We start from the raw sequence: 57,671 nt of genomic DNA, 5'->3' as shown, positions 1-57,671 counted from the left end.
TGACGAACCGACGCTGACCGAGCAAGACATCAACGAGGATCGTCAGGCTACCCCAACACGGCCGAGAATGTCCTCGCCCAGCAGCCTCTCGAAAGCAGATATCGAAAGCAAATAGAGCCGTGATCAGCGTGGAGCCGTTGCAGACGCAACGCCTCGCGTTGCGATCGACCATGCAGCGGTCACCGCGCCAGCCTGCGGCGATAGGACGATCGTCCGCCTAGCGACTACACAATGTGCCATCCGTCGGGGATCGCTGCCTGACCAGCAATGATGTGAGCGGAAGCAATGTTGCCGCTATCCCAGATCGACGCCCGCCCATCATCGTTGTGCCAGGCGACGTCGAATTTACCATCTCCGTTGAAGTCGCCGGTCCCTGCGATGTGCCATCCGTCAGGCACAACGCCCGCGCTGGCAACGATATGCGCGCCGCTGATCTGGCCGTTGTTCCAGATCGAAACCGCATGGTTGTCGTTCTGCCAGACGATATCGCTGCTGCCGTTACCGTCGAAGTCGCCGGTGCCGGCGATGTGCCAGCTGCTCGGCACGACACCCGCACTTGCGACGATGTGCGCGCCGGCGATCTGGCCGTTATCCCAGATCGACACTGCACCATTGTCATTGTGCCACAGGATGTCGCTGTTGCCGTCGCCATTGAAGTCGCCGGTGCCGGCGATGTGCCAGCTGCCCGGCACGACACCCGCACTTGCGATGATATGCGCGCCGGCGATCTGGCCATTATCCCAGATCGAAACGCTGCCATTGTCGTTGTACCAGAGAATATCGCTCTTGAGGTCGCCGTCGAAATCGCCGGTACCGGCGATGTGCCAGCTGTTTGGAACGACGCCCGCGCCGGCCAGGTAGTGCGCCCCGCCGATCTGGCCGTTATCCCAGATCGAGACTCTACCGTCATCATTGTGCCAGAGCAGATCCGCGCGGCCATTGCCGTCGAAATCGCCCTTGCCGACGATATTCCATCCAGCCGGGACCACGCCAGACGACGCGATGATATGTGCGCCGCGGATCTCGCCGCTGTCCCAGAGCGAAGCCGCCCCGTTGTCGTTGTGCCAGACAAGATCGCTATGCAAATCGCCGTTGAAGTCGTTGAGCGCCGTCGGCGGGTTTGCAGGCGTGACACTGAAGCTGGCATGGCCGGTAGCGATCTTCGGATCGGCTGTACCGTCGGTGGTGCCGTTGTCGGATATCGTGTAGTCGAAGGATGCCGTGCCGTAGACGTTTGCCGTCGGCGTGAACTCGACATGCCCACCGGTGATTTGAACCGTGCCGCCGGTAGAGTGAGACACAGCTGTAATTGTCAGCGTCTGGCCGGCCTCGTCGGCCGCCGTTACCGGTCCTGCACTGTCGTTGCCGGTGAGAGAGGCAAAGGAGAACGACTGAACGCCCGCGTTCATAGCGATGGTCGGTAGGGTGTCGGGATTGGCGACCGGTGCGTCGTTGACCGCACCGACCGACAGGTTGACCGTGACGGTATTGCCGGCCGTCGTTCCATCGAAAGCGTGATAGCTGAAACTGTCGGCCCCGTTGAAGTCCGCGCTCGGAGTGTAATGGAACGAGCCGTCCGCATTCAATCCGAACGAACTGGCGTGCGACGGTCCGGCATCGAGGACGGCGGTGATGGGGCCGCCGTGGACGTCCGATTCATTGGACAGCACGCCCGCCGCAGCGGCGATCGTCAACGTATTGTCCTCCGCCGCACTGTAATTGTCCGCGGTCGTGACCGGCGCGACGTCGGTGACCCCGATCGTGAAGGTCTGGCTGTTGGCCGCACCGCCGGCGTCGGCCGCCTTGACGGTGATGGTGTGACTTGCACTTGTTTCGAAGTTCAGCAGCGCAGCGTCGGCGACATGGACGACGCCTGAACTGTCGATGTTGAACCGGCCGCCGGCATCGTTGGTCAGGCTCCAGGTGATCGCGCCGCCATTGGGGTCGGTTGCGACCGCGGTGATGCCGACGGCGTCACCATTGCCGGCCGCCTCCGACACGCTGCCGCCGGTCACGCCGTCGCTGTCGACCGGAACGGTCGGCGCGACGTCGGTGACGGCGATGGTGAAGTCCTTCGTGCTGGTGCCGCCCTGGGTATCGGCCGCCTGCACCGTGATGGTGTAGGCGCTCCCGCTGGCCTCGAAATCGATGCCGGTTGCGCCCGCGGCGCTGACCGAAACCACGCCCGAATTGGCATCGATCTGGAACAGGCCGCCGGCCGAATTGGTCAGCGACCAGGTGATGTTGCTGCCGTCCTCGGGATCGGTCGACGACGCGGTGATGCCGACGAGGCTGTTTTGCGGCGCGCCTTCGGCGATGCTGCCGCCGCTCGTGCCGTTGCTGTCGACCGGAACCGATGGCGGCTGATTCGCGGTAAGGACGAACGACCCCGTGGCACTATCGGTGCCGTCCGACACCGAGAAGCCGAACCCGTCGTCGCTGGTCGTGGCGTCGGTGTGCGTGTAGGTCACGCGCCCGCCATTGATGTCGGCCTGGGTGAACGTATCGTTCGCGCCGATGTCGGCCCCGTTCAGTTTCAACTGGCCGTGAACCGGCGCCGACGTGACCGTGTAGCTCAGTTGCGACGCCGAGTTGTCGACGTCGGTGACCTCGAGCCTGGCCTGCGTGATGGTGGCCAAGCCGCCGCCGAACCCGGCGCCGAGATTGTGCGTCACGGCCGGCGCGTCGTTGGTTCCGGTCACCGTGACCGACATTGTCGAGCTCGACTGCGCGTTGAACTCGTCCTTCATGGTGTAACTGAGCGTCACGATCTCGTTGGCGCCGGCGGCCAGATGATCGAAATCGGTACCCGGATTGAAGACGAGATGGTTGCCGACGATCGATACGCTGCCCTTGCCGGTAGGCGCCCCGACCGAGACGAGCGTGAAGCTGTGATTGTCGTCGACATCGGTGTCGTTGGCGAGGACGTCGATATCGAGCGTCTGGTTCTCGCCGCCTCCGGTAGTGTCGGCGACCGCCGTCGGCGTGTCGTTCTCGCCGGTGATCGTGACCGTCGCGGTCTGGGTCGAGGTCGCACCCGAGCCGTCGGTCACCGTGTAGTGGAAGACGTCGGTCGCGGTCGCTCCGGCCTTCAGATGCTCGAACTGTCCGTTCGGGTTGTAGCTGAAGGTGCCGTTGTTGTTGTTGACGACCGTGCCCAGCGTTCCCGTGCTGTCGACGCTGAAGGTGTGGGCGTCGCCGGTGTCGATGTCGGTCCAGGACGCCGTCAACGTCACCGGGTTGCCGGTGTTCTCGTTGGCCGAGCCGGCGATCGCCGCTGCGACCGGCGCGTCGTTCTGGCCGGTGATCGTCACAGTGCCCGTCTGGGTCGAGGTCGCCCCCGAGCCGTCGGTCACCGTGTAGTGGAAGACGTCGGTGGCGGTGGCGCCGGCCTTCAAGGTCTCGAACTTGCCGTTCGGGTCGTAGCTGAAGGTGCCGTCGCCGTTGTTGACGACGGTGCCGAGCGTGCCGGTGCTATCGACGCTGAAACTACGCGTATCGCCGGTGTCAACGTCGGTCCAGGACGCCGTCAGCGTCACCGGATTGCCGGTGTCCTCATTGGCCGAGCCGGTGATCGCCGCCGCGACCGGGGCGTCGTTCTGGCCGGTGATCGTCACGGTGGCGGTCTGGGTCGAGGTCGCGCCGGACCCGTCGGTCACGGCGTAGTGGAAGACGTCGGTCGCTGTGGCGCCGGCCTTCAGGCTCTCGAACTTGCCGTTCGGGTCGTAGCTGAAGGTGCCGTTGCCAAGGCTGATGACGGTGCCGAGCGTACCGGTGGTGTCGACGCCGAACGTATGGGTGTCGCCCGCGTCGATGTCGGTCCAGGACGCGGTCAGCGAGACCGGGTTGCCGGTGTCCTCGTTCGCGGCGCCGGTGATAGCGGCTGCGACCGGCGCATCGTTCTCGCCGTGAATGGTCACGGTCGCGGTTTGCGTCGAGGCGAGACCTCCGGCGTCGGTCACCGTGTAGTGGAAGGTGTCGGTCGCGGTGACGCCGGCCTTCAGGCTCTCGAACTTGCCGTTCGGGTCATAGCTGAAGGTGCCGTCATTGTTGTTGACGACGGTGCCGAGCGTGCCGGTGGTGTCGACGCTGAAGGTCTGGGTGTCGCCCGAGTCGACGTCGGTCCAGGATGCCGTCACGGTCGTCGGATTGCCGGTGTTCTCGTTCGTCGAGCCGGTGACGGCGGCGGCAACAGGGGCATCGTTGGCGCCCTGGATCGTGATCGTCAGCGTGGCCGTGCCGGTCGCGCCGTGATTGTCCATGACCGTGTAGTTGACGACGTCGGTGATGGTGTCCGCGCCGGTTCGCAGCGCCTGCACCGCGCTGTCGGTCTCATTGACCGCGTAGGTATAGGTGCCGTTGGCGCTCAGCGTGATGTTGCCATGCGCGGTCGCGGACGGCGTCCCGATCGTGATCGGATTTGCGCCCGACGTCGCCGCCGACACCGTCCTTGTATCGCCGCTATCGACATCGGTATCGTTGGCCAGCACGTTGCCGGTGGCCTGGCTGCCGCCGCTGGTATTGTTGACGCCGCCCTTCTCCAGCGCCGACCCGGTGTCATTCTGCCCAACCGGCGCATCGTTGACGCCGGTGATCACGACCGTATCGGTCTGATGCACCGTTGCGCCCTGCACGTCGGTGACGTCGTAGCTCACCACCACCGTCTCGGTGGCGTTCAGCGCCAGATGATCGAACACGGTGCTGGTCGGATCGACGTTCAGCGTGTGGCCGGACAGGCTGAAGCCGGTCGGCGCGGTAGCGGACGCACCGCCGCCGTCGACGGCGTACGTGACGTTGGCCACCGACAAGGTCGCGGTTTCGCCGGTATCGACATCGGAGGCAGTGCGCAGCAGGTCGAAGCCGGTCGCGGCGTCGTTCTCATGGGCGCCATCGGTCTGCGGCGCCGACACCACGGGCGTATCGTTCTGGCCGGTGATGTTGAAGGTCAGCGTGCTCGCGGTGGTCGCGCCGTTCGGGTCCGCGACCGTGTAGCTGAACGTATCGGTCGCCGGCGTGCCCAACGGCAGCGCTTCGGCCGCCGCCGTGTTCGGCGTGTAGCTGTAGGTGCCGTCCTTGTGGATGTTGAGCACACCGTAGGTGCCGGTCACCGCGAGCGCGGATCCGTTGGCCGGAACCGCCGCATCGGCGGCCGCACCGAAATGCGCCCCAGAGACCACCAGCGTCGCGGTCTCATGGTCGCCGGGCGCTGACAGCGTCAGCGAGAGGTTGTCGGCGTAGCCGTCATTGTAGGCCGGCGTGCTCTGCGTCGCCGTGAGCACCACCATGATCGCGCGCGTTCCGACCGGAACCGCGAAGCTGCCCGACGCCGACAGCAGTTCGGTGACGTTGCCCCGGGCGCCGGAGAGAACGTCTCCGATCGCCCCGCTCGTCCCGATGACGTTGTTGCCGGCGTCAAGGAACACCGCCTTCAGGTCGGTATGGTCGTCCTGGGTCTGAAAACCGCCGAACAATCCGCCGAGATTGGCCGACACGGTGCCGCCGTCGATTGCGGCGGCATAGCCGCTGACGTCGATGGTCTGCGACGCCGTCGAGAGCGCGTTGCCCGGACCGCCCGCGAAAAAATGCGAACCGCTGCCGGCCTGCGCCGTCAGCCCGCCGCTCAAGCCATAATCAACCGAGCTGAGATTGGATGTCGTGGTCCAGCCCTGCGGCGCGACCACGGTGTTGAAGTCGTGCGCCGAGGCGCCGGCCTCGGCATCGCCATTGACGATCAGATTCCCGGTGACGAACGCGCCGGTCGTGACGACGTCCACATCGCTGTCGTTGCCGAGCACACCGGCCGCGCGCGATGCCGCGGAGGCGGTGGCGTCCTCGTTGACGGCCTTGCTGTCCGCAACCGGAGCCGGCGCATCGTTGACCGAGGTCACCACCACGCTGGTCGTGGTGTTGGTGACGGCGCCGCCTGCGCCATCGTCGACCGACACGGTGAAGTACACGGTCTCGGTGCCGCCCACCGGCTTGCGGTTCTCGGTCGGCTGGAACGACAGCGCGTGGATCGCCGTCGTCGCGTCGACGGCGGTCCCGCTAAAGGTGTAGGTGCCCGCCACGCCGCCGGCAACGAAGCCGGTGCTGGTCAGCGAGGCGGCCGTGAACGCCCCCTTCCCGGCATCGTCGAGCGTGATCGTCACGGTCTGGGTCTGCGCCGGGGTGTCGGCGTCGGCGATCGTCACGCCGCTGAACGGCGCGATTGCGCTCTTGTCGCCGGTGGCCTGGCCTGCCGTCGCCCCGGTCAGGGTAGGCGCGACATTGGCGAGGAAGGTGAAATTCGAGGCATTCGAGCTGTTCGGCGTAGCGGTATCGGTGACACGGACCGTGTTGGTGCCATCGAACACATAGAGTTCGTTGCCGTTCGTGCCGTCATTGGCCATGAACGAGAAGTGGCCGTCGATGACGCCGTAGTTGAAGGTCAGATAGTTCGGCACCGGCGACGGCACATTGGTCAACGTGCCGGTGGTGCCGTCGAGGATGTAGAGCGTATCGCCGTTGGTCGAATCGTGGCTGCGGAACGCGAGATGATCGGCGTCGACCTGGAAGTAGGTCCCGGTGCTGCCGCCCAGCGTCGGCGTCGTGACCGCATGCGTTCCGGCGGTGGTGCCGTCGGTGGTCCAGAGCAGCGGGCCGTTGCCATCGTCGGCGCTGAAATAGAGGTGGCCGCCCACCACCATCAGATTGCTGATGCCGCCGTCCGCGCTGCCCGGATGGATGTCCTTCACCAGCTGCGTGCCGCCGGGCGTGCCGTCGGTGACATAGAGCTCGGTCCCGATCGTGCCGGTGCCGTCGTTGGCGGTGAAATAGGCTTTGCCGTTCCAGTAGGTCAGATTGGCGATGTTCGACGAATTCGGCGTGCCGACGTCGGTGACGCGAACGGTGTTGGTGCCGTCGAAGACGTAGAGCTCGTTGCCGTTGGTGCCGTCATTGGCCATGAACGAGAAGTGGCCGTTGATCACGCCGTAGTTGAACGTCAAATAGTTCGGCACCGGCGACGGCACATTGGTCAGCGTGCCGGTGGTGCCGTCGAGGATGTAGAGCGCATCGCCGTTGGTCGAATCGTGGCTGCGGAACGCCAGATGATCGGCGTCGACCTGGAAGTAGGTCCCGGTGCTGCCGCCCAGCGTCGGCGTCGTGACCGCATGCGTTCCGGCGGTGGTGCCGTCGGTGGTCCAGAGCAGCGGGCCGTTGCCGTCGTCGGCGCCGAAATAGAGATGGCCGCCGACCATCATCAGGCTGTTGATGCCGCCGTCGGCGCTGCCCGGATGGATGTCCTTCAGCAAATTGGTGCCGGCAGACGTGCCGTCGGAGACGTAAAGCTCGGTCCCGATCGTGCCGGTGCCGTCGTTGGCGGTGAAATAGGCCTTGCCGTTCCAGTAGGTCAGATTGGCGATGTTCGACGAATTCGGCGTGCCGACGTCGGTGACGCGAACGGTGTTGGTGCCGTCGAAGACATAGAGCTCGTTGCCGTTGGTGCCGTCACTGGCCATGAACGAGAAGTGCCCGTTGATGACGCCGTAGTTGAAGGTCAGATAGTTCGGCACCGGCGACGGTACGTTGGTCAGCGTCCCGGTACTGCCTTGGAGGATGTAGAGCGTATCGCCGTTGGTCGAATCGTGACTGCGGAACGCGAGGTGATCGTCATCGATCTGAAAGAAAGTGCCCGGGCTGCCGCCCAGCGTCGCGGTCGTGACCGGAACCGTGCCGCCGCTGGTCCCATCCGAGGTCCAGAGCTGATTGCCATGAACGCCGTCGTCACCCGTGAAATAGAACTTTCCGCCGAGCGAATAGAAGTTGGACGGATTGAAGCTGCCAGTGCCGGAAATGACGTCCTTGACCAGCGATGCCGTCCCGCCGGCCGAATCGTAAACCCACAATTCCTGGCCATGGCCGGTGCCGCTGCTCGACGAGAAATCGCTCGCCGAGAAGAACACCTTGCTGCCGACCGTGGTGAGATTCTGGATGTTGGCGTCGGTGCTGCCTTCGAAGATGTCGCTAACCGGCGTCGAGCTCGTTCCATTGCTGAAGAACAGCTCGCGCCCGTGCGTTCCGTCATTGGCGACGAACAGCACGCCGCCGTTGACCGCGAGCATGTTCGAGGGATCGGAGCCGTTATCGCCGGAGTTGAGATCGGAGATCTGATGCGCGCTGTTTGCCGTGCCGTCGGTGACGCCGAGCTCGTTGCCATGCGTCCCGTCGTTCATCACGAAGAAGAATTTTGAGCCCGATACCGTGCCGGAACCGACCCTGAAGTCGGCAATCTTGGTGAAGGTCGTGCCGTCGAAGCTGTAACTGGCGTTGTCGTTGTGGGAGCTGAAGATGATGCTTGAGCCAACCTGGTAGCTGTCAAAGCCAAAGGCATAGGGCGCATTCGGGCTGACATAGGTCAGGCCGCTCGGCGACGCCTGCCAGAGGCCGTAGCCGTGACCGACGCCACCCTGGTTGTCGCTTGCCCCGTAGTAGAGCATGCCGTTGAGAACGAATTTTTGATAGAACGAGAAGCCGGTCGAGATCCGCGTCTCGGTGTCCGTCGCGGGATCGACGACGTGCAGCTGCTGGCCAGTGCCGTCGCCGTCGTCGGCGAGGAAATACAGCTTGCCGCCGGCGGTGATCAGGCCAACCGGGTTCGAGCCGTTGGCGCCGACATTCTGGTCGGTGACCTGACGGGTGTTCTGGAGCGTGCCGTCGGTCTCCCACAGCTCGCGGCCGTGAACGCCGTCGGATGCGGAGAAGTAGGTCTTGCCGCCGACCGTGGCATGGTCCAGGCCACCAGCGGCATAGTCGAGCGACGCGCCGGGGTTTTGCGTCGCGTTGATGTTCTTGGCGAGGGTAACGGTCGAACCGTTCGAGAAATAGAGCTCGCGGTCTCCGTTGCCGCTGTCGGCGGTGAAGACGACGCCGCCCGCCACCGGCGTGATGCTCTGGGGATCGGAATTGTAGCCGCCGGGATTGAGGTCGCCGACCATATGCGCGCTGTTCAGCGTCGCATCGCCGACGCCGAGCTCGTTGCCATGCGTGCCGTCGTTGATGACGTAGAAGAACTGCGAGCCCGATACCGTGACGTCGCCGACCCGAAAATCCGCGACCTTGATGAAATTGGTGCCGTCGAAGCTCCAGGTCGTATTGTCGTTGTGGGAATTGAAGATCGCAGTCTGGCTGCCCGGCGATCCGATCAGGGCGGCGCTGTAGCCGAACGCATACGGCACCGTCGTGCCGACATAGGCGAGCCCGCTCGGCGACGCCTTCCAGAGGCTGTAGCCATGGCCGGCATTGTCGTCGGCGCCGTAGTACAGCGTGCCGTTGAGAACGAACTTCTGGTAGAAGCTGAAGTGCGCCGAAATCCGTGTCTCGGCATCGGTCGACGGATCGATGACGTGGAGTTGCGCCCCCGCCCCGTCACCTTCGTCGGTAAAGAAATACACATAGCCGCCGGCCGCAACGAAACCAGTGGGGTTCGAACCGGAGCCGCCGGTGACGAGGTCGTTGACCTCCCTGGTGCCGGCAAGGGTGCCGTCGGACTCCCAGACTTCACGGCCATGCACATTGTCCGACGCCGAGAAATAGGTCTTGCCGTTCGCGGTGGCGTGATCCGCTCCGCCGGCAGCATAGTCGAGCGACGCGCTCGGGTTCTGCGTGGCGTTGATGTTGGCTGCCGGCGTCGTCGTAGTGCCGTTCGAGAAATAGAGTTCGCGATCCCCATTATCGTTGGTGGCGAGGAACACCACCCCACCCGCAACCGCCGTGAGGCTGTCCGGGTTGGAGTCATAGACGCCCGGGTTGACGTCGGAGACGCGATGCGCGCTGTTCTGCGTGCCGTCGGTGACGCCGAGCTCGTTGCCATGCGTTCCGTCATTCATGACGAAGAAGAATTGCGACCCCGACACCGTGCCGTCTCCGACGCGGAAATCGGCGACCTTGACGAAACTGGTGCCGTCGAAGCTGTAGGTCGCGTTGTCGTTGTGGGAATTGAAGAGCGCGGTCTGACTGCCCGGCGAGCCGAGCAGATAAGTGTTGTAGCCGAAGGCATACGGCACGGTGGTGCCGACATAGCTGAGTCCGCTCGGCGACGCCTGCCAGAGGCTGTAGCCATGACCGGCATTGTCGTCGGCGCCGTAATACAGCGTGCCGTTGAGAACGAACTTCTGGTAGAAGCTGAAATGCGCCGAAATCCTGGTTTCGGCATCGGTCGACGGATCGATGACGTGGAGCTGCTGCCCTGCGCCGTCGCCCTCATCCGCGAAGAAATAGACGTAGCCGCCGACCGCAACGAAGCCATTCGGATTTGAACCGCTGGCACCGGCGATGAGGTCATTGACCTCATGCGTGCCGGCCGCGGTACCGTCGGATTCCCAGACTTCGCGGCCGTGCACGTTGTCGGATGCCGAGAAGTAGATCTTGCCGCCCGCGGTCGCGTGATCGCCGCCGCTTGCGGCGTAGTCGAGCGACGGGCTGAGATCTGCCGTCGGGTTGACGTTCTTGGCCGGCACGGCGCCCGTGCCGTCGGAGAAATACAGCTCCCGATCGCCATTGGCATCGACCGCGGTGAAGACCACGCCGCCGCCGACCGGCGAGATGTTCTGCGGACTGGAATCGTAGCTGCCCGGGTTGATGTCGGAGACGCGATGCGCGCTGTTCAGCGTGCCGTCGGTGACGCCGAGTTCGTTGCCATGCGTGCCGTCGTTGATGACGAAGAAGAACTGCGATCCGGACACGGCGCCGTCGCCGACGCGGAAATCGGCGATCTTGACGAAGCTGGTGCCGTCGAAGCTGTAGCTCGCGTTGTCGTTGTTGGAGCTGAAGATGACCTTCTGGCTTCCGGGCGCGCCGATCAGGTAGCTGTTGTAGGCGAACGCGTAAGGCGCGTTCGGGCTGACATAGGTGACCCCGCCGGGAGTGGCGGCATAGAGGCCGTAACCGTGCCCGACGCCGCTCTGGTTGTCGCTGCCGCCGAAATACAGCGTGCCGTTCAGGACGAATTGCTGGAAGACGGTGAAATTCGACGCATAGAGCGCGGTGCCCGCGGCCGTGCCGTCCGAGATCCAGTACTGGCGGCCGTGAATGCCGTCGTCGGCCTGGAAGATGACGCTCGATCCCAAAGCGAAGAACGAACTCGGGTTCGAGCCGTTGGCGCCCGAATTGATATCCTTGACTTGGACGGTTCCCGCAGCGGTGCCGTCGGACACCCAGAGCTCATTGCCCCCGCTCGGCGTGGTGGCGGAGAAATAGACCTTGTTGCCGGCAACAGTGAGATTGCCGATGCTGCTGTCGTTGCCGCCCGGATAGATGTCCTTGACGACGGCCGTACCGGCATCTGTGCCGTCGCTGCTCCACAGCTCCGAGCCGTTGGTGCCATCGCTGGCGACGAAGAACAGTTTGGATCCGACAGCCTTGAACTGCGAATAGCCGGAGATCGTCGATACGAACGCGATCGCGCCGGTCTCGCCGTTGATCGTGAAGAGGCCCGATCCGTGGACGGAGTCCGAGCCGGTGAAGAAGATGTTGCCGCCGACCGGTGTGAAATTTCCGCCGTTGCCGCCGTTAACCGAACTCGACAGCTTCATGGTTCCAGCAGCGGTTCCGTCGGTTCTCCAGATCAGGCTGCCGGAACCCAAGCCATCATCCGCGGTGAAGTAAACGTAGCTGCCCGAGTAGAACAGGTTGGAGATTCCCGAGCTGCCCGCGCCGGGCATGATGTCCTTCAGCAGAACCGTGGATGCAGCGGTGCCGTTGGTTACCCACAATTCGGTTCCGTTGGTGCCATCGTTCGCAACAAAGATCTCAACCGACATGAATCGCTCCCGGAAATATGCATTTCAAAAAACCTTTGGTTGAATGGCACTTCGTCGTTCGCGCGGTAAATTGCCTAAATAGGCACATGCATCGGCGCGCGTCCGGGAACTCGCGCGCGCCGATACCCGCCCCGCGGTGCGCACGCCGGGAACTCGACGATTGGAAGATTGGTCGTGCCACGATATAGCGCCCGGGTTCCACGATCGGCTGCTTGCCGCAAAAGACCTCGCGCGTCCGGCAACGGTAGCAGCTAAATCCTTTTGCTAGCTCGGCAGTTACGGCTGGTTCATGCAAATGTACCGCCGCAGCGGGACAGCGATACCCCGGTGCTCCACGAATACTGTTTTTCGTGATCGCAAGACGTTGCTCCGGCACTGTCGCTCGCATGCGCGGCGTCGCCGTTGCGGGCACGACGTAAAGCGGCCGTAGACGGGGGTAACCTAAATAGGCATATGGTGCCGGCGCCGAGATACAACTATTGATTTTACCGTCACCGATTGACCCAAAGTATATTTCGATGATTCAGGGGCACGACTTTGTTGAACATCCTTGTTGTCGACGACCATCCGCTCTTCAGGGATGGGTTTGCGCATATGGTGCGAATGCTTCGTCCCGAATGGGCCCTGCACTTTGCTGACAATGCCATCCAGGCGCTGGCTTCGCTGACCAAGGTCGCCCTCGACGTGGCGATCGTCGACGTCAGCCTGCCCGGCGAAGACGGATTTGCGCTCTCCAAGGCCATCGAGAAGCTTTCGCCCGCGCTGCCGCAGATCATCATCTCAGGCCGCGACGACATGGCGGTTCGGATCCGCGCGCGCTCCTGCGGCGCGCGCAGCTTCATCGCCAAGACGTCCGCGCCGGACCTCATCGTCGGGACGATCGACGCGGTTCTTCGCGGCGAGACCGTGTTCGACGGCAGCAAAGGCGGCGACCTTCCGGTGCTGACGTCGCGGCAAACCGAAGTGCTGATGCTGCTGGCGGCCGGGCACGGCAACAAGGAAATCCGCCACCGGCTCAATATCGCCGAGCGAACCGTCCGGGCGCATCTGACCGACCTGTTTCAGCTGCTCGGCGCCCACAGTCGGATGCAGGCGATTGTTCGCGCCCGCGAACTCGGGTTGATCGGCTGATGGACCCGATTCGCGCAGCAAGCATCCGCATGCTCTATCAGATCATGCGCAACTCCGGCATCTCCGGGTTGATCGTGACACTGACCATCATCGGCACGGCATGGGAATACAGCGGCGGCTGGATCATCCTGAGCTGGACCGTGGTCCAAACCGTGACGCAGCTGCTCCGCGAAGTGCTGGTGCATGCCTTCCGCCGGCGCCAGCCGCCGGACGCGGAACTGGAGCGTTGGGCACGCTTGCACGTCATCTACATGGCGCTGACCGGCATCGTCTGGGGCGCCACCATCTTCCTGTTCGCTCATCCCGAGGAGCCGATCACCATCGCCCTGACGCTGTGCTGCCTTTACGGCGTGAGCAGCGGCAGCGTGGCCTCGCAGGCGCCCAATCCGCCGAGCCTCTACGCGATGGTGATCCCGATCTTCGGCGCGGTTCTGGTCCGCATGTTCATGACCGGCGTGTTCGGCAACATCATGGTCGCGCTGGCCTCCGCCCTGTTCGGCGTGATGATGATCCGCTTCTGCCGCGCGCAGTCCCGCACCATCGCGGAAGGTATCCGGATCCGTTTTGAAAACGTGGCGCTGGTCGAGGCGCTCACGATCGAGAAGGCGGCCGCGGAGAAGGCGCGGCACGACGCGGAATCCGCAAGCCTCGCCAAGTCGCAGTTCCTCGCCGCCGCCAGCCACGATTTGCGCCAGCCGCTCTATGCGTTGAGCCTGTTCTCCGCCTCGCTCGGCGCCCTGAAGCTCGACAAGGACGGCCGCGCCGTGGTCGAGAACATCCAGGACAGCATTGCCGCGATGGAGTCGCTGTTCGTCGGCCTGCTCGACGTGTCGCGTCTGGATGCCGGCGTGGTGCAGCCGAGGCTCGCCGCGGTCTCGGTCGATGCGCTGTTCGACCGGCTCAGCCAGTATTTCCACCCCATCGCGCTCGAGCGAAAGCTCGACCTTCGCTTCCGCTCCGAAGGCGAGTGGGTGACGAGCGACGTGACGCTGCTCGAGCAGGTGATGTCGAACCTGGTGTCCAACGCGCTGCGTTGCACCAACAAGGGAGGCGTTCTGATCGCCGCCCGCACGCGCGGCAATCAGGTCCGCCTTGAAGTCTGGGACACCGGGATCGGCATCGATGACGCCGATCGCAAGCGGATCTTCGACGAGTTCGTGCAGCTCGACAATCCGGAGCGGGACCGTCGCAAGGGCCTTGGCCTGGGGCTCGCGATCGCGCAGCGCTCCGCGGCGCTGATCGGCGGATCGATCGCGGTGAGATCGCGCCGCGGGCGCGGTTCGCGCTTCACGTTCACGCAGCCGCTGACCGCCTCCCCCGCCATTCAGCCGGCGATCGGCGCCGAGACCTACTGGACCGTGCCGAAGGTGCAGCGCTCCGGCGACCTGCCGGTCCTGATCGTAGACGATGACCGCGAGGTGCGCACCGCGCTGGGCGACCTCCTGAGCCGCTGGGACGTCAATTTCGAAACCGCCGTGGACGCGGAGGACGCGCTGGTCCGCGTCGAGGCGGGCGGACGCTACGGTCTGGTGCTCGCCGACTATCGGCTGCCCGGGGCCCTCAACGGCCTCGACCTGATCGCTGCGATCACCAAGCGCCACCCGCCACCCTCGCCCGACTGCGCGCTGATCACGGGCGATTTCGATCCGGGCTTGATCGCCGCCGCGCACGCACGCGGCATCGCGCTGTTCCACAAGCCGCTCAAGCCAGCCCGGCTGCGCAGCCTGCTGGGCTTCCACGACGAGGTTGGCGCCTGAGGCCGTCGGCCGGCCGATCAGGCCGGGACGCCCCCGAGCGCCTTCGCCGTATCGATCATCCGGACACTGCCGGTTGCCGTGGCGAGAACGCCGCCGGCCGCAGCCATCAACTTGGCCTCAACGAAGACAATGGTCTTGCCGAACATCGTAACAACGGCCTCGACGATAACCGGCCCCACCTTGGCCGGCGCGAGATAGTTGACGGTCATGGATATCGTGGTCGGATAGGCCCTCCCCTCCGCCTTGACGAAGGCCGCTTGATTCATGGCGTCATCGAGCATCGCCGAGAGAAAACCGCCATGCACGAACCCGGCCGGATTGCAGAAATCCGACTTGCCCTCGAAACCGAGCCGAAGCCATCCATCCTCGGGCCGAGCATCCAACATTTGCCAACCGAGCAGCTTCGAGCCCGACGGCACCGCAAGTCGATCCAACGCAGTCTTGACCATTTCCGCCCTTCGCTCCTCCAGTTACAACCTCATGAGATTGATCGTTGGCTGAGCCGAAAGCAACGCATCCGGCCTCATCCAATTGGATTGAGCTAAGAGGTTTTGTCCGGCCATGCCGTCCACATGGCGCTCGCATCTGCTGCCAGCCTTTTGCCGCACAGGCCGGCGCCGCCTTGCGCGCTTCATTGCTGTGTCGTTGTCGTCAGAACGTGCCAGGCTCGATCCGACAGCGGGCAACACATCAACTCGCGTGCTTGGTGAGCGCCGCCTCACCCTCCTCTCGCCCCGGCACGCTGACATGGACCTCGTGGCCCATTCTAATCGCCAATGCTGCGGCGGCTGCCGCAGACTCGAACGCGGCCTCCTTGGTGGCGTATCCGCCATTGACCTTGCCGTCATGTAGAACGCCCCATTCTTCGCCGGATACGATTACCGCATACTGAGCTAATCCCATTGTCTCCTCCAAGGCAGTCGCGCTACATCATGTCTCGTTCCGCTCGTATCGTTCACGAACGATCTTATCGGCGACCTGAACGGCGCGCTTGTTGCGGAAATAGTGCTGAAGGACCCCGAAAATCAGAGCCGTAAGCAGTACGAGCGCGGCGATGCCGTAAATTATTTCGAGGCCAGCATCCATTCGATGTCTCCAAGCGCCCTCAATTCACTGCGTGTTCGATTCATGCCAGTTTTCCAGGTCCGGCTTCTCATCAGAGCGCTGCTCCTTCTCGGGATTGCCCTTCCAAGGCTTGTCCGTTTGGGCATGCGAACCCCAGTCGCTTGGGCGTCCGGAATCTTGTGTCGCGGGCTTTGGTCTTTTCTTCATGTCGATCTCCTCAAGTGCAGAAGCGCCTGCGTTCCCATGAGTTCCTAACGCTCCACGTTCATGGTCCGCCGGCAACCGAGCCCGCGATAACCATGACCAGCGCATCCAGGTCGATCGTGCCGCTGATCGACAAATCCTCCACCGCCTGCACGCTGAGTTCGTCCGGCCGGTTGGCGGCCTGCCGCTTCAGCTCGCCGATGATCGCATCCCTGAGTTTCTGTTCGAGCATGTCCGACACCGTCCGCCTCTCCGTTTGAATCTTGTCGCGGCCATCGCCGGCCCCGACGCCGCGGCTACCTCGACGGCCGTGCATGGCTTCAGAATGCGATAGCGATGCTCCGCCCCGCCGGCACCAGCCTCGCGCGTGCTTGGGAACGCCGACGAGCCGTCAGAGCCGGCCCGAAGCGGTCACACGCCAAACCTTGTTGCCGACGTCGTCGGCGATGAGCAGCGCTCCCGATTTATCGACCGCCAGTCCCACCGGCCGGCCGCGCGACTTTTCATCCTCGCTCAGAAAGCCGGTCACCACATCCTGCGCAGGCCCGCTCGGATGTCCATCGGCGAACGGCACGTAGATGACCTTGTAGCCGTTGAGCTGCGGCCGATTCCAGCTACCATGCTCGCCGATGAAGGCACCGCCGCGGTAGGACGATGGAAGCTTGTCGCCGCTGTAGAAAGCGAGCCCCAGCGGGGCGACGTGCGAACTCAGCGCGTAGTCCGGAACGATCGCTTTCGCAACAAGATCGGGCCGTTGCGGCTGCACCCGCGGATCGACGTTCTGGCCGAAGTAGCTGTAGGGCCAGCCGTAGAACCCGCCGTCCTTCACCGACGTCAGATAGTCCGGCACCAGATTTGGACCAATCTCGTCGCGCTCGTTGACGACGGTCCATAGCGCACGGCTTTGGGGCTCGAAGGTCAGGCCATTCGGATTGCGCAGCCCGCTGGCGAAGATCCGCCAGCGGCCGGTGGCGCGATCGACCTCGAGGATCGCAGCCCTGTTCTTCTCGGCCTCGATGCCATTCTCGGTAATGTTGCTGTTGGAGCCGACGCCGACGTAGAGCAATGCGCCGTCCGGGCTCGCCACCAGGCTCTTGGTCCAGTGATGGTCGATTGGGCCGCCCGGCAACTGCGTCAGGGTCTGACCCGACTCGGTGATCTTGGTCTCGCCATCGCGATACGGATAACGAATGATCGCGTCTGTGTTCGCAACATAAAGATCGTTGCCTACCAGCGCCACGCCGAACGGCGAATGGAGATGATCGAGGAAGACACTCTGCAGCTCCGGTTTTCCGTCGCCGTCACTGTCGCGGATCAGCGTGATGCGATTGCTTTCACCGGGATCGCCGCCGGAGGTCGCCCACGACTCCACCCATTTCATGATGAAGTCCTTTGGCCGCTTGATGGGCTCGGTTCCCGGCGCCTTGGATTCGACGACCAGGATATCACCATTGGGAAGCACGTAGAGCGATCGCGGATGCTGCAGGCCAGTCGCGAGTGCGTCAATCTGCAGGGATTCCGGCACTTTCGGTTTCTCTCCCTGCTTCCAGCCGATCACGGAGGCGACATGCATCGGCGGTATCAGATATTGCTCCAGCGCCGGTAAATCGGGACGCGCGCCGATTTGGGTCTTCGGGTCTGGCGCCGTCTCCTTGCTGCAACCTGCGAGGCACGCCCCAGCCGCTATCAGCGCCATCGCCAGTCCTATGCGCGAGGCATTGGTGGGATTGATCCGCATCAGTTCGCCACTCCGACACGATGACGGTAGACCATGGCCCAACCAAGCCAGCCCGTGCACAGCATGATGAGAACCGTCAGCACCGACAGAACCAGTCCGGTCGGCACGACCGATGTCCACGCGTCGCGGCTGTGGACGAAGGCATTGAAAAGCGCGAGCAGCATCACGATCGCATTGCCGGCCATATGAAACCAGGCATATGGCAGACCCCGGATCAGGCGGTTGCTCAAGAAATCGATCAGGCCGGCGAGCGCAGCGAAGCCACCCATGATCAGGCCCGCAAACAGCAGCCAGGCCGAAAAGTCGGCCCACATCATTTCGGTCGTCCGCCAGTACGCAATGTCAGTCGCCAGTGTACCGACGAAACATGCGATCGGAAACGGCACCAGCATCGGATGGATCGGGTGCGTGCCTATCCTTGCCGTCGAGACCGGATTGATCGATTGCGTTGGCACCGTGGCGATTTCGTGCATTTGCGCACCTCCGAAAGAGGTCTCAACGGTGCGCTCGGAGCGTGGTTCCTATGCCATCGGTTCCTAAGCACGTCGAGGCAATGCTGTTGCGGAAAAATATCGTGCGCGGCAGCGTCATTCGGCGACGACGCGCGTTCATGGAACATGGGCCGCCGGAAAACAAAAGCAGGCGCTGCCGCTGCACGGCTGTGGCCGCTGCTTGCGGTCAACTTCTTCATGGCGGACATGCAGTCCGGGATCGGACCGTTCGTTGGGATCTTTCTGCAGTTGCACGGCTGGAGCAGCGGCTTGATCGGGACTGCGATGACGCTCGGCAATGTCGCGGGTATGCTGATCACGACTCCGATCGGCGGGTGCATCGACACGACCAACCATAAGCGGGCATGGGTGATCCTGCCCGGCGTGGCCGTCGTGGTCGCGTCGGCCGTAATCCTGCTGTCGCAGACATTCTGGGCCGTTGCCCTGTCTCAGGTTGCGACATCGATTGCGGGGGCGGCTATCGTTCCAGCGGTCACCGGCATTACGCTCGGCATCGTTAAGCAGCGCGGCTTCAACCGGCAGAATGGCCGCAACCAGGCCTTCAACCACGCCGGCAACATGGTTGGTGCCGCTGCGTCCGGCTATCTTGGCTGGCAATATGGCTACGTGGCGGTCTTCCTGCTCGCGGCAATGTTCGGCGCCATCACGATCGCCTGCGTCCTGATGATCCCGCCCGACAGCATCGATCATCGCGCGGCCCGCGGCAAGGAGGAGGATTGGGAGAGCCAGCCGAGCGGCTTCACGGTACTGGTCAAGCATCGGCCGCTGCTGGTGCTCGCCGTTGCGCTGGCCGCCTTCCATCTCGGCAACGCGGCGATTGTGCCGCTCTACGGCCTCGCTGCGGTCGCCGGCGGCCAAGCCGATGGCCCAAGCTTCGTGGCAACCACGATCGTGATCGCACAGGCGGTGATGATCCTTGCGTCGATTGCCGGCATGCACGCAGCAGAGCGCCGCAACTACTGGATTGTCCTGCTGCTGTCGTTCATGGCGCTTCCCCTGCGCGGAGTGCTCGCCTTCTTTCTCTCCGGCTGGTGGGGCGTCGTGCCGGTGCAGATTCTCGATGGGGTTGGCGCCGGATTGCAAAGCGTCGCGGTACCGGGAGTGGTCGCGAGATCGCTGAGCGGATCCGGCCGTATCAACCTCGGACAAGGCGCGGTCATCACGGTGCAAGGCGTCGGCGCGTCGCTCAGCCCCGCGCTCGGCGGCTGGCTAGCACAATGGCTCGGTTACGGCCCGGCATTCCTCGTGCTCGGCGGACTGGGATTGCTATCGGTGGTGATCTGGGTGGTGTTCCGCCCGACGGTGCGGGAGTACTGAACGGCTTTCGAGCTAAGCGATTTGTCGAACGGCCATCTTGCTAAGTGGCTTTGGCCATTCATGCGCCGGCCGACTGTGGAATCGATCACCGTCTGATGCCCAATTCCGAAGAGTTCGCATCTTAGCGTCACCGCGGTTCAGGCAAAAAGAGGCCCCGCCGAAGCGAGGCCCCTATTCTTATGCTCTCAGCATTCGCGAACTAGTCGTCCCAGTCATGACCACGGATTACGACACCCCGGTCGCGATAGAAGTCCCGGTGATGATTGTACCAGCCGTGGTGCCAGCCGCGATCATGATCGCGATACAAGACCCGCGGACCGTCATATCGATGACCGTAGTAGCCGTGCCCGTAGCCATTGCCGATGTAGACACCCACACCCTGTGCGCTGGCGATGGTCGGCGCGGCGATCGAAAGTGCCGCAGCGGCGGCAAGAGCGAATTTCAGCTTCGTCATGATATCCTCCTCTCCAGTCCACCGAGCTAACGGCCGTCGTCCGCACATGTTGCAGGAACAGACGCGGAACTTTCCTGAACGTAAATTCAGCTTCATGACGATCGCTCCATGGTCTTCGTTTATCCGCGTTCCGAGCGAACAAACTTCCGGCGCCGCAACGCTCGCAATCTGAAAAGCCAGTTCATCCGTCCGGGCCGCTTTGGCCTCAGCGTTCGTGTCTCCTCCGGTCGCTAAGGAAACGAGCCAATGCCAGACCACGTTCTCGTCGACCCGACCCGCCGATACCCTAAACCACCGTTTAAAAAACAGGCTCAGCCATGGCCCGGCTTGGCTGGCAAAATGGAGCCGCCACCCGATCACGGCGAGACGAGCTATCAAGGCTCGGGCCGCCTCGCGGGTCGCAAAGCCCTTATCACCGGCGGCGATTCCGGCATGGGCCGAGCCGCAGCCATTGCCTATGCCCGAGAAGGCGCCGACGTCGCCATCAACTATTTCCCGACCGAGGAGCCCGACGCGCAAGAGGTGATCGCGCTGATCAGGAAAGAAGGCCGTAAGGGCGCAGCAATTCCGGGAGACCTGCGCGAGGAAGCGTTCTGCAACCAGCTCGTCGACCGCGCCATAAAGGAGCTCGGCGGCCTCGACATTGTGGTCTGCAATGCCGCTCGGCAGCAGACGCGCGCGTCGATCCTCGACGTCTCGTCCGAAGACTTTGACGCGACGATGAAGACCAACATCTATGCGCCATTCTGGATCATCAAGGCGGCTTTGCCGCATCTGAAGCCGGGCGCCTGCATCATCGGCACTACCTCCGAGCAGGCTTACGATCCATCGCCGGAGCTGTATGACTATGCGCAAACCAAGGCGGCGACGATGAACTACGTCAAGTCGCTCGCCAAACAACTTGGCCCGAAGGGCATTCGGGTTAACGGCGTCGCACCTGGTCCGATCTGGACTCCGCTTCAGGTGTCCGGCGGCGCGACGATGGAAAAGCTGGAGAAATTTGGCGGCCAGACGCCGCTGTCCCGACCCGGCCAGCCCGCCGAGCTTGCGTCCATATACGTCCAGCTTGCTGCGGCCGACGCCAGCTACGCGACTGGCCAGGTCTATGGTTCGGCAGGCGGATCAGGACAGCCATAATCGGCGACGACCGCAACCAAACTCGGGAACGATCCACTGCAAAGGCGGGTGGCTCGCGTTCGGGCCGCTTCTGACGTGTGAGAGCTCAGGAATTGCGTTCATTCTCCCGAGGCGAGGAAATAGCCATGCGGCAGCATGGGACTGGGTGGATGCCTACCCTTCGAGAAACCCTTTTCGGACATCGACGATTGCCACTGTTCCACATTTAACCTGCAATGAAGACATCAAGCTTAACGAAAAGATTTGCGTGCAACACGCGTGTATCCAACTAAGCTGAATTGAGTTCGATTTCTCCGGTCCAAGGTTTTCGTTCGAGATGACAGGGACAACCTATTCTGTTTTAGTCGTTGAAGACGAGACGATGATCAGGATGATGCTCGTCGAGATGCTCGAAGAGATCGGTCATACTGTCATCGGCGAGGCAGCTCACCTGGAACAGGCAATCGATCTGGCAACTGGTATCAACTTCGACTATGCCGTCCTAGACATCAACCTTGCCGGCAGATCAAGCCTACCGGTGGCGCAGATAATCAAATCGCGCAAAATCCCGTTCGTTTTTTCGACCGGTTACGGGGCGGATGCAATTCCAACCGAGTTTGCCGATAATCTTGCGGTGCGGAAACCGTTCACACTTGAAGCGCTCCGTCGAACCGTTCATAGCCTCATGACAGGCGCGAACGCTTAAACCATTGATCGGCCGGCGGCTGACCTTTGACTAAATCTGCTCAATATTGGAGCCGTCAAGCAAAGAGCGCACTGCAGCGGCAAACTCAGCCGGCCTGAACGGCTTACGCAGCAGCATTGCTTTTCCCACGGCCTCCTCAATGGCCGACGTGTCGGAATAACCGCTGACAAAGAGAATTCTCAGGCCAGCAATCAACTGCCGAGCGCGGATCGCAACTTCTGCACCATTTGCGCCAGGCATTCCAAAATCCAGGACCAGCAAATCCGGATAGAACTCGTTCAACAGCTTGAGCCCCTCCTCTCCGCTTGCGACGTCCCTCACACCGTAACCGAGATCGGAGAGCACGCTCGACATAATCTCGCGGACATCCGAATCGTCATCTACGATCAATATTGCTTCGGTGCCTCGCGACACATCGCTCGGATCAACACTCTCGCTTTTGGCTTCTGCGCGCGCGACGGGTAAAGCGATGCTAACGCGCGTGCCTTCGCCCACCGCTGTATCAATAGTAACGTCCCCACCAATCTGCCGAACGATGCCGTAGACCTGAGAAAGTCCAAGCCCCGTGCCCTTTCCGGGCGGCTTGGTCGTGAAGAATGGATCGAATGCCCGAGCAACGACCTCAGGCGGCATGCCGGTCCCGGTGTCGGCCACTGAAACAATCACCCGCTGCTTGCTGTTCCCATCGACTCTGGTCGATATCGTCAGCGTCCCTCCATCAGGCATGGCGTCGCGCGCGTTAATGGACAGATTGAGAATGGCAAGCTCGAGCTGATTGGCGTCAGCCAAAGCGTGCGGCAACCCCTCCAGCAACTCGGTCTTGACTGTGATTGCAGCCCCCAGTGTCTGATTAACCAGATCACCCATGCCTGCGATCAAGGCATTCAGATCGACGGGAGCTGTCGCCAACTTCTGCGTCCGAGAAAAAGCGAGTAGTTGCGCGGTGAGCTTTGAGCCCCGCTCTGCCGCTTTGAACGCATGCTCTGCCTGACGCACGATGCGCGGGTCAGAGGCGCGCATACGGATCATGTCCAGATTTCCGACAACGGCAGTCAGAAGATTATTGAAGTCGTGCGCCAGTCCGCCGGTCAACTGGCCGATGGCCTCCATCTTCTGGGATTGCACGAGCGCGGCTTCGGCGCGTTCGCGCGCCTCGATCTCGTTCTTCAATTTGAGGTTTGCTGCCTCAAGATCGGCTACGCGATCCCTTATGCGCTGTTCCAACGTCGCGTTAAAGGCGCGCATCGAATCTTCGGCGGAGCGGATTCGCAGGAGCGCATTGACTGCTGCCGCCAGTTCAAGCGGCTCGGCCGGCTGAACAAGATAGGTATCTGCACCGGAATCGAGGCCGCGGGTCCGGTGAACGGACGTCGTAAAGGTGGACGACGTCATCAGCACCATGATGTCCGGCCACTTCTTCTTGATGAAGGAGCAGACGTCATAGCCGGTGATGTCAGGGAGCTCGACATCAAGCAGAACAATCGGCGGGCGCTCAGCCTCGATCACCCGAAGCGCCTCCGCGCCAGTGCGCGCTTCAATGACGGTAAACCCATGTTCTTGAAGATCTCGCGTCTTCACGTAACGAGGTGCGTCTTGGTCGTCGACGTTGACAATGACAATGTTTCCGCGCTCGGTCACGATGCCCCCTGAGTTGCGTCGCGAAGGAAGAGGGAAACGTTTTCGCGAGAAATGGTGTTTTTCGAAATGACGCGGGTGCCCGCCGGGAGCCTTGCCTTCAGCTCCGCATTGACATTAAGCGACGTCGACACGATGACCGGCGTTACGCTGGTCCGGCTGTCGGCACCGAGTTCTTGCAGGACGGTAAATCCGTCCACCGTCGGCATCTGTAGATCGAGAATGATGACATCAGGTTGCTGCTCGCGCGCAACCTTGAGCCCGTCGTCACCGTCAATGGCTTCAAGGAATTCATAGCGAGGTTCATTGCTGATGATCTGACGCATCACATAGCGAAACGTCTCGTCATCATCGATGAGGAGCACCCGTTTGCGGGCGTTATCCGCTGCCCGCTGTGCGCGCAACGGATCCCCTCGCTCGGGCGGGATCGAGAGCGTAAAGACCGACCCCTGCCCTAGCACACTCTCGAGGATCAACTCACCACCTAACAGCTCGGCAAGCGACCTAGACAGCGGCAGGCCCAACCCCGTGCCTTTAACACGCTTCTGGATCTTTGTATCGACCTGAGAAAACTCCTCGAATATTCGCCTATGATCCTGTGGTGCGATACCTATTCCGGTATCCCGCACCGAAAGGTTGACGCGCCGCGCCGCGGCGTCGAACGATGCAGTTACCCTCACTTCGCCCTGTTCAGTAAATTTGAGGGCGTTGGAAATGAGATTACGCAATATCTGCGTAACCTTCGCCTCATCCGTGAAAAGATTTGGTACCTTGTCCGGAATATCGAAGATCAACTCGACTGCGTGCCCCGTCAGTAAGGGCTTCAGCGCGCCGCGTAAGCCGCCGAAAAGCTCCCCAACTGTGAAAGCCGACGGCTTAACATCGACCTTACCGGCTTCGACCTTGGCGAGATCGAGCAAATCATTGACGAGCTCAAGCAGGCTCTCGGCCGAACGACGGATATAGCCGACTTGCCGCTCCTGCTCTGGCGTCAGATCACCGTCGATCCGGTCGAGTAACAGCCGGGATAGCGCCAGTACCGAGTTGAGTGGTGTGCGGAACTCGTGGCTCATGTTCGATAGGAACTTCGTCTTTAGCTCACTAGCATGTCGAAGCTGCTCTGCCCGTTCGTCCAATTCGGCGTACAGCGCGACCACGCCTCGATTGGTATCGCTTAGCTCCTGGTCGAGTTGCTTGCTCTCCTCCTCCTTGCGGCGAATTTCGTCGAGGCTCTGCAACAGCTCGCGATTTTGCTGCCGAAGAACTTCGAGCGGATCGGACGAACTATCCCGCTTCAGCGTGGCAGACGCATCGCCGAGTTTGGCCCGGGTGATTGCAGCGGCACGATCCGGCAATACGTGGCCGACCTCCACGATCGTTCCTTTGCCGGGCTTCGACTCAATCTTGAAATGATCCATCAACCGGCGGGCACCGAGGATACCGAGTCCCATGCCGCTCTTTGATCGATACTGTCCGTCAAGAATGGTTTGGACATCGGCGATGCCCGGGCCCTTATCCGAGATTCGGACGTGAAAGACCTGAGGCATGGGAGTCGGGTCGAGGATGAACTCGGCGCGCCCGCCCCCGGCGTAGCTGAACGCGTTTCGAGCCAACTCAGAGACAGCCGTTGCTATTCGCGTTTGATCCTGCCGCTCGAAGCCCAATAGCTCCGCCAAGCGATGGGCCCGCTGACGCACCGTAACGACATCGGCTTCGTTCTCGATCGGGACTGTTACGATTGGCCAAAGCTTGCCGTCCGCGGTCATGTCCTCACCATTTGGCGACCAGCACAGTCGAATCGTCTCGGTGTCGGGTCAGGTCTCGATAAAGGACCGCGGCAATCAACGTCGGGTGCCGGGCGATCAGATTGGTATAACGCTCGAGCGTCCAAGACGAAACGATTCCGTCGGAATGCAGGATCACGAGGCCGGCCGTGAAGGGATAGTCGAAGGCTTGGATCTTGCGCACATTATGACCGGCCGTACCCGGCATCGAGACCATGCGTCGCAGGTCGCCATTGCCGAAAATGACCCCGGCGACGTTCCCCACCCCCGAATAGATCACCTTGCCCGCTGCGGGCTGAAGGCGCGCGACGGAGACGGCTGCTCCCCGGGTAGCTCTGAGCCCGCCGTGGATGTATTCGAGCAGCACGGGCGCACGGTGACCGTTGAAACGGTGAAATAGCCGAACGGCCTCGACCGCGGCCTCGGCCGCTTCCGGTCCATGGCCGAGCCCATCCGCAACCAGGAGGGTGGTTTCCTCAGGTCCGACCGCGACCCCCCAAGAGTCACCGCACACGTCCTCCCCGGGTTTCGGCACGGACACCGCGCCAATTTGGGCGGCATCGATTGATCCGTTCGGTTGGCCGGGCCTAAGGCGCGCCAAGACCGCGGTGCCGCCGCCGGGCCATGACGCGACGTCAACGAAATGAGACTGGCGGGACACAGCGCCTAAGCCCTTTCCAGGCGTTCCAGCGGTCGAATATCCATCGGCCATGCAGGCAGCCACGTTGTGAATTCCTGGGCCCTTGTCGAGTGCGATTAGCTCGATGCCGCTATCCGCCCCGTCGCCATACGGGCCAACGAGAATTTCGCCGCCTTTTCCATGCTTGAGAATGTTGGTCGCGAGTTCGGTCGCAACGAGCGCCACCCTCCCTGTATCGGAATCGCCGAACCCTTGGCGCTGCGCCATCTCTGTCGCTTTCCGCCGCGTTTCGGATACCTGGCTCTGGTCCTGCACGGCGAGAGAAATCATGAGATTATTTCCAACGCGCGATGGTCACTTTGGTGCCCTCGCCTGGCTTAGAGTGGATGAAAAACTCGTTGGACAGCCTCCGGGCCCCTCCCAATCCCAGTCCCATACCCTTGCCGGACGTAAAGCCGTCTTTCATCGCGACCTCGACGTCTTGGATACCAGGCCCTTGGTCCTCGAATGTCAGCCTTACGCCATGCCTGCCAGCGCCTTCGATTAGCTCTGCCAGCACGAACCCGCCGCCGCCATAGTCCAGCGTATTTCGTGCCAGCTCGCTCGCAGCCGTGATGACTTTCGTCTGATCGACTAGGCTAAGACCAGCCTTGAGGGCAAGTGTGCGAGTCAACTGACGAACGCGCACGACGTCATCCGAGGTCCGGATATCGAGCCGCTCACTGCTCAACGTCATCCTCTTCGGATTCTGTCGTCCTGAGCCGCGCCTTAATCAATTCCATGCCGCGTTCAACATTGAGTGCGGTCTTGACACCAGTCAGCGATAATCCGAGCTCGACCAGAGTGATCGCAACTGCCGGCCGCATTCCGACTACCACAGTGTCCGCGTCAAGAATACGCGAGACAGCCGCTATATTGTCGAGCATGCGGCCAATGAAGCTATCGACGATCTCGAGCGCTGAAATATCTATGAGAACACCCTTGGCGTTATACTCGACGATCTTGGCGGTCAGATCTTCTTCCAAGGCAGTGGCGAGACGGTCATGCATGTCCACCTGAATTGTGACAAGCAGCGCATTCCCGAACTTTAGGATTGGGATGCGGTCCATCGTCACTGGCCCTTTTCGGACAGCTTCGCATGAGCCCCAGAGCCGCTAACCGAGTTCTTCAACCTCGTCACTGCACGTCCAGTGCGCTCGAGCGCGACTGCAAGCGCATCGGCTAAAGTTGCTTTGGAAACTACATTCAATTCGACGCCCAAATGAACCATGGTCTGGGCAATCTGCGGCCGGATACCACTGATGATACAATCAGCGCCCATCAATCGGGCCGCAGCGACGGTCTTGAGGAGATGTTGCGCCGTCAGCGTGTCGACAGTCGGAACACCCGTGATGTCGATAATTGCGATTTCGGCTTCCGTATCGACAATCGTCTGAAGCAGATTCTCCATTACGACTTGGGTTCGCTGGCTATCCAATGTACCGATCAGAGGCAGTGCGAGTATGCCGTCCCACAACTTGACGACCGGAGTCGATAGCTCGGCAATTTCACGTTGTTGCCGAACGATGACCTCCTCTCTACTCTTTTGGAAGACCTCAAGTGTGTAGATGCCGAGCTCGTCGAGTAATAACGTCGTTGACCAAGTCAATTCAGCGGCTTGAGTTGGCGATAGCGTCGTATTGCGATTGAGAGCATTGAACAACGGCTGCTTCAGCGAGAACACAAAAGTCGCTGTCTCCCTGGGCGAAAAGCCTTGAAGCGCACGCGAGCGGGAGATATCGCCGAGAAGCTGCCTAGCCGGACCATAGGCCGGATTAGCCGCGTCATTGCCGCCCTTGGCGAGACCGTCCCGTAGCAAGTGCAGGAAGTCCCTTGACTGGGACAAGAGCTCACCCTCGGTGATCCGGCCGGTTTGAAGGCTGCCGGATTTCTTCTGCAGACCGACCCATTCGGGCAAAATGGTTTGCTCGTTGTTACCGACCAATTCAGCGACGGTGCCTACATTCGCAGCCATTGCAATGCTCCCCAAGGCTTGATTTTCAAGATTTATCCGGCGCCGGAACTGAAGGCAATGGCCGGTACGGGAAAGTCCAACCCAAGGGCAGACCCTGAGCGATAGCTTTCTCGTTCGTATGCTAACATGGGTTAATTTCCGTACTGAAGCCTGGGAGTTCGCATCTGCCCGACGCAAGAGTTGCCATCGCGCCAAACGCCGAAGGGCGCCCGCCTCATCCGCGTTGAGTTTCACTTTGAGGCCCACAGTGCGGCCATCATGCCTTGTTGAGACCGCCGGCCGAGAGCTGGGATCGCGAAGAAGCAGATTTGGACCGCATCAAACCGCTTCGCGATCAGTTGCGGCACGGGACCTTGCGCACGGTATCGCCTCGAAGTCGTCTATCGAGTTCTGTCCGAGGGCCGCATTGGAACCCGCCGGTCAGACTTTGCGTTTCCGATCATCCTCAACGCGGAAGACCACGAATGACGAATCCTCGAGACGATGAAGTTCGCCAACGCGCCCATGCGCTTTGGGAATTGGCAGGTCGGCCTGAGGGCCGCGAGCAGGAATTTTGGCACGAGGCTGAGCGCGAGCTCAAAAGCAAGGCGTCGTCCTCCGACGACCCCTCGATCAACGCCGACGAGAAGTCGGGTACCTTTACAGAATAGCGTCGGCCAACGTGATGACCATGCCGCAATACAAATCGGAGCTCATCACGGACGCCGCTCTTATGTCAGCCAACAAGGTGCCGCCAGGTCGGTATGACGGTTTCGCTGGTTGGACCTTGCCCTTCAAGCCTGCCGAGGAACTGACAAGCCATAGGATTGCTTATCTTGAAGAACTTTCAAAACACGGATGTTGACGCTGCTGGAAAGCCTCATCTCTCAATTGGCCACGATGAGCGCTAGGCCCAATTGGACGCTCTGGGCGATTGCCGAGTTACTCTCTGCAGTCGCCGTGCTTGTTTTTTGTTGGGCCCGGTAGGGACGATATGCGGTGCGGATAGCCCAGCTTGCCCCTCTTGCCGAGAGTGTCCCACCAAAGCTCTACGGCGGGACTGAGCGTGTCGTGGCTTGGCTTGTGGATGAACTTGTCGACCTCGGCCACGACGTGACCTTATTCGCGAGCGGAGATTCCAAGACCAAGGCTCGGCTTGAGGCGGTGTGGCCGCGGGCGTTACGGCTGGGAGGAAAGAACAACGATCCGAGCGCCGCGTGCGCTATGTTGCTTGAAGCAATTGCGAAGCAAGCAAGCGACTTTGACGTCATTCACGCCCACGTCGACTGGCTCCCTCTCCCGCTCCTGAGCAGGCTCCGCGTGCCGTTCCTGACGACCATGCATGGACGGCTCGATCTGCCTGGGCTCGCGGCCTTGGTAAGAAGCTTTCCCAATGCGGGGTTCGTGTCGATTTCAGACCACCAGCGCCTTCCGCTGCCGAATGCAAAATGGCTGGGCACCATCCAACACGGGCTACCAGTCGATCTGTTTCGCCCTTCCCAAGAAAAAGGATCCTATCTTGCCTTTCTCGGTCGGCTAACCGTCGAGAAGGGACCTGAGGCGGCCATCCGCGTTGCGCGCGCCGCGCAAATGCCACTTCGCATCGCGGCCAAAATACCTCGAGCCGAGACCGCCTTCTTCAAGACACGGCTTCAGCCTCATATCGACGGCAAGAATGTGCAACTGATCGGCGAAGTCGACGACACAAAAAAGCAGTCCTTCCTTGCCGATGCAGCCGCTCTGCTGTTTCCGATCACTTGGCCCGAGCCGTTTGGCTTGGTCATGATTGAGGCAATGGCATGCGGAACACCTGTCATCGCGTACCGCTCCGGCTCGGTGCCCGAGGTGGTCGAAGACGGCGTGACAGGATTCGTGGTCGAGAGCGAAGAAGAGGCCGTCATGGCCATTCGCAAGTTGGACCGTCTGGACAGACAGACGGTGCGAGCCCGGTTCGAAGAACGCTTCTCCGCGAGCCGGATGGCAAAGGAGTACGAAGGCCGCTATCGCCTCATCGCAGCCGCTACAGCTTGAACCGCGGAAGGAAACACTACTGGCATTGCATCAGTTAGCATCGTGCATCCGGTGCTCGTCGAAATGAAGGCGCCTGAGCGCGCGAATGACGGAAGACCGATAAATGACTAAACTCCTGAAGTTGCCAACATGGGCGGACGACAAGAGGGTATTTGCTGTGGTCGAAACTCCTCGCGGCAGCACATGCAAGCTGGAGTTCGATCCGGAGCTTGGCGCGTTCACGTTGGCAAAACCTCTGATGGCGGGGCTCGGTTATCCCTATGATTGGGGCTTCATTCCATCGACGAAGGCGCCGGATGGCGATCCGCTCGACGTTCTGATCATCCATGACGCACAAACTTACCCGGGCGTAGTACTAAAATGCAGGCCGGTGGGTGTACTTGAAGTTGAGCAGAAAGCCGACGGCAAGACGGAACGAAACGACCGCCTCTTCGCCGTGCCGGAACGCTCTCCGGCCGAAACGGATCTGACGGACATCCGCCACCTCCCCTCGCGCGCTTGCGAAGAACTCGAGCAGTTCTTTCGTGCCACCAACGCCCTTGAGAACAAGCAATTGAAATTCCTGGGTTGGCGAGGACCTAACCACGCCATCAAGACTATCAAGCGATCGTCAAGGTAGCGGCGCAGTGCGAGGTGACATGGACAGATGGAGAAGCTGCTGCCAACCGGCACCAAGGCGACTGGCTCAAAGAATCGCCGCTAGGAACGCAGTCTCGCCGCCGGCTTTGACGCCTTGGCAGAACAATGAGCGTGTCCTATGCCTCGATACTACTTCGACCTGAGGGACCGTAATGGAACCGCCACTGACGAGGAGGGGATGGACCTGCGGGATCTGGAAGCTGCGCAAAACGAGGCGGCGCGGTCCTTGGGAGGCATGGCGCGGGATGCCGTGGCCTCAACCAACGGCAACGGGACTGAGCACATGGAGATCGCGGTCCGTGACGGCGAAGGCCCCGTGATGGTCGTCCGCTTTTCCTTTGAGATCAGTGCGAGAAAGAAGAGCTAGCTCGTCACCTGCAGCCGCAAAATCGCTCATCGAGGAGCTGCCTTGCTTCTAGGTCGTGGACTGCAGTCCGGGGTACGCCAGCCATTCGCTCATTTGCGCCGCAGTCTCCGCTTGCCGCGCAAGCCTGAGAAGCGCCTCTTTCTCGATACCGGGAGTCAGGGCAGCGGCTTTGCCGCGCAGCTCTGCAGCGCGTTGCAAGAGCCGCGCTTCGAGCGTATCGGTTTGCTTCACGCGACGCCGGATTTGTCCCATGAACATATCTCTCGCTCCCTGCCCGGAACGGGGACTCAAAACGGAATGGGGCGCAACGTTCCTATTCGGGTGCCTTCATTGCCGGCTCGACCTCAATGGCCGGCGGCCGTTGCTCGCCCGCTGCAGCTAGTGAAGGCCAGCGCGTAAGGCTCGGTGTCCTCGATCGGAGCATTCGAAGAGGTGGCTGCTCTCAAAGCAAAGACCCCAGCGCAGGGATCACGCTGGGGCCTTATCCAAGCGCCGTCCGTTCATTCAGCGCCTGGCGGCTCGACAACCGCGCGGGTCAGAAGCTGTTCCTATGAGCGGTGTTCGATTTCGCCGTGCCCTAAACGCTGCCGCAATGAAAGACCTCTCGCAGGTGGCGACCGCGAAGGCAGCGGGCGCCGCGCCGCGCTTCGCAAACCGCCCTCGCGCCTTTCTCAGCGTTTCGCAGGGGGACCACTCTTGTTGCCCGGCAGGCCTTTGATGTTCGAGGGATCCTGTTGCTGGACGTGCTGGTTTTGAGAGTTAGTGCCCACCGTGCCCTGACCCGGCGCCGGGCCGTTCTTGTTGCCAGCTGCTCCGCTGATGCCGGTCCCCGAATTTTGCGCGCTTGGAGAACTCGTCGCGCCGGTTGAGCTGGCTGCATCCGGTCGTCCGGGAGGCGTTGCGGCGGCTCCTGGCTTTTCCTGCGCGCCGACGTAGCCGGATTCTCCGGAGTTCCGGGTCTTGACGCCCTTGTCAGCTTCGCTTTGCTGGTTTTGGGCTGCTGTGGGTTGAACCATCGTCGGGGCCGCAGCGATGACGACGGTCGCAAGCGCGATAGCGTAGGTTCTCATGAGCATCTCCTCCAGGCTGCCCCAGACAAAACAACACGCTTCGCCGACCTGATTTCCTCGGGAATGAAAAAAGCCCCGGCGAGAGAGTCTTAACTTGACCAAGAGCTAGCGTTTCGCCGTTCCGCTGACGGCGACTTGACGCGGCTTCCCGGCAGCGACATTCGGCGCGATCATGGGCTCATCATGGCCCCGAAACACCACCCAACGCCCCTTTCCGGAGGCGACCGCAAGGCGCTCAAAAAGGAACTCTCGCGTGCGCGGGCGGTGACGACAATCTTGGCCCAGCGTGCCGCCGAGAAGCGCGCGGCTGGCGAGGCGCTGATCCGGGAGGCTGATGAGCTATCCTGCCAGAGCTGGAACGAGCGCATGTGGTCCGATGGCGGCCCGATCGACCCGTCACCCTTGATCGACCAGGCCATCAACGGCGGGCTATTCCTGGCTCGAGATACGCTGCTCCCGCTGCAAGACGCCGCGGGCGGTTGACCTCGCCGCCTGCCCCATGTCGCGACCACCTGCACCACGATCTCGCCGGCCGGCTGCGCTGCGAGAATTGCCGCAAAGCCGACAAGCGGCTCGCTGCCGAGTTGCTGCAGCTTTGGCAGCGCAGTCCGGTCGGAGACCAGACATGAGCGAGCTGACACGCCGGCGCGACATGGATTCTGCCCGCGAGAAGTGGAGCATCCTCTACCGTGACGTCTGTGTCGGTTCGATCGGACTTCGCTCAAGCGTGCACAACCGTGTCGATCAGTTGGAATGGAAATGCGGCTTCTATCCCGGCTGCGATCCCGGTCAACAGACCAGCGGCTCAGCCGACAGCTTCGGTCTGGCGCGAACGGCCTTCGAAGCTGCATGGCAGAGGCTTCTGCCTACTCGCGCGGAGGCGGACATTCAGGCTTGGCGCGATCAACAGAATTGGACAGAGCGGAAGTTCGCCCTGTGGACCCGTGGCGAAAGGCTGGCTTCTCAACAGCCATCATCGTTGATGCGCTGTCCCTGCGGCGCTTGCTTTGATAGCCACGTTCCAGCTGAAAACCTGATTCATGGGCCGCATATCTATGCTGAGCAGCCACGCGATGGAATGCGCCTGTGAAGTTGAAGGAAGACCGCCCCTACTTCGATCCTGAGAACCTGAGAAAGCGGCTCGCCGCCTCATGGAGCATGCGCGGGCGGTCGAGCCCGTCCAGGACGGCCGGATCTGAGTGCGGGGCGGGCTTACAGTACGCGAAGGATCAGGGTTGGCTGGAGATCCACGAGAGCGGAACATTCGTGAGGATGAAGCAAACCGCTATGCGAGCGCGGATACGCGCGAGATCGCGTCCCCGCATTTGCATATGTGAAAAGAAACAGCCCCAGCACCCTTGGAGGGCATGCTGAGGCCGAGAATTCCCGCGCCGCAAAATAACGGCCTGTAAGGGCTGAAAAAATCCGAAATGAAAATTACCTGCCCAGTGATCGGATGATAGACCGGATGCGGCTTTCCGAAATAACGCGTGTGAATCGGAACCCAAAAAATCGGCCCCAGCACGAAGCCAGGACCAGAAGTCCTTTGATGTCGGGTGCGATGCCCCCTCACCTGCTGTTAGAAGGACTTTGAGATTTACCATTTTCTCAACCACACAAAAAGAAACGGTCTCAGCATCCTTGGAGCGATGCCGGGGCCGCCTCTATGCTCGGGGCGTGACACCCCATCCGGCAAGGCCAGCATGGGCGCTGGGGATTGCCGTTTTTCCCGCCCCGTAATAAGCCGGAGTGCCTAGCCTAGTTCCGCCGGCTACGAGAGAGACGGACGCAGTTAGTGGGGACTCGATGCCGATCAACGGGACCAAGCCTTGGTCACCTCAGGATGACTTGGCGCTGATTGCGCTCACAAGGGTGGCTGGATTAACCCAGCGAGAGATTGCTATCCAGCTCGGCCGAACCGAAGCGGCCGTAAGCTGCCGGCTTACGTTGATCCGGAAGAACCCGTTAGCCAGGGCGAGGCGTCGCGCGACGAAGTGAAGCGCATTCAGCGCCTGCCAACTTTTTCATGGCGCGCGGCGCTCCCTGTCCGGGTGAGCGCAGCCATCTATCGACTTCGCATGCGGTTTCCGCTTGGCGGGCGCGTCGCAGATACAGTTCCCGCTGAGTGCATGGGGGTAATTGGGCTGCGGCCTGCCTAAAGCGCACGGCCTCGTCGGCCAACCTCTCCTCGAACGTTTGGGTATGTTTAACTCTGTTGCGACGCTTTCTGATGCGCGGTTCTGGCATGATGCTGTGACCTGGCGGCAATGGACCGGAAAGCGGCCCCAGCACTCTGGGGGCCGTGAGGCCAATGCTGGGGCCGTCCGCCTGCCCCGTGTCCACACCGGGCAAGCCGCACAAGCCTGCGCCTCCCTGACGAGAGGCGCATTCGCCTATGTGAATCGAAGCACGCTCCCAGTAGCGTCAGGATGACGGAGAATTCGCGTCGGGATATTCGCGGCGGATCAGGTTGACCCTTTCGTCGCAAGGCCAGGCCTTGAAGGCGCTGTCTGACGCCCTCCAGTGGTCTGCCCATTGCCTTGGCGATTTCAGGGACATTTTTCCCTTCGCTGCTCAGTTCGATGAGCTAGGGGTCTTCGCCTGCAGACCGCGGTTTGGCGGGCGGTGCGGGCATATTGATTGCTCATAAAGTCCGCGCCGGCGGGGCGCCGGGATGTTGGGGCATGCTGGGAACGGATCGCTTGAAAATCAACGGTCTAGCCAGAGAGCCGTTCTTACTTTCTACCCCCTAATCGCCGAGGCAGGACTAATTCACCAATGTTAATCTTCTGGACTATCCGGGAGGCGTGCCATGCTGCCAAGTGACAGGAAATGTATAGAGCTGTACTTGGTTGAGCAGAGCGAGCTACGGCGCGGGAGAGAAAAAGATCTGCGCGAAATCGTCGTTCGCTCCCGCCAGCAAATTCAAATATCGCGAGAGCTATTGCGCGCGCCCATGCCAAAAGTCTGGCATCCCGAGCAGCCCAAGGCGTAGCCCTCGGTGCAGATCGCGGTCAGGGTTGAATCCTTGCGGAGCGTGTAACACCAGCTTCTTGCACCGGACTTACCCAGGTCTGGCCGTTCGGGAATGAACCTCGACATGGGGTGTTTAGACTTAAACTCCATCAGGATTTTGCACTCCTTCCTGGGGCTAGGGCCAACGCCGTCCGCTTTATACTGAGCGGATGGCGTTGTGCTGTGAGGGCGTCATTTGGGGGGCGCCCGGTCCTTTTCTTCACGCGCGGCTTGCGCCCGGGCGCCATCCTGCGCGGCTTCTTCCTGCGTAGGAAAGGGCATCCCCGAGCTTTCGACCCAGACCGGGCTTTGGCCGTCGTGAAGCTCCCAGACCCATCCTCCGGATGTCCTGCGCAATTTGACCTCGTATTGCATGGCCTCACTATGAGGTCTTTGCGATCAACATACCAGCGGGACCCCCGCTACAATCAATGTCCTTGCAGAAGGAACGGCCCCGGCGCCCGGGGCTAGCGGCCGCGCCAGCGCCGTCCCCACCAGCGCTCCGGCGGGAGCGCGCTTTCAGGTTAATGGCAGAACGTGCCGACACTGATGACCCGCACGGATTACTCCCGCACAAGCACGGGACGCCCTAGCCTAGAGCTCGCCGCCGGTCTTCTCGACAGAGATAGCCGCCGCGGATGGAAGCGCTCTACCAATCAGCGGTCGCATCCAAAGAAAGACCCCAGCGAGGGGTACACGCCGGGGCCAAGTCGTACATCCAAGACCAGTTTGCACGCGAGATCGCGCGACCGCATTCGCATATGTGAAAAGGCCCCAGTGCCGCGTGCGCTGGGGCCTTTTCCTTGGAGGAGTGGGAGGGTGCTCAAATCAAAGGAGCACTAATGCCGACAACGAGCGCTACAAACGACACAGCAGCCAACCTACGAGGCTGTACTCAACGCCGTCCATGTGACCGAAATCGAACATGCATGCAGTTTGTGCCGCGACGGCCGCTCCCGCATTTTCATTAAGAATGTCAGCGACATTGTCCTAACGAAGGCAGCCGCCGCGCGATGAACGTGCCGGACAGGAACCTTCCAAGTCATGAGGCTTTGCCACTTCATTGCGGGCAGCGACTGGCGAGGAAAATTGCATGGGTCGCAAGCTCGACACCGTCGCCAAACGCGCGCGTGAAAAACTCCGCAAAGCCATTGAGAACCTGAAATCCGGGAAGGTTCTGGTTGATTCGCGAAGGACAATCATCCGGCTCAAGCCGCACGGTGAAGAGCCGCATCCACCGAAAGAATCCTGGACGGACGGAGAAAAGTGAATGGCTAAAGCATGGAGGCGGCCCGGTTCACCGATCGGCAAGACCGGCGCGCGCAAGAAAGAACCCGGTTTACAAACGTCGGTCCCGTGAACCCTGGTCGCCCGCGGAACTGACAAAGCTTAAGGAGCTGGCAAAGCGCAACACGCCAACTGGCGTGATGAGCGTCAAGCTGCAGCGACCGCCGGCGGCGATCCGCAGCAAGGCCCAGCGCGAAGGCATATCGTTGCGGCCGACCAACCGTTCGCCGTACAACCGGCGCAGGCGATGATGGATCGGCAAGCGGAGATTCAACATCTCGACGAGGCAGACCGGCACAATCACCAAGGGCGAAATCGCGGTGAGCGAACAGCTCGCCAGACTTGAGCAGCTCAGGCGGGACGGTCACGACACGGCGGAGGCTATCAAACACCTTCGCGACTTCGAGGCGGTGTTGGCCAAGATGAGAGAACACCGCAGCATCATCGTCGATACGATCAGGCAGATCGACGCCGGACTAATCTGAGGGAACCGAAACTAACCCACGTTGGTGGTTCCGCATGAGCCGCGGATCTGCCCGCGCCAAGCGACAATAGCGGGCATAATTCCCGGGCTCTCAAGTGCTGTTGACCCCGGTGCTATAAATGGTGGTGTCGATTGATTCGAGACCACGTCATGAAGAGCAATGCACAACGCCGCCTGCCGCTGCAGGCCCGGCCCGCCTACCGCAGCCTTGAGGGCTGGGCCCTCGGCTCGCTGATCGAACACCACGCCGTGCGCGAGTGCGAGCACCACGGGCACGCGCTCGACCGCAGCGATCCCGATGCTCGGAGCCGGGCCCGGGAAATGGCATGGAACCACCCCTTCCCCGGCGCGACGCCCGAAGAGTGCCTGGCCGCGATCGACGAGGTCCTCTGCGGCATTGGCGACTCCTGCCCCGACTGCTGATCGAGACTCCACTTCGCTAAATAGCGTCCTATATTGATACCATTCAGTGTAGGTGGAGTTTTTGAGTATGGCCCCGCGCGCCAATTGGAAGGGCTTTCTTCGGTTGTCCCTGGTGACGTGCCCGGTTGCGCTGTTTCCGGCGACCTCTGAATCCGACAAGATCAGCTTCAACCAGATCAACAAGAACACCGGTCACCGGATCAGGTATCTCAAGGTCGACGCCGACACCGGCGATGAGGTGGCGTCAGAGGACATCATCAAGGGCTACAAGGTCGATACCGACCAGTATCTCGAGGTGACCAAGGACGAGCTCGAGAACATTGCGCTGGAATCGACGCGCACGATCGAGATCGATGAATTCGTCCCCAAGCGCGAGATCGACGACCTGTACTTGGTGCGGCCCTACTACATCGTGCCCGACGGCAAGGTCGGCCACGACGCCTACGCCGTGATCCGGGAAACCATCCGCTCGCTCGACAAGGTCGCCCTCGCCCGCGTCGTGCTCACCAACCGAGAGCACGTCATCGCACTCGAGGCGCGCGACAAGGGCCTGATGGGCATGCTGCTGCGCTACCCCTACGAGGTGCGCGACCCTGCGGAATACTTCGACGACATCCAGGACGTGAAGATCACCAAGGATATGCTGGATCTCGCCAAACACATCGTCGAACAGAAGTCCGGCCATTTCGAACCGGACGAGTTCGAGGATCACTACGAGCAGGCCCTGCAGGAGCTGCTCGAGCAGAAGAAGAAGGGCCAGCCGTTCGCGACGACGCGCAAGCCCGCTCCGAGCAACGTCTTCAATCTGATGGACGCATTGAAGCAGAGCATCAAGGGCGAGGGCAAAAGGACGCTCGCAACGAGGCCGAAGGCAAAGAAGGTAGCCGCCAAGCCGCGCCGGAAGGCGAGCTGAGACATGGACGAGACAGCCGATGCGCGGTCGCCCGCTGAGCTCGATGTGCGAGCCATCGCCGCCCTCGATAACGCACGGGCGCTGCCGCCCGTTGCCGCCCGGAAAGAGGCGATGAAATTGGCGGGAGCACTTCGGTAATCGGCCCGCGGGCTGCCCGCCGCGTTGATCATGCGAAACCATCTCGTCGAGCCTTGCCTGCCGACCCGCGCCGCCGCGGTGCCGGCCGGTCGGGATTGGCTGCATGAGATCGAGCACGATCGCTATCGGCTGATTCTTCAGCGCAGCGGCCAAACCGTGCGGATCTTTACCCAGAACGGGCACGACTGGACTTGCGCCGGTACGTGCCGAGGTGCAGCTCTACGCCCTCGATCTGCTTGCCCTCGCGACGACCTGCGCAGGCTGCCCCTTCACTTGCGCAAGACCAACCTCGCCCGGATCCTCGCTCCCCGCGTCAACGGCATCCATCTGGCGCCGTTCGAGCAAGCCGAGATCGGGCCCGGAGCTTATCGTCACGTCTGCCTGATGGGCCTCGAGTGTCTCGTCTCGAAGCATCGCGAGCGGCCTACGTGGCCGGCCGGTCGAAGAACTGGATCAAGGTCAAGAACCGCACCCACCCTGCAATGAGCCGGGTCACGGCCTTGTCGTGAGCCCGCACTGCATCCTGTGCGACGACGCCGGCTGGGTGTGCGAGAACCATCCCGAACCGCCATGGACCGACCCGCACGCCTGCACTTGCGGCGGCGCCGGCGCGCGATAAGCAAGACATCCTGGGTGTGCGCCCGGCCAAACCGTCGGCGGTTCGGCGGAGAGCTTCGACCTGGTGCGAACGGCATTCGAGAAGGCCTGGCGCCGGCTTCTACCCACACGCACGGAGGCCGATTTCCAGACTTGGCGCGATCAACGCGATTGGACCAAGCGGAAGTATGCGATGTGGGCACGCGGCGAAAAGCTACATTCTCAACAGTGATCATAGGAACACTATGCTCGCCGTGCGGTTATCGCCGCCCAATGCCCGATCGAATTGTCACGTATATCAGCTGTCGTGGGTGTGAGACGGTATACTCCGCCATCCAAGAACGCGGCTCAGTACCGTTGAATTCGACCGGATCATTTGACTGCATTCATTGCGGGAAACTAGTCCATCACTGGGCCGGGATTTACAGCTTCCATCATTGGAAGGTCGCGGCCTCACCTTCAAAGGGCGATGGAAAGACTGGCTGAAATACGCTGGCGGCCCGGCGGGCGCGGACCTGTTCGGCTGACATAGTGCACGTGGTTCTCCGTGCGTAAACGGCCTTCCGAATGCCCCCAGGAACGTCGCCTCTGTACAAAAGTTAACAGAGCATCACCGCACGGCACTCGGTAACCATCGGTGATGAGAACGCCAACTTGTGCTCTCGCCTTCCTCCAACGGAAAGGACAGCGCATGGCCATTAAGCGTCGTCGTTTCAAGCAAACCCAGTCCCTCGAAGGACGTCTAGCCGACGAGGCGATCCGCCTGCGCGAACAGGCGAAGACAGTGCCTCCAGGCAGCGAGAAAGAGGACCTATTGAAGAAGGCCCGTCAGGCTGACACCGCCGCTCATATGAGCGAGTCGCTGGGCTCGCCGGGATTGCAGCCGCCGACCGCCTAACGGCCTATAGTCGCCCATGGCATCGTAACCGTATGTTGAGGCAAGTCCGCTTCACCCGGTCCGTGCCGTGTTCGACGACTACCAGCTCAAGTTTTTTGAGTTTCGTGTGGCAGCGCTCAACCAAGTCGAGCGGATCCGCGAGGGCAACGACCCGCGAGATGATAACTCGATCTCGGGCGTTGCTGGCGCAAGCCGAACGGGTGCTGCAAGAGTGCCCGCCACCGGAGAAGCAAGGCCGCCTCGGTTGGCGAAGCCCAAAGAAGGGCCCCAGCGTGGTGGAACACGCTTCTGCCACGTCAGCCAAGAGCCGCAATGTGAAAGAAAGGCCCCGGCGGGATCATGCCGGGGCCAGTCATTCGGTTGAGTATTCCACAAATTGGGCGTGAACCCAAGGCTTCGCATATTGCCACTTTTTCCCGACGTTTCGCTAACCCATGTTAACGACCGCCGCGGACAAAGGCACTTCAATTCCCGTTCTCGGCACTGTCCAAGGGTCCGAGATCCGGCGTAAAGGCGAGGCCCCGAAACCCCTACCCCGTCCAAGGGGCCTCGCTGCCGTCTCCCTCCATCCACAGAGCGCGGCGGAACATTTATGAGCAGGACGGTGCTGTCCCCTGACGTGCAGTCCCAAAAGAAGCGGCCCCAGCGAGGGGTACTCGCTGAGGCCGAAGGTGTCGCGGTCTCGTCCAAAGACCAGCACCGGTTTGACACGTCAGCACGCGAGGCTGCATTTGCATATGTGAAAAGGACACCGGCCTGGATTCGGAATTCGACTAACATAGTTCAATGACAGGTCTCCGGCGATCATCGACGGTGCGTAGATTGGCGGTCATTGCGTGTGGAAATCATTGGAAGCCCGACCCAGCGACGATTTTTTGTCCGGAGAGGCAGCGCTGGGTGGATGGTCTACGACAGAGAACGTAAGGGACCAGCGCAGCCCGAAAAGGGCGGCCCATTTGCCAGAGAGGCTGAGTAAAGAACAAGCAGACGCATTAGCCCAGAAATTGAAAGCCAGATTTCTCGGGCCGCAAGGCATTTGATTCGAGCGTGCCGCCGATCGGCACTTCGTGTTTTCAACGATCCGGATTCTCGCCGGTGGCGTAGAGGGTCGATGGCCTCCTGTTGACTTGAATCGGCAAGCGTCATTCGCGGCCCCGCACAAACCGGAGCATGCATGAAAAGCCAGATTTCAACTGCGCCTGCTGGTAAATTCATGGGAATTGAGGGACTTCGGGGCTGGTTAGCCTGGGCAGTCGTGTTCTCTCACTTAACGTACATATCTGCATTCAACGCCGGAGGGATCAGCCAGCTTTTGCGAGCGATAGGTCTGCCATCGGTCCTCGTATTCACCATCGTCAGCGGTTTCGTGGTGACTCACGTCGTCATAGAAAAGAGCGAGGGGTACGGGCCTTACCTTGTCAGACGCTTCTTCAGAATTTTCCCGCTGCTCGCCGTAACCTGTTTCGTTGGTTTTTTCTCGAGCGATCTCTTGGGGATTGCGCTTGCGGACCCGAGCTTTGAAGATCCCGCGTTCGGGAAAGTGGCAACCGATGTCGCCGCGAGTGACCATTCTTTTCTGGGCTTGCACCTTCTGGCGCATCTATCGATGTTTCACGCCGCCATCCCGAACAGTGTTCTGATGCACTCTGAATATGCCTTCAACATGCCGGCGTGGAGCATCTCCCTTGAATGGCAATTCTACTTGCTGGCGCCACTGATTGTCTTTGTGCTGAGAGACCGACGCGAATTTCTGATTCCACTTGCGATCGTTGTCGCTGGATCAGAAGTCGCTTTCAGGATGATCGGCTCCGGGACAGCGCAACCTGGCGCGTTGCCGCAGGCTGCCACCTACTTCGCAGTCGGCATCGTGAGCAGACTTCTCTACTCGAGAAAATTCGAGGCCTATCGAGGCCCCCTGCTCGCGCTTGCCATCATGCTTCTGCCTTTTTTCCAGCTCTGGCCATTCATGATCTGGCTTTTCGTGTTATGCGGGCTGTCCAACGATGGCAGCGACCACGTGGCTCGTGCCTACAGACTCGGGCTGGAAAATTCGGCGATACTCTATTTCGGCTCGCGGTCCTACTCGATCTATCTCTGCCATTATCCAGTCATCTCGATGATGGCGTGGCTGCTATTTCGATACTCGGGGCAGCCAGTTCGCATGGCGTTGCTTACGTGCGCGAGCGTGCCCTTGATCATCGCGTTCTCTGAACTGGCGCATCGTCTCATCGAAATTCCGGGGATCGCCTTGGGGAGATACATAGCTGTTGGAATGCACCGCTCAACCCTGGTTTCGGCGCGTCGATCGTGGCCGGCGAGACGCACGAGTGTCATCGATGCTTCGGCAGAACCGGCATTCGTAGAGGCGCGGAAACTCAGCGATGCGTCCGGTTGATGAGATGGGCCCGCCGCGCGCAAAGTTCGCGACCACGGCGCCCCTGAAGTGCCGCCAGTGCCGGCGATTATGAGCCGAGGACCGTCGTGAACACGCACGATTGCCGCACGTCCGCGAAATTTTCCCACGTCCCGGCGGGCGCGAAATGTCGCATCATCGCTTTTCTCGACGCCGTTCACAGGGCGCCGAATGATGCAGACATCGAAATCCGGATTGGCCGGAGCGACAGCGAGCCCGCAATCCTGGTTTCGTGCGAGGACACCGAGCATGCGCTGCTGGTGAGCGAGGCCCGAATGATTGCGGAGATGTTGGAGGCATCGGTAAACGATCACCCCAAAAACTCGGAGGATCGCACGCTCCTCAGCGTTATCATGAATCTTCGCGTCCGATGCGATGCGGCCGAGCGCGCTTATCGCGCGTCGCTCGAGACCATTGCCATCAACAGGCTCGTTCTTGCCGGCGTCGGCGTCATGTTGTTCATGATTCTCGTGATTGCAGCGGCGGTTCGATGAATCCTGCTCCCGAGAAGAAACGGCTTCATCGAGAGAGGACGCGCCGAGGCCGTGGGGACGCCAGTGCTGCTGTCAGGCCGGCATGGACTTGACGATAAACATCCATCTCGAATGGACGTTCCTCAGGCGGTCGGACGAACGTGGGCCTAGCACCTCTGGGGCCAAGAGGCCGGTGCTGGGGCCAGGCATTCCTATGCTGAATCGGGACGAGACCCGATGTCCTATCGTTAGCATGGTCTCGCGGGATTGCGAAGTTTTCCCGAACGTAGCGCTGAGTCACCTCGGGCTCGGGTTCGTTTTTTCGTCGAACTCAGTCGCCGCTCCACCCGCTTGCGGCTGTTTCCAACCTTCTTGACCGCCTTCTTCACCGAGGACCCGATCGCCCGGTCTTCTTCGTCTCAAAATCTAAATCTGTTGCAGGTGCGAAACGAAATGCTCCAGCGCGTCAGAATTGGGTGGCTCGTTTTGGTTTTCAGAGTGGCTCATTTCGGCCAGTACCCAACGGAACAATCCGGTTAGACGCTGGTTCCCTCAATTCCGGGCGGCGCGCTCGTATTATCCCAAGCAGGCCTTGGTGCACGAGGAAACGCTGATGTCCCCTCGCAAGGCAATCAGCAATACTCACGACCGACGCCAACAACGGCTGCTGATCGTGTTGGCTTTGGGATTTGCGGTCTTTAGCGCCGCCGCGGCCGGCCTCTTTTACGTCTTGCGGCCCGAGACCCTCCGGATCGCCGTGGGCCCCGCAGGCAGCGAAGACGATAAGGTAGTGCAGGCGATGGCCGAGGCTTTCAGCGAAGAAAGCAGGACAGTAAGGCTCTCTCCGATCACGACCGGCGGAGCGGCCGAATCTCTGACCTTATTGGGGGCAGGCAAGACCGACCTGGCGGTTGGCCGAAGCGATCTGAGCATGCCCGCCGACGCACAGACGTTGGCCGTCCTACGCAAGAACTACGTCGTGCTTTGGTCACCCTCTGCGCGGATAGGCAAGGGCTCCAAGAAAAAGAACACGGGCAAGATCGGAGAGATTGCCGATCTTGCCGGCCGCAAGGTCGGCATCATCGGCAGAACCGGAGCCAACCTGGCCCTCCTCCGGATCATCCTCGTCAGTTCCGGCGTCGAGCCGGAAAAGGTTGCAACGGTTCAATTTGGAACAGAGGAGCTTGAAAGGCTCGCGCAAGACGCCACTCTCGACGCCTATCTCGCAGTCGGTCCGCTTGACAGCAAGATCACAGCCGAGGCGATCGCCGCGACATCGCGGTCGCGGGGAGTTCCGAAGTTTCTTCCCGTCGAAGCATCCGAGGCCATCGCGCTGAAGCACGCCCGCTACGAGGCCGAGGAAATTCCGGGAAGCGTCTTTAGCGCCAAACCAGCCTGGCCGGAGGAGAAGGTCGACACCATCGCTGTCAATCATCTGATCCTGGCCAGCAAGGAACTGTCCGAGGTCAAGGCGGCAGCCTTCTATCGGCAGCTTTTCGCCGTCCGGGACACGATCACGCAAACTGTCGCCGGCGCCGCGCACATCACGAAACCCGAGACGGAGAAGGAGGCCGAGCCATCCGTGCACCGGGGCGCTGCCGCGGTCATCAACGGGACCGAGCGGACCTTTCTAGACAAGTACAGTGACTACTTCTGGTTCGCGTTGCTCCTAATCTCCGGAATCGGTTCGGCCGCGGCTTGGCTGCGTCGCTATTTGAACCGGGACGAACGCGACGACAACACCAGCCATCGCCATCGTGTGCTCGCCGTGGCATCGCAGGTTCGCAACGCCGGATCCGAACAAGAACTGCTGACGTGGCAACGCGAAGTCGACGTGATAATCGGCGAAACCCTCAAGTTTTACGATGATGGAGCGATCGAACAAGACGACTTGGCCGCATTCGGACTGGTCCTCGAACTGTTCCATCATGCCGTTGCCGAAAGAAGAGCGGCGCTACCGATCGATCCCTCGGATCAAACACGGAGCACAGGTCCAACCCTAGCCTCTCGGCGATGAGCGCAGCCGGCACGTGAGTGCCTATCTGCCTACAGTCGAAGCTGTCAGGCCTCGCCGACGAGAAGACGGCGTCTCCAACCGCTTTCTCCTCCACCCCAGCCGAGCCGGCGTGCGCCATAGAGAGGCAGGCCGCGAACGAGGGCACCCTCGTTTCTGACCCCTCCTCTGCGCCAGGCCGGCTATACGTAATCAATTCATGTGACGACGCCTTCCCCGGTTCATCACGTCGTCTCTCGCCTCGGGCATCGACAGGGTGCCGCGGGACGATGTTTGGGTCCACCAAATCAAGTTCGACGGCTACCGCGTACACGTCCACTCACCAGCCAAACTGTGACCGGCTGCACCAGGCGCGGCCACTTGCGAACACTACTTATGAGCGCTGTGAAAGTCTGGATGGCCAAATGGGCGACTATGACCAGGTGACGTCCGAACACTGTCATCGTCTGCGTTGAGTGATGACCCTTGGTGCGCTCCGAATTCTTGCGGAGAATTGTCGGGTGAGTGACGACCACCAGGACCTCCGGTCAGAAGGTCAACCTTTTGCCGCAGATGATCAACCACCAGTCCCGCGCCTATGGTCAGGCAGTCACGATGTCCCCCACTCACCTTGATAATTTCGAGTTGCGCACTGAGACGCCGCCAGGCCCGACCGTCATTGTCGGCCGAGTAAACGGCCACGGGCACCTCGAGCGGTGCCGGAAGATATTGTGCCATTGCGAGCGTATAAGCATCCCATAATGCCGGCGGAGTTCGATTGTCGGGATCGGATAATGCGACATTGAGCTTCGTGGGATCGGACAAAGCCTCTAAAAGCTTGGCGAATTGCTCACCCGTCGACGCCTTGAATAACCGCTGAATCCGGACCATCAGTTCATAGGTCCAGCGCAGGCGGAAAGGCGAAGCGATGCGCTTCATCGTCCCGAGGATCGCCCGCGGCACCGGATGGGCGTTGAGGTTCGGTGGGTCGACCATCGCAATCAGATCAACCTTGCAGCCGGCTGCCATCAGCAACCGGGCAGCTTCAAATGCCACCATGGCACCGTTGCATTTGCCGCCCAAGAGCAAAGGGCCGTCGGTGTGCCTTTCCAGGATGAAGGGCACGCGGTCGGCGGCCATCTCTTCGATTGAGGGCGGAATCGATTCCCCGCTACGGCCATGGGGATTGATGGAGATGATCGGATAATCAGGCCCGAAAAGCTCCACCAATCGCCGCACACAGGAGTGGCCGCCGAGGAAATCACCATTGAAGAAGTACAACGGAGGCCGATAGCCACTGGCATGGAACTGGTAGAACGGCGTCGCCGACGTCCCAGCCTCCATGACGATTTTTGGGGCAAGCTGCCGGATGGTTTCTGCCCCGATCATGATCGTTTCAGGTACGGGCCGGCCGATGAGCCGCTCGACCTCAATGAGCATGTCCATCGCAAGCAGGGAGTCCCCGCCGCTGGCAAAAAAGTCATCGTCGACCGTCACGGCCTCGGACTTCAGCAGGCTCCGCCACACGGTCAACAATTCAGCTTCTAAATCCGATGACCCTTTGCCCGCATCAGGCATGGGCATCGTCGAGTGATGACCTAAAGACCTTTCAGCCGATTCGCGCAGCCGTAGCCGCTGAATCTTTCCCGTCGCTCCCTTTGGCAGCTGCTCGAGAATCAGAAAACGGCGAGGAATCTTGAAGGAGGCCAATTCGCGCAGCAGGAACTGGCGAAGCTCGGCAGGCGTCGCATGCTCGCCAGGGTATGGAACGATGGCGGCGGCAACGTCCTCGCCGAGGCGTGGATGAGGGATTGCGAAGGCAGCAGCCTCGGCAACGGCGGCATGACGTAGCAGAGCGGATTCGATCTCAGCGGGGGAGATCTTCTCACCACCACGATTGATAAGTTCGCTCAGGCGGCCGTGCAGGGAGAGGAAGCCGTCTGCGTCCAGGCTGCCAATATCGCCGGTACGAAACCAACCTCCGATGAAAGCAGTTTGATTGAGTTCCGGCGCATCGAGATAGCCAGACGTTACGGTCGGTCCACGGACCCAGATCTCACCCCGCTCGCCAGCGGGCAAGGAATGTCCATCCTCGCCAACCACCGCCAACGTACCAGGCCAAGGTTGCCCGCATGTCCCTACCCTGTTCGCGCCAGGCGGCGGCAGGTTAGCGGCGATCTGCGCGGCTTCGCTTGAGCCATAATGCTCCAGGACCGGTACGCCCAAAATGCGCTGCAGGCCATGCTGCACCTCAGCGGGCAGCGGCGCGCCGCCGGAAACAACGAACCGCAAAGTATGCGCCACCCGCGCAACCTCGAGGCCTTGATCCTTATGCAACACCGCAGCGTGAAGTGCAGGGCCCGCTGAGTACCAAGTCGGCCGCAGGATATCGAACCACTCATCCAACGTCACGACGGCGCTATTCGCCGGAATTGCAATGCTGCCGCCAGTCAGGAGCGGCGTGAAGACCGTCGCTTTGAGCCCATGTGAATAGTAAGGAGGCGACACGCTCAGGCAACGATCGTCGGGCGTGAGGCCAAACCAGGCTTTAAGCCGTGCGGCGGCCGCCAACATGTTGCCATGACTGAACGGAATAAGCTTAGGCTGCGCGGTCGTGCCCGACGTCTGAATGATGAAGGCGGGGGAGCTCGGATCCGGGTCGGCGTCGATTGCCGGGGAATCGGAGGCCCGCGCGACAATTTCGAGTCCAAGCTGACCGTGTCCGACCGGGGCGACTTCTATAATTGCCACCCTTCTGCGCTCAGCGGCCTGGCGAGCCTCACAGGCGCCGCCATGCGGTACGAGTAGAGCGTCCAGGCGCAGCATGTCGAGACGTTGACCGATCTCCGCCGGCGCCAGCCGCGCATCTAGAGGAACCGCGACGCTGCTGCAGGCGACTGCCACGATGCTTAGAATCGCCTCCGGGCCATTCGGCATGAGCACCCCGATTCGGGCCTTACAGTCGTAGCCAGCCAAACGCAGCTGCCGGCGGACGTCGTTCAACTGGCGTTGAAGATCGCGGTATGTCAGAGGCGCTAACGTGGCGGCGACGATTGCAGTGCGCTGCGGAAAACGGCTCGCTATCCGACCGATGACTTGGCCCAATGTGAGTCCGGCACCAGTCTCTGCAACGTCGCAGGAAGAAATGGCGACGGCGGTGCACAACTCGCGATCCGACTTATCGCTTTCCAGGAGCAAATACCCCTCCCGCGCCCTTGGGTCTCGCTACTATCACGCGGCCTTGGAGTTCGCCCGCAACCGCAACCTCACAGAGAAGGCGAAAGAGAGTGGTAGCGCCTTCATACTAACTTTGCAGCTGGGAAGTGGTGAATACCTCCAAAGAGTTGAAGGTTCCGGTCCAAGGCTATAAGCACGCCTAAGTAACGAAGCCACGGACGCTGCCCAGGTTAGATTATAGCGTGGCTGCTGTTTCGATACTCGGAAGCTAGCACATATGGCGCGACTGACGCGCGCTAGCGCGCCACGTTTTATACAGCGCAATGATGTCGGGTATCCGCCAAAGCCTCGGCCGGCCAAGCTGACAAACTCGCCAGCGCCGGCGAGTTCGTGTTTGCAGCAATGCTGCGCAGCACGGCGGGTTCTGTGAAGACCAGTTCGTAAGAACGAAACGACTTTCTCGGTTGAGCTCCCTGCCAAAAGAACCAACTTTATTTGTAGCGGATTCACACGTGTGATTCCGGGAACTCAGGTTTCCGTTTTGCTTCAATCCGGGCCGGACGTTTTTCATCAAAGCTCATTTTTCAAAGGCCCGGGACGGTCCGCCTCATTATCGGAACGGCGGTCAGCGCTTGGAATGAGGAACGGCCCAAGCATTTTTGCCTCCAAGGATGCTGGGGCCGTTCCTTTTTGTCGCGACCCCGAGTCTCAAACGAGCAACGCTACATAAAGCGAAGACGGTCGGGATGACGAGCGCGAGGACGCTCCATCTGCGGCTGTGATCGGGTTCGCACTTGTCTTGTCATTTCTCTGCCTACCTAACATTCGTGATCAGCTATCGTCACAAGATACGCCAGCCCCATGCAGGCGAGCTCTTCCGCGTCATCACAGCCACGGGCTCCCCCCCTCTCCCGCAGATAATGCTCAAGCAGGCAGCGACGACTATCCGAAGCCTCTATTCCCGGGCGCGTCGCCCGAAAGACCGTCCAGGCAGTTTCGATCGCTATGTGCAATGTAGCCTGGTCTGCCATTCGCCAACTCCGAATTCGGAAGGCATGACCCGGATAACGCGGCGGCCAAGCGCCGGTTGCTACAATTTCCCGGCCCGACATTCGGGTGAGGAACCAGCACTATCCTTGTCGTTTGTCCTGGTAAGGTGGCACTCGGGATGCAAGTGACGATGCACAGAGACGCGATCATGGACGAATTGAGGAGGATCGAACTTGACGTGGTTGAAGGCGAAAAGCAGCTCGCTGAGTATGAAGGCCTGCTGGTTGAGTTGAGGCGAACGAGCGAGGATACGCGCCGCTTTGAAACGACGCTGGAGGTTTTGCAAGAGCACCAATCCTATCGGGAGCGGAGGCGCCAGCAACTGCTTTCAATGCTGCAGCCCTGATCGGCTTTTGCGCCTCTCTAGCAAGGGCCTTAGAGAGCTGCCCAGCGAGCCAGAAGACCTTGCCGGAACGGCTCGCGCCGTCTTTCCCGTACCAACGGCTCTTATGGTGCTGGCCGCTATTGGACGAAAGCACTCGAGCCGTCTCGCCTCGGTTTCGATTTAGGAACCTTTGCCATGTTTTCCCGTTTGCTCCCCTCTGTTTGATAGCTTGTGGAGGAGAACATGAAAGCTAAAGCAATCCTTGCAGTCTCGCTTCTTGCCGCCTTTGCCGCGCCCGCTTTCGCGGCCGATGAATATTACGTCGTGCAGGACGCCAAGACGAAGACCTGCACGATCGTCGACAAGAAGCCCGTCGACACGACGACCACCGTGGTCAGCCCGTCGGGCACTGTCTACAAGACTCGGTCTGAAGCCGAGACGGGCATGAAGACCATCAAGGTTTGTTCGTCCAACTAGCGGTGGCAAGCATGCCTGTTATCATCCTGTGGGCCGTTCCGGCCATCGTCATCTTGGGCGGCGGCATTTATCTGATCGGCCATATGCACTGAAGCCAAATTCCGATGCACGAGTTGTCGGCTTGGAGCGAGCCGGCAACTCCATCCTGCAGCGCGGGCACTGAGGTCCCCACTGTCGAAAAAAGGGGGCGAGGCGATGCGAAAGCAATTGCAAGCAGGACGAGAGTTTGGCTTTTGGTTTAGAATATTGCTTGGGCTCACGCCGTTCTTAATCGTAGTAATTCTGCTGATATTCATGGATCACTGAAATCCCAGCGCAATGGAGATGGCGCGACTCAGAGATAGCTCATCGGTTGCCTGGGACGCCTTGGTAACCAAGATCGAGCACTCGGCGACGCCGATCATTCGCCCAAGATTTGCCCATCGCGTCTGGCGTCAGTTACCGCGCCATGCCTTCCAATGACAGTCAGCGCTTTGGAAGCCCGCCGTCGATAACATGCGTTAAGCGTCATCCGCCTTCGGCGATCAAGCAAAGCCAAGCCAAGCAGCAACCAATTGAGGTCGCAATCATTTGTCCTCGGATCACCTGATGAGAGGACAAACACAATGGTACGAGCATTTGCCTTCATATCCGTTGCGGCTTTGCTGACCGCTGGCTCGGTCTCGGCGCAATCTCTACCGGCGGAAAATGGCCCGAGCAACAAAGCCGTCAATAGTTCGAGCGACAACAATTCGAACGCGCCGGTCGCCGGCCGAAACAGTTTCACCGAAGGGCAGGCAAAGACCCGGATAGAGGCTGCCGGCTATTCCGCAGTTTCTGATCTCAAGAAGGACGATAATGGAGTTTGGAGAGGAAAGGCGACGAAGGGAAGCAGGCAGACCGAAGTCAGCGTGGACTTCCAGGGCAACGTGAACGCAGCAAACTAGGAGGAAGGCCAGCATGGCTACAACAATTTCTCGTCTTTACGACAACTACGCCGACGCAGAGCGTGCCGTCGGGCAACTGGAGCAGAGCGGCGTTCCCCACTCCGATATCAGCATCGTCGCCAACAATGGCGAGGGTTGGTACGGCGGTGGCGGCAAGGTGGATCGGGATCGCGACGGCGTTGATGATCGCGCAGAAGGCGCAGGTGCAGGCGCTGGCATCGGTGCCGCGTTGGGCGGGGCCGCGGGTCTGCTCGCCGGTTTGGGCCTGCTCGCCATCCCCGGCCTCGGCCCTGTTGTTGCGGCGGGATGGCTGGTCTCGACGGCCACAGTCGCGGCCGCCGGCGCCGCAACGGGCGGAATCATCGGCGCACTGACGCAGTCAGGCGTTCCTGAAGAGGAAGCATCGCATTACGCTGAGGGTGTCCGTCGTGGCGGAACGCTCGTTTGCGCCCGCGTCAACGAGCAGGATCGCAGGCGTGTCGAGGCCGCACTCGATCGGTCATCGGTCGACATGACCAAGCGCGCGACGGCATGGCAGCAATCAGGTTGGAAGGGCTTCAATCCCGACGCTCAACCTCTTAGCAGCGACGAGATACGGCGGGAGCGGCAGCTCTACGGTGAAGCAGCGGGAATGAGACGCTAATCGCGTCCAGCCCGCTTTCGCCTGCGAGGGCCTCGGCGCTTAACTCCTCAGGCGTCCGGGGCCTTCGCCAGTTTCAACCCCACGCGACGCACGCTGCGACAAGTTGGTCTTGATCCAGGCACCCGCGTCGCTGGTGCATTAGGAACGAGCAACGTCGCGGCCCGTTGAAGTCGTCACTTAACGGGAGGAAATTGCAATGAGGATTGCAAAGATTGCGTTGGCTGCGACCTTCGTCTTTGGATCTGTCGTCGCTGCGTCCGCACAGGGAGGCGGCGGAGGCGGCGGTGGAGGCGGTGGTGGTGGTGGCAACTCGCCGGCAGCTACGACCGGACAAGGCGCATCCAGCAGCCCGACCGCCGCAAACCCCGGCGCGACGCAGAATGACCCGAAACTCAAGGGCACCGACGAGAAGATGAAGGGCTCCAATACCAAGCCGAAGCATTAGTAGCCTGCCGTTTGGGCGGGCCGCCCCTGAGAGCTGGGCGGCTCGGCACGCCGATCGCATACCACGCCGTCCGCGGCGATCAGCAGCGGACGGCGTTGTGTCGACCACTTTCAATCCTTGCGCGAACTGCACGGCCCAAGAAGGCATCGGCGTCACCCCAAGGGCCGTGCCTAGTCACTTACTTCTTTTCCGGCACCCAGGTTGTGCTTGCGCGATCATACTTGTAGCCAGCTGCGTTCTTCAGGTCGTCCTTGGTTTCATCCAGAGTAAGCCACCACTTGTCGTTCTTCTTCGCAGTCTTGATCGACGCGAAAGGTACAATCACATCCTTCTCGCCAACGCCGAGGAAGCCGCCCACGCCGACCACCAAACCAGTGATCTTGCCGGACCTGTCGACCAGGACGTCGTCGATATCGCCGATCTTGCTCTCCTTCGGATCGTATACGGACTGCTTGTAGTAATTGGTGATTGTCCAACTGTCCGCCGGAGCTGTCTTCAACACCGTTGTCGCTGCATAACTGCCGGTCACCGTCGCCACCGCCAGCAAACAACCGATCGCAAAATTTCTCATATCCGTCCTCCTCAGCGCTATCTGCGCGCCTGTAGAACAGGAAAAAGTGGCACATGTTCCAAAGTTTGGAACAACGCGGCGCCGCTTTTCAGATGCCGCCCATTAATCGAGGGGATGTCGTTGCACGCTCACGTCTCCCACGGACCCTTCCCTCGCCCATCCTCGGCCGATGGAGATGGAATGCTCGCGGGTACCCGTTGACCACGCCGACCGCATAAGCCTCCCGCTCGGCACACTGTCACGGCGGTGAGATGGTCGATGCGCGGGATCGATTCGCGCATATGGCGCGTGTGGATGATGGAAGTCTAGTACCGCGCGTCGCCGCTTACAGGTGCCGTCGCCGGCCGTGCCGCCAAATTCCGCCGATGGAAGCCGATTGCTCCAATGTCAGCGCGGATCCGGTCACTTACGGAACGTACTGTGCGCTTCTTGCGCCACGCCCCCCTTTCCGTTTCGGGAATGGAAGAGCCTCGCGACACGATCAAAAGACCATTTCTCTCGTTTAGATAAACGTCGTACATCGCCGGCATTCTAACCGGACCCTCTGGCGATGTGGTGATGGTTGCGCAACAGTCCTGCGAGAATGCCAAATATCTCCCTATCCTATCCGCCTGTTCATATCTGGTCGTTCGCGCGTAAGCTTTTTCACGGCCACTTGAGCCACGGCCTTGAGCGCTCCAAGCGTCGTCTCCCCGCACTGCGCAGCGCGCAGCAGCCGAACAGCCACGAACTTGCGGCTTTCGTGATTTCCACCATTGTTTGGAAGTCCGCGACAGACGTCGTCGAGTACGACGTCCAGATTTGCCGCGGTTCGGTCGGTGAGCTTCGTCATTAGATGACCATTTATAAAATCTGACTATAACCCGCCGGACGTAACCCGACGCTGATGGAACCTAGTCCCATCCGCTCCCGGCCGCGCTAACATGTGGTAAGCCTTCGGCAAAGTCCGATGTTTTCCCCGCTATCCCGGATGCGGCGACTGCCTTCCCGGCGAGCCGGCGATCTATCGACAAAATCGACAGCGTGGCGGCGCCGCGCCTTCCTGGATAGCGTCACGGACTTGATCCAGTCTACGGCGAGATCGTGATATGGATCAGCAAATCCGGGACCCGCCTTTCGCGTGTGAGGCGATTTCCCTGAATGCGAGTACCGTGCCAGGCAGCGCCGATCAGCGCTGCAATCTCCTTTTGCAGGGGAACGAAGGCAGGATCGGAAAAGTGGATGCGCATGCGTTGGTCGAACGTGGCGCGATCGAGCTTCCCCGCAGGCATTCCTTTGTGAATGTTCGCGGGCAAGCTGGTTCCTCCGTCGAAGTCAATGCAATGTTGAACTACCCGTTCCAGCCGCGCGCACGACACGTGCGATTCCATTAGGGCGGAAGAGCCTCCACAGGCACCAGGTAGGAACAAGCCGGACCAACCCCAGTTAGGCCAAATGCTTACGTGGATTTCTCATTTCGGCAACACGGCCATGCTTGGCATCCTCGGCCACGAATTCGCCGACGACAAGAACGCTTCGCCTCGCTTCCGAAGATCCCTCGCTTCGACGGCGGCGTGATGGGCAAAGTTGCTATCATCGTTTTTGCAGTTGGGATCACACTGCTGATCGGGATTTCGGCCTGGGTGATCTCGTTATAAGGCGGTCGCTTTGGAACGGCAGCCCGCCCCTGCTGTTCAAGGATCAGCTTCGACAATCGGGATACGCGCCATGTCCAGGACCGTTGGTGATTTCGTGGTTCAGCGCCTTCAAGATTGGGGCGTGAGACACCTTTTCGGCTACCCCGGCGATGGCATCAACGGCGTCTTCGGCGCGTTTAATCGCGCCGGCGACAAGATTGAGTTCATCCAAGCGCGTCATGAGGAGATGGCGGCGTTCATGGCCTGTGCCTATGCAAAGTTCTCCGGCCGTCTGGGCGTTTGCATTGCGACATCAGGTCCCGGCGCCTCTCATTTGATTACGGGCCTTTATGACGCCTTGCTCGATCATCAGCCGGTTCTTGCGATTGTCGGGCAGCAGGCCCGCAACGCGCTTGGTGGACACTATCAACAGGAACTCGACCTGGTCTCAATGTTCAAGGATGTCGCCTGCGCCTATGTCGCGCAGGCCTCCGCACCCGCTCAGGTCCGCCACCTGATCGACCGCGCCGCGCGCATCGCGCTCGCCCGGCGGACCGTGACCGCACTGATCCTGCCGAATGATCTTCAGGAAGAGGATTACGAGGATCCGCCCCGGGCGCATGGGACGCTGCGGTCCGGCGTGGGATTCGCAGCGCCCAGAATCGTTCCAGCGGAGACCGAGCTCGACCGGGCCGCCGAAGTCCTCAACGCCGGCAAGAAGGTCGCGATGCTCGTCGGCGCCGGCGCTCTCGGCGCGACCGAAGAGGTCATCTCCGTGGCCGACCGGCTGGCGGCCGGGTGCGCCAAGGCGCTGCTCGGAAAGGCTGTCGTGCCCGATGACCTTCCGTGGGTGACGGGCTCGATCGGCCTGCTCGGTACCGAGCCGAGCTACGACCTGATGATGGAGTGCGACACGCTCCTGATGATCGGCTCGGCATTTCCCTACTCCGAATTTTTTCCGAGAGAAGGCCAAGCTCGCGGCGTCCAGATCGACATCGACGCCAGCATGCTCTCGATTCGCTTTCCAATGGAGGTTGGTCTCGTCGGCGACGCCGCCGAGACCCTCCGTGCCCTGCTGCCGCGTCTGAAGCAGAAGAGCGATAAGGCTTGGCGGAAGACGATCGAGGACAGTGTCAAGGCATGGTGGACGACGCTGGAAGACCGCGCGCGTCAGCCAGCCGAGCCGGTCAATCCGCAACGCGTGACATGGGAACTGTCGCCGCGGATTCCCGATCGCGCCATCATCACCAGCGACTCCGGCTCCTGCGCCAACTGGTTTGCCCGCGACCTCAAAATGCGTCCTGGCCTCAGCGCCTCGCTGTCGGGCGGTCTGGCCTCGATGGGCGCCGCGGTTCCCTACGCGATTGCCGCCAAGTATGCCGCACCCGATCGCCCGGTCATTGCGTTGGTTGGCGATGGCGCGATGCAGATGAACAACATGGCCGAGCTGATCACTGTCGCAAAATACTGGCGCGACTGGCGCGACCATCGCTGGATCGTCTGCGTATTCAACAATGAAGACCTCAACCAGGTGACGTGGGAACAGCGCATCATCAATGCCGATCCCAAATTCGAGGCGTCGCAGCGCATTCCGAACGTCTCCTATTCGCGGTTCGCCGACATGATCGGGCTGCGGGGGATCTATGTCGACGACCCTGCGCAACTCGGCACAGCCTGGGAGCAGGCGCTCGCCAGCGACGTTCCAGTGGTGCTGGAGGTCAAGACCGACCCAGAAGTGCCACCGCTGCCGCCGCATATCACGCTTGAGCAGGCCAAGAATTTTTTGATCGCGCTCGCCAAGGGCGACCCGAACGAAGTCGGCGTCATCCGTGGCGCAGCCCGGCAGATTCTGGAGACCGTGCTGCCCGGCAAGGAGAAGTGAAGGCCAGGAATCGATGCATCGGCAATTGCTGCTTGCCGTCTGGTTCGCGTGCGCCGCGCTGGCGCCTGCGCGTGCCGAGTTGACCCGGTCCGATATCGGCGCGGTCGAGGCCTCACCTGCGCGTGGTGCCGGCTTACCACGGTCGATCCGCCTGCGGGATGAAAGCGGCACGGCGCGGCCTCTCGAGCAATGGCTCGACGACAAATCGAGCGTTTGGGTCCTGGCAGACTTCACCTGTGACACGCTATGCGGCCCCGTGGTCAGCGCCGTCGCGGACGCGCTCCGGCAGTCCGGACTACAGCCGGGAGCGGACTTCCATTTGAACGTGCTGAGCTTCGACCCACAGGATACGCTGGAAAACGCAAAAGAGCTGAAGCAGGCGCAAGTCGGACCAGACCCGCTCGGCGACAATACGCACGTCCTGCGCGGAGATGCCGGCGATATCGCGTCGTTGACCAAAGCCTTCGGCTTCGATGCGGTCTACGATCGCGATCGAGGCCGCTATGCGCATCCCGCCGCCGCTTTCGTAGTAACGCCGGACGGCCGCATCGCGCGCTCCCTGCCCGGCCTCGGGCTTGACCCTGCCAATCTACGGCTCGCGCTGATCGAGGCCAGTCAAGGCCGTATCGGCCGATGGATCGATCATGTCTCGCTGATGTGCTACGGCTTCGATCCCGCAAGCGGTCTTTACACCCTCGCCGTCAGCCAGCTGCTGAAAGCGACCGGCCTCGCAACGTTGAGCGGCCTCGCTCTGCTCATTGTGGTTCTGCTCCGGCGCGAACGCCGCTCGACGGCCAGAAGCCGAACAACCCGCTATGGCGGAGCGCCGACACTACGCGCCACACCAACAGGCTCACAAGGACGACCAGCGCGACCACCAGCATAATGCCGGACAGCCACCCGCGAAGACCGTCAATGGCCGGGAAGACCAGGATCGCGGACTCACAGATCCGCATCGAGACTGTGAGCGCGCACAAGCCGAGCAACCAGCGCCGATCGGCACGGACGCGGCGGCTCAGTAGCGCGAAGAACGGAAACACGAACTGGCCCAGTGCCAGGAGCGTCAGGGCGAATTGCCATCCGTCCGACGAACGATCAATGTACCAGGCCGCCTCGTCCGGGACATTTCCCGACCAGATCACGATGTACTGCATCGCGTGAAGATAGGCCCAGAACAGGATCGCCGACAGCAGCAGCGCGCTGTAGCCCCTGGGCTTCCGGATCCGTCGCAACAGCAGTCCAAGTCCGACCGCGCTGGCGACGCCATCCAGCAGCAGCATACCGAGATACAGCAGGCCATAGATCGAGGAATGGAAGCGCGGCTCCAGGGCTTCCATCCAGTCCATACCCGCAAGCGACACAGAGATCGCGTAGACGATCAGTCCACCGGACGCCGCTTTCGCCATGCGCTCAGGATCAGGCCAAGCTCTCTGCAGCCTGAGGGCAAGCCAGGTCCAGATGACGAAATAGACCACCGTGCGCGCTGCCACGAACCGCGGCGCGAGGTACACGGCCTTGAAGGCCGGTAGCGCCTCGTGATGTCCAGCCGCAGGATAGAGCGTGGCGAGGTTGAGCAAGACCGGCAGGAACAGCAGGCCGATGACCGGAATAGTGGCGCAGATGGCCGTCATTGCGGGATACAGTTCATCCGTCCATGCCCGCCGCACCAGATAACTCGTCATGAGCACGCCCAGCGTTCCGATCGGAATGGCGCCGACCGCAATCCAGGCCACGAGATAGGCCGCGGCGGTCGAGCGATGGTCGGCGAGCGCGCCGCCAACTAGCAGGACGACCGCGCCGGACGCTGCGATCATCAATCGGCGATTGGGCAAGTCGTGGCCCATCACCGTTGCTCCAAAAGCTTGCCGCGCTCATCGGCTGGCACGTCGTCGATCGAACCATGACGGCTGAGCTGCAGCGCACGGATATAGGCGACGATCGCCCAGCGATCCCGCGGCGACACCCGCG

47 protein-coding genes and 3 pseudogenes (1 of these 50 running past the window's edge) are annotated in these 57,671 nt (G+C 61.2%); 26 read left to right on the top strand and 24 right to left on the bottom strand.

What is annotated here, in order from left to right; all coding sequences use genetic code 11:
* Positions 1-224: 224 nt before the first annotated feature.
* The gene (locus JQ633_RS01570; RefSeq protein ID WP_211981615.1) at positions 225-11,798 is read right to left on the bottom strand and encodes an ELWxxDGT repeat protein; all 11,574 of its coding nucleotides are present in this window, start codon (positions 11,796-11,798) and stop codon (positions 225-227) included.
* Between the two features lie 537 nt (positions 11,799-12,335).
* Between JQ633_RS01570 and JQ633_RS01565 the strand changes: the two genes are divergently transcribed.
* Positions 12,336-12,929, top strand: coding sequence for a response regulator transcription factor (locus tag JQ633_RS01565; protein WP_349631503.1), 594 nt, complete (start codon positions 12,336-12,338; stop codon positions 12,927-12,929).
* On the top strand, positions 12,929-14,686 hold the full coding sequence (locus JQ633_RS01560) for an ATP-binding response regulator (RefSeq protein WP_211981613.1): 1,758 nt from the start codon (positions 12,929-12,931) through the stop codon (positions 14,684-14,686). The genes JQ633_RS01565 and JQ633_RS01560 overlap by 1 nt, the downstream gene beginning before the upstream one ends.
* 17 nt (positions 14,687-14,703) lie before the next feature.
* On the opposite strand, the gene JQ633_RS01555 is transcribed toward JQ633_RS01560, so the two are convergent.
* The 7 genes from JQ633_RS01555 to JQ633_RS01525 form a co-directional block, all read right to left on the bottom strand.
* A complete protein-coding gene (locus tag JQ633_RS01555; RefSeq protein ID WP_211981612.1) occupies positions 14,704-15,135 on the bottom strand; it encodes a PaaI family thioesterase in 432 nt (143 codons plus the stop codon).
* Between the two features lie 241 nt (positions 15,136-15,376).
* On the bottom strand, positions 15,377-15,589 hold the full coding sequence (locus JQ633_RS01550; protein ID WP_211981611.1) for a hypothetical protein: 213 nt from the start codon (positions 15,587-15,589) through the stop codon (positions 15,377-15,379).
* 27 nt (positions 15,590-15,616) lie between these two features.
* Positions 15,617-15,772 carry a hypothetical protein gene (locus JQ633_RS01545; protein ID WP_211981610.1) on the bottom strand — a complete coding sequence of 52 codons (156 nt, stop codon included), beginning with the start codon at positions 15,770-15,772 and terminating at the stop codon, positions 15,617-15,619.
* A gap of 24 nt (positions 15,773-15,796) precedes the next feature.
* Entirely contained in the window at positions 15,797-15,958 is a 162-nt protein-coding gene (locus tag JQ633_RS01540; protein WP_211981609.1) for a hypothetical protein, read from the bottom strand.
* 58 nt (positions 15,959-16,016) lie between these two features.
* Positions 16,017-16,196, bottom strand: coding sequence for a hypothetical protein (locus JQ633_RS01535; RefSeq protein ID WP_211982839.1), 180 nt, complete (start codon positions 16,194-16,196; stop codon positions 16,017-16,019).
* 150 nt (positions 16,197-16,346) lie between these two features.
* A complete protein-coding gene (locus JQ633_RS01530; RefSeq protein WP_249158777.1) occupies positions 16,347-17,651 on the bottom strand; it encodes a PQQ-dependent sugar dehydrogenase in 1,305 nt (434 codons plus the stop codon).
* A gap of 41 nt (positions 17,652-17,692) precedes the next feature.
* Entirely contained in the window at positions 17,693-18,166 is a 474-nt protein-coding gene (locus JQ633_RS01525; protein ID WP_249158685.1) for a DUF2231 domain-containing protein, read from the bottom strand.
* Positions 18,167-18,310: 144 nt separating this feature from the next.
* Here JQ633_RS01525 and JQ633_RS01520 point away from each other — a divergent pair, with 144 nt between their 5' ends.
* Positions 18,311-19,522 carry an MFS transporter gene (locus JQ633_RS01520; protein ID WP_211981607.1) on the top strand — a complete coding sequence of 404 codons (1,212 nt, stop codon included), beginning with the start codon at positions 18,311-18,313 and terminating at the stop codon, positions 19,520-19,522.
* Positions 19,523-19,721: 199 nt separating this feature from the next.
* On the opposite strand, the gene JQ633_RS01515 is transcribed toward JQ633_RS01520, so the two are convergent.
* Complete coding sequence (locus tag JQ633_RS01515; RefSeq protein WP_211981605.1) at positions 19,722-19,976, bottom strand: hypothetical protein; 255 nt, start codon at positions 19,974-19,976, stop codon at positions 19,722-19,724.
* Positions 19,977-20,222: 246 nt separating this feature from the next.
* Between JQ633_RS01515 and JQ633_RS01510 the strand changes: the two genes are divergently transcribed.
* Positions 20,223-21,113: an SDR family oxidoreductase gene (locus JQ633_RS01510; RefSeq protein ID WP_211981603.1), complete on the top strand. Its 891-nt coding sequence runs from the start codon at positions 20,223-20,225 to the stop codon at positions 21,111-21,113.
* Between the two features lie 316 nt (positions 21,114-21,429).
* Complete coding sequence (locus tag JQ633_RS01505) at positions 21,430-21,798, top strand: response regulator (RefSeq protein WP_211981601.1); 369 nt, start codon at positions 21,430-21,432, stop codon at positions 21,796-21,798.
* A gap of 30 nt (positions 21,799-21,828) precedes the next feature.
* Here JQ633_RS01505 and JQ633_RS35495 read toward each other — a convergent pair whose 3' ends face one another.
* From JQ633_RS35495 to JQ633_RS01475, 6 genes are read right to left on the bottom strand one after another with little or no spacing between them, the layout of a single operon-like run.
* Positions 21,829-23,436: a response regulator gene (locus JQ633_RS35495; RefSeq protein ID WP_211981595.1), complete on the bottom strand. Its 1,608-nt coding sequence runs from the start codon at positions 23,434-23,436 to the stop codon at positions 21,829-21,831.
* The gene (locus tag JQ633_RS01495; RefSeq protein ID WP_211981594.1) at positions 23,433-25,199 is read right to left on the bottom strand and encodes an ATP-binding protein; all 1,767 of its coding nucleotides are present in this window, start codon (positions 25,197-25,199) and stop codon (positions 23,433-23,435) included. Before JQ633_RS01495 ends, JQ633_RS35495 begins: the two co-directional genes overlap by 4 nt.
* 4 nt (positions 25,200-25,203) lie before the next feature.
* Positions 25,204-26,187, bottom strand: a complete 984-nt coding sequence (locus JQ633_RS01490; RefSeq protein WP_211981592.1) for an ATP-binding SpoIIE family protein phosphatase — start codon at positions 26,185-26,187, stop codon at positions 25,204-25,206.
* Between the two features lie 4 nt (positions 26,188-26,191).
* Positions 26,192-26,593 carry an anti-sigma regulatory factor gene (locus JQ633_RS01485; protein ID WP_211981590.1) on the bottom strand — a complete coding sequence of 134 codons (402 nt, stop codon included), beginning with the start codon at positions 26,591-26,593 and terminating at the stop codon, positions 26,192-26,194.
* Positions 26,577-26,966, bottom strand: coding sequence for an STAS domain-containing protein (locus tag JQ633_RS01480; RefSeq protein WP_211982730.1), 390 nt, complete (start codon positions 26,964-26,966; stop codon positions 26,577-26,579). Before JQ633_RS01480 ends, JQ633_RS01485 begins: the two co-directional genes overlap by 17 nt.
* Positions 26,967-26,968: 2 nt before the next feature.
* On the bottom strand, positions 26,969-27,871 hold the full coding sequence (locus JQ633_RS01475) for an STAS domain-containing protein (protein WP_211981588.1): 903 nt from the start codon (positions 27,869-27,871) through the stop codon (positions 26,969-26,971).
* A 464-nt stretch (positions 27,872-28,335) separates the two neighbouring features.
* Between JQ633_RS01475 and JQ633_RS01470 the strand changes: the two genes are divergently transcribed.
* From JQ633_RS01470 to JQ633_RS01455, 4 genes are all read left to right on the top strand, one after another.
* A complete protein-coding gene (locus tag JQ633_RS01470; protein WP_211981586.1) occupies positions 28,336-28,521 on the top strand; it encodes a DUF2934 domain-containing protein in 186 nt (61 codons plus the stop codon).
* 328 nt (positions 28,522-28,849) lie between these two features.
* Positions 28,850-29,881 carry a glycosyltransferase family 4 protein gene (locus JQ633_RS01465; RefSeq protein ID WP_211981584.1) on the top strand — a complete coding sequence of 344 codons (1,032 nt, stop codon included), beginning with the start codon at positions 28,850-28,852 and terminating at the stop codon, positions 29,879-29,881.
* A gap of 103 nt (positions 29,882-29,984) precedes the next feature.
* Positions 29,985-30,500: an inorganic diphosphatase gene (locus JQ633_RS01460; RefSeq protein WP_211981582.1), complete on the top strand. Its 516-nt coding sequence runs from the start codon at positions 29,985-29,987 to the stop codon at positions 30,498-30,500.
* A 138-nt stretch (positions 30,501-30,638) separates the two neighbouring features.
* Positions 30,639-30,887, top strand: coding sequence for a DUF6894 family protein (locus tag JQ633_RS01455; protein WP_211981580.1), 249 nt, complete (start codon positions 30,639-30,641; stop codon positions 30,885-30,887).
* Positions 30,888-30,935: 48 nt separating this feature from the next.
* Here JQ633_RS01455 and JQ633_RS01450 read toward each other — a convergent pair whose 3' ends face one another.
* Both JQ633_RS01450 and JQ633_RS35075 read right to left on the bottom strand, forming a co-directional pair.
* Positions 30,936-31,145: a hypothetical protein gene (locus tag JQ633_RS01450; RefSeq protein WP_349631501.1), complete on the bottom strand. Its 210-nt coding sequence runs from the start codon at positions 31,143-31,145 to the stop codon at positions 30,936-30,938.
* A 413-nt stretch (positions 31,146-31,558) separates the two neighbouring features.
* Positions 31,559-31,744, bottom strand: a pseudogene (locus tag JQ633_RS35075) (hypothetical protein); the annotation flags it as partial.
* A gap of 396 nt (positions 31,745-32,140) precedes the next feature.
* Here JQ633_RS35075 and JQ633_RS01440 point away from each other — a divergent pair.
* From JQ633_RS01440 to JQ633_RS01430, 3 genes and pseudogenes are all read left to right on the top strand, one after another.
* Positions 32,141-32,586, top strand: a pseudogene (locus JQ633_RS01440) (hypothetical protein).
* Positions 32,583-33,047 carry a hypothetical protein gene (locus tag JQ633_RS01435; protein ID WP_211981576.1) on the top strand — a complete coding sequence of 155 codons (465 nt, stop codon included), beginning with the start codon at positions 32,583-32,585 and terminating at the stop codon, positions 33,045-33,047. The pseudogene JQ633_RS01440 and the gene JQ633_RS01435 overlap by 4 nt, the downstream one beginning before the upstream one ends.
* Before the next feature lie 3,018 nt (positions 33,048-36,065).
* Positions 36,066-36,242: a hypothetical protein gene (locus JQ633_RS01430; protein WP_211981574.1), complete on the top strand. Its 177-nt coding sequence runs from the start codon at positions 36,066-36,068 to the stop codon at positions 36,240-36,242.
* A 69-nt stretch (positions 36,243-36,311) separates the two neighbouring features.
* Here the strand turns inward: JQ633_RS01430 and JQ633_RS01425 are convergent, their stop codons facing one another.
* Entirely contained in the window at positions 36,312-36,566 is a 255-nt protein-coding gene (locus JQ633_RS01425; protein ID WP_211981572.1) for a hypothetical protein, read from the bottom strand.
* A 13-nt stretch (positions 36,567-36,579) separates the two neighbouring features.
* Here JQ633_RS01425 and JQ633_RS01420 point away from each other — a divergent pair, with 13 nt between their 5' ends.
* From JQ633_RS01420 to JQ633_RS01395, 7 genes are all read left to right on the top strand, one after another.
* The gene (locus JQ633_RS01420; protein ID WP_211981570.1) at positions 36,580-36,744 is read left to right on the top strand and encodes a hypothetical protein; all 165 of its coding nucleotides are present in this window, start codon (positions 36,580-36,582) and stop codon (positions 36,742-36,744) included.
* 149 nt (positions 36,745-36,893) lie between these two features.
* Complete coding sequence (locus tag JQ633_RS01415; RefSeq protein WP_211981568.1) at positions 36,894-37,166, top strand: hypothetical protein; 273 nt, start codon at positions 36,894-36,896, stop codon at positions 37,164-37,166.
* Between the two features lie 67 nt (positions 37,167-37,233).
* Complete coding sequence (locus tag JQ633_RS01410) at positions 37,234-38,079, top strand: Ku protein (RefSeq protein WP_211981566.1); 846 nt, start codon at positions 37,234-37,236, stop codon at positions 38,077-38,079.
* A gap of 3 nt (positions 38,080-38,082) precedes the next feature.
* Positions 38,083-38,217: a hypothetical protein gene (locus tag JQ633_RS35360; RefSeq protein ID WP_283812730.1), complete on the top strand. Its 135-nt coding sequence runs from the start codon at positions 38,083-38,085 to the stop codon at positions 38,215-38,217.
* Between the two features lie 1,288 nt (positions 38,218-39,505).
* Positions 39,506-39,712 (top strand): hypothetical protein, encoded by a 207-nt coding sequence (locus tag JQ633_RS01405; RefSeq protein ID WP_211981562.1) that lies wholly within the window; start codon positions 39,506-39,508, stop codon positions 39,710-39,712.
* Between the two features lie 1,174 nt (positions 39,713-40,886).
* Positions 40,887-42,107, top strand: coding sequence for an acyltransferase family protein (locus tag JQ633_RS01400; RefSeq protein ID WP_211981560.1), 1,221 nt, complete (start codon positions 40,887-40,889; stop codon positions 42,105-42,107).
* Positions 42,108-42,193: 86 nt separating this feature from the next.
* Positions 42,194-42,619: a hypothetical protein gene (locus tag JQ633_RS01395; protein WP_211981558.1), complete on the top strand. Its 426-nt coding sequence runs from the start codon at positions 42,194-42,196 to the stop codon at positions 42,617-42,619.
* 311 nt (positions 42,620-42,930) lie between these two features.
* Here JQ633_RS01395 and JQ633_RS35065 read toward each other — a convergent pair.
* A pseudogene (locus JQ633_RS35065) lies at positions 42,931-43,019 on the bottom strand (DUF3606 domain-containing protein); the annotation flags it as partial.
* A gap of 192 nt (positions 43,020-43,211) precedes the next feature.
* On the opposite strand from JQ633_RS35065, the gene JQ633_RS01390 reads away from it, so the two are divergent.
* A complete protein-coding gene (locus JQ633_RS01390) occupies positions 43,212-44,615 on the top strand; it encodes a TAXI family TRAP transporter solute-binding subunit (protein ID WP_211981557.1) in 1,404 nt (467 codons plus the stop codon).
* Between the two features lie 366 nt (positions 44,616-44,981).
* Here JQ633_RS01390 and JQ633_RS01385 read toward each other — a convergent pair whose 3' ends face one another.
* A complete protein-coding gene (locus JQ633_RS01385) occupies positions 44,982-47,789 on the bottom strand; it encodes an AMP-binding protein (RefSeq protein WP_249158682.1) in 2,808 nt (935 codons plus the stop codon).
* A 1,177-nt stretch (positions 47,790-48,966) separates the two neighbouring features.
* On the opposite strand from JQ633_RS01385, the gene JQ633_RS01380 reads away from it, so the two are divergent.
* From JQ633_RS01380 to JQ633_RS01360, 5 genes are all read left to right on the top strand, one after another.
* The gene (locus tag JQ633_RS01380) at positions 48,967-49,164 is read left to right on the top strand and encodes a hypothetical protein (RefSeq protein ID WP_249158681.1); all 198 of its coding nucleotides are present in this window, start codon (positions 48,967-48,969) and stop codon (positions 49,162-49,164) included.
* A 222-nt stretch (positions 49,165-49,386) separates the two neighbouring features.
* A complete protein-coding gene (locus JQ633_RS01375) occupies positions 49,387-49,620 on the top strand; it encodes a hypothetical protein (protein WP_211981555.1) in 234 nt (77 codons plus the stop codon).
* Positions 49,621-50,225: 605 nt separating this feature from the next.
* Positions 50,226-50,546, top strand: a complete 321-nt coding sequence (locus tag JQ633_RS01370; protein WP_211981553.1) for a hypothetical protein — start codon at positions 50,226-50,228, stop codon at positions 50,544-50,546.
* A 13-nt stretch (positions 50,547-50,559) separates the two neighbouring features.
* On the top strand, positions 50,560-51,189 hold the full coding sequence (locus tag JQ633_RS01365; protein ID WP_211981551.1) for a hypothetical protein: 630 nt from the start codon (positions 50,560-50,562) through the stop codon (positions 51,187-51,189).
* Between the two features lie 196 nt (positions 51,190-51,385).
* The gene (locus JQ633_RS01360) at positions 51,386-51,634 is read left to right on the top strand and encodes a hypothetical protein (RefSeq protein WP_211981549.1); all 249 of its coding nucleotides are present in this window, start codon (positions 51,386-51,388) and stop codon (positions 51,632-51,634) included.
* Positions 51,635-51,812: 178 nt separating this feature from the next.
* On the opposite strand, the gene JQ633_RS01355 is transcribed toward JQ633_RS01360, so the two are convergent.
* Positions 51,813-52,205 (bottom strand): PRC-barrel domain-containing protein, encoded by a 393-nt coding sequence (locus tag JQ633_RS01355; RefSeq protein ID WP_211981547.1) that lies wholly within the window; start codon positions 52,203-52,205, stop codon positions 51,813-51,815.
* Positions 52,206-53,275: 1,070 nt separating this feature from the next.
* Entirely contained in the window at positions 53,276-53,500 is a 225-nt protein-coding gene (locus tag JQ633_RS01350) for a hypothetical protein (protein ID WP_211981545.1), read from the bottom strand.
* Positions 53,501-53,912: 412 nt separating this feature from the next.
* On the opposite strand from JQ633_RS01350, the gene JQ633_RS01345 reads away from it, so the two are divergent.
* Positions 53,913-55,703, top strand: coding sequence for a thiamine pyrophosphate-requiring protein (locus tag JQ633_RS01345; RefSeq protein ID WP_211981538.1), 1,791 nt, complete (start codon positions 53,913-53,915; stop codon positions 55,701-55,703).
* A gap of 755 nt (positions 55,704-56,458) precedes the next feature.
* Here the strand turns inward: JQ633_RS01345 and JQ633_RS35490 are convergent.
* Together JQ633_RS35490 and JQ633_RS01335 are read right to left on the bottom strand one after the other, a co-directional pair.
* Positions 56,459-57,547: a hypothetical protein gene (locus JQ633_RS35490; RefSeq protein WP_211981536.1), complete on the bottom strand. Its 1,089-nt coding sequence runs from the start codon at positions 57,545-57,547 to the stop codon at positions 56,459-56,461.
* Positions 57,547-57,671: the final stretch of a c-type cytochrome gene (locus tag JQ633_RS01335; RefSeq protein ID WP_211981534.1), read on the bottom strand. 403 nt of this gene lie beyond the right edge of the window; 125 of the gene's 528 nt are visible here — the last part of the coding sequence; the start codon falls outside the window, past its right edge — the gene reads right to left on this strand; its stop codon occupies positions 57,547-57,549. The genes JQ633_RS35490 and JQ633_RS01335 overlap by 1 nt, the downstream gene beginning before the upstream one ends.

The organism is Bradyrhizobium tropiciagri (genome assembly GCF_018130505.1).
GTDB lineage: Bacteria > Pseudomonadota > Alphaproteobacteria > Rhizobiales > Xanthobacteraceae > Bradyrhizobium > Bradyrhizobium tropiciagri_B.
Note: the sequence above shows the minus strand (reverse complement) of the source record. Positions and strands in the feature narration are given on the sequence as shown.

Coding starts and splice junctions, on each gene's coding strand:
- JQ633_RS01515 (WP_211981605.1), bottom strand. CDS start 19,976: ATGACGAAGCTGAAATTCGCTCTTGCCGCCGCTGCGGCACTTTCGATC.
- JQ633_RS01345 (WP_211981538.1), top strand. CDS start 53,913: ATGTCCAGGACCGTTGGTGATTTCGTGGTTCAGCGCCTTCAAGATTGG.
- JQ633_RS01475 (WP_211981588.1), bottom strand. CDS start 27,871: ATGGCTGCGAATGTAGGCACCGTCGCTGAATTGGTCGGTAACAACGAG.
- JQ633_RS01360 (WP_211981549.1), top strand. CDS start 51,386: ATGAGGATTGCAAAGATTGCGTTGGCTGCGACCTTCGTCTTTGGATCT.
- JQ633_RS01415 (WP_211981568.1), top strand. CDS start 36,894: ATGAAGAGCAATGCACAACGCCGCCTGCCGCTGCAGGCCCGGCCCGCC.
- JQ633_RS35490 (WP_211981536.1), bottom strand. CDS start 57,547: ATGGGCCACGACTTGCCCAATCGCCGATTGATGATCGCAGCGTCCGGC.
- JQ633_RS01460 (WP_211981582.1), top strand. CDS start 29,985: ATGACTAAACTCCTGAAGTTGCCAACATGGGCGGACGACAAGAGGGTA.
- JQ633_RS01430 (WP_211981574.1), top strand. CDS start 36,066: ATGGGTCGCAAGCTCGACACCGTCGCCAAACGCGCGCGTGAAAAACTC.
- JQ633_RS01540 (WP_211981609.1), bottom strand. CDS start 15,958: ATGAAGAAAAGACCAAAGCCCGCGACACAAGATTCCGGACGCCCAAGC.
- JQ633_RS01400 (WP_211981560.1), top strand. CDS start 40,887: ATGAAAAGCCAGATTTCAACTGCGCCTGCTGGTAAATTCATGGGAATT.
- JQ633_RS01410 (WP_211981566.1), top strand. CDS start 37,234: ATGGCCCCGCGCGCCAATTGGAAGGGCTTTCTTCGGTTGTCCCTGGTG.
- JQ633_RS01485 (WP_211981590.1), bottom strand. CDS start 26,593: ATGACGTTGAGCAGTGAGCGGCTCGATATCCGGACCTCGGATGACGTC.
- JQ633_RS01355 (WP_211981547.1), bottom strand. CDS start 52,205: ATGAGAAATTTTGCGATCGGTTGTTTGCTGGCGGTGGCGACGGTGACC.
- JQ633_RS01375 (WP_211981555.1), top strand. CDS start 49,387: ATGAAAGCTAAAGCAATCCTTGCAGTCTCGCTTCTTGCCGCCTTTGCC.
- JQ633_RS01520 (WP_211981607.1), top strand. CDS start 18,311: ATGGGCCGCCGGAAAACAAAAGCAGGCGCTGCCGCTGCACGGCTGTGG.
- JQ633_RS01505 (WP_211981601.1), top strand. CDS start 21,430: ATGACAGGGACAACCTATTCTGTTTTAGTCGTTGAAGACGAGACGATG.
- JQ633_RS01545 (WP_211981610.1), bottom strand. CDS start 15,772: ATGGATGCTGGCCTCGAAATAATTTACGGCATCGCCGCGCTCGTACTG.
- JQ633_RS35360 (WP_283812730.1), top strand. CDS start 38,083: ATGGACGAGACAGCCGATGCGCGGTCGCCCGCTGAGCTCGATGTGCGA.
- JQ633_RS01490 (WP_211981592.1), bottom strand. CDS start 26,187: ATGATTTCTCTCGCCGTGCAGGACCAGAGCCAGGTATCCGAAACGCGG.
- JQ633_RS01495 (WP_211981594.1), bottom strand. CDS start 25,199: ATGACCGCGGACGGCAAGCTTTGGCCAATCGTAACAGTCCCGATCGAG.
- JQ633_RS01480 (WP_211982730.1), bottom strand. CDS start 26,966: ATGGACCGCATCCCAATCCTAAAGTTCGGGAATGCGCTGCTTGTCACA.
- JQ633_RS01510 (WP_211981603.1), top strand. CDS start 20,223: ATGCCAGACCACGTTCTCGTCGACCCGACCCGCCGATACCCTAAACCA.
- JQ633_RS01470 (WP_211981586.1), top strand. CDS start 28,336: ATGACGAATCCTCGAGACGATGAAGTTCGCCAACGCGCCCATGCGCTT.
- JQ633_RS01390 (WP_211981557.1), top strand. CDS start 43,212: ATGTCCCCTCGCAAGGCAATCAGCAATACTCACGACCGACGCCAACAA.
- JQ633_RS01455 (WP_211981580.1), top strand. CDS start 30,639: ATGCCTCGATACTACTTCGACCTGAGGGACCGTAATGGAACCGCCACT.
- JQ633_RS01555 (WP_211981612.1), bottom strand. CDS start 15,135: ATGGTCAAGACTGCGTTGGATCGACTTGCGGTGCCGTCGGGCTCGAAG.
- JQ633_RS01450 (WP_349631501.1), bottom strand. CDS start 31,145: ATGTTCATGGGACAAATCCGGCGTCGCGTGAAGCAAACCGATACGCTC.
- JQ633_RS01525 (WP_249158685.1), bottom strand. CDS start 18,166: ATGCACGAAATCGCCACGGTGCCAACGCAATCGATCAATCCGGTCTCG.
- JQ633_RS01370 (WP_211981553.1), top strand. CDS start 50,226: ATGGTACGAGCATTTGCCTTCATATCCGTTGCGGCTTTGCTGACCGCT.
- JQ633_RS01570 (WP_211981615.1), bottom strand. CDS start 11,798: ATGTCGGTTGAGATCTTTGTTGCGAACGATGGCACCAACGGAACCGAA.
- JQ633_RS01530 (WP_249158777.1), bottom strand. CDS start 17,651: ATGGCGCTGATAGCGGCTGGGGCGTGCCTCGCAGGTTGCAGCAAGGAG.
- JQ633_RS01435 (WP_211981576.1), top strand. CDS start 32,583: ATGAGCGAGCTGACACGCCGGCGCGACATGGATTCTGCCCGCGAGAAG.
- JQ633_RS01550 (WP_211981611.1), bottom strand. CDS start 15,589: ATGGGATTAGCTCAGTATGCGGTAATCGTATCCGGCGAAGAATGGGGC.
- JQ633_RS01560 (WP_211981613.1), top strand. CDS start 12,929: ATGGACCCGATTCGCGCAGCAAGCATCCGCATGCTCTATCAGATCATG.
- JQ633_RS01365 (WP_211981551.1), top strand. CDS start 50,560: ATGGCTACAACAATTTCTCGTCTTTACGACAACTACGCCGACGCAGAG.
- JQ633_RS01380 (WP_249158681.1), top strand. CDS start 48,967: ATGGACGAATTGAGGAGGATCGAACTTGACGTGGTTGAAGGCGAAAAG.
- JQ633_RS01405 (WP_211981562.1), top strand. CDS start 39,506: ATGGCCATTAAGCGTCGTCGTTTCAAGCAAACCCAGTCCCTCGAAGGA.